Genomic DNA, 56,614 nt, shown 5'->3' on the forward strand with positions numbered 1-56,614 from the left:
ATCTCCAGGCTCGAAAGAGGACTCAGCAGGAACGACGACCTCACTCACGCCTACCGTGAATGGCTCCAAGCCGCTTGACAGCAATAGGAGCATCAACGGCCCCGACAACCGGCGGGCGGGCCGTGGGACCGGCGGCCGGACCGCCCGCGAGCTGGGAGAATCACCGCATGGCAGGAGCACAGCAAGCGGGGGAGTGGGCGCGGCACTGGAGTTACGCGGAGCTGCCCGACCTCGACCTGCTGCGGGCCCGCTACATCCGGCACACTTTCCCGCGCCACAGCCACGAGGGCTATGTCGTCGCCACGGTGAGCCATGGCGTCGAGGACATCGGAACGCCCGGCGGGACCCTGCACGCGGGCCCCGGGACCGTCGTCATGATCAATCCGGAGGTGCCGCACACCGCCCGCGCGGGTGTCCCCGAAGGCTGGGTGTACGACACGCTCTACCCGTCCGCGCAGGTGATCAACGACATCGCCTCCGATACGACGCGCCTGCGCGGCTCCGTCGGCTTCGCCGAGACCGGGGTGGCCGATCCGTACGCGGCCCGGCTGATAGCCGAGGTCCACCGGGCGGCCGAGGAGGGCAACGCCCTGGCCGCCGACAGCGTGCTGCGGGTCGTCGTCACCCGTCTGCTCACCCGGCACGGCACCGCGTTCCCCGTCTCGGCCCCCCGCGCCGCCGGTGCCCGCGACGCGGCGCGCGCCCGGGCCCTCCTGGAATCCCGGATGGCCGAGCCGCCGACCCTGGAGGCGCTGGCCGCCGAGCTGGGCACGAGCCCGTTCGCGCTGCTGCGCGCGTTCAAGAAGCAGTACGGGATGCCCCCGCACACCTGGCTCACCGACGCCCGGGTGCGGCGTGCGCGCCGGATGCTCGACGCGGGCACGGCCCCCTCGGTCGCGGCGGTGGAAGTCGGCTTCACCGACCAGCCGCATCTCAACCGTCACTTCACCCGGATCGTGGGAGTGCCCCCCGGCGCCTACCAGCGCGAACGTGCAAGAACGTACAAGACCGGTCCGGACCGGCCCCGGTAGCGTGCTGACGTGGCAAAACAGACAGCACCCCCCTGCACCACCGCCGATCCGGCAGGCGGCAGCACACTCGACGCCGGGACCAAGCCGGACTCGGCCGTCGTACGCGACGCGCTCGGCGTCGGCATAGCCGTCGGCCTCTCCGGTTTCGCCTTCGGCGTCACCTCGGCGGGCTCCGGCCTGAGCCTGCTCCAGACGTGCGCGCTCAGCCTGCTCGTGTTCACCGGCGCCTCCCAGTTCGCCCTGGTCGGCGCGCTCGCCGCCGGCGGCAACCCGTACACCGCGGCCGCCGGGGCCTTCTTCCTCGGCATACGCAACGCCTTCTACGGCCTGCGGCTCTCCCAGCTCCTCGCCCTGCCGCGCGCCCTGCGCCCGCTCGCCGCCCAGTGGGTCATCGACGAGACCACCGCCGTGACGCTGCCCCAGCCCACCCGGCGGGCCGCGCGGATCGGCTTCACCGTCACCGGGGCCACCCTCTACGTGCTGTGGAACCTGACCACCCTGGTGGGTGCCATGGGAGCCGAGGCGCTCGGCGACACCGACGCCTGGGGGCTCGACGCGGCCAGCCCGGCGGTCTTCCTCGCGCTGCTCGCCCCGATGCTGAAGTCCACGACGGAGCGTGTGACGGCCGCGCTCGCCGTCCTGCTCGCCCTCGGGCTCCTGCCGGTGCTGCCGGCCGGGGTGCCCGTGCTGCTGTCCGCGCTGGCCGCGCCCGTCGTCCTGTTCCTGATGGGGCGGGCCAAGGGCGACGGCACGGGCGGGGCCGGGGCCGAGGACGCCGGTACGAACCGGGCGGAGGGCGGCCGATGAACGTCTGGATCGCCATCGCGCTGACCTTCGCCGGCTGCTACCTGGCCAAACTACTCGGCCTCCTGGTGCCCGCCGGCGCACTGGAGCGCCCGCTGGCGCAGCGCCTGGCCGCCCTGCTTCCGGTGGCCCTGCTGGCCGCGCTCACCGCCCAGCAGACCTTCGGTGACGGACAGCATCTGGCCCTGGACGCCAGGGGCGCGGGCCTCGCGGCCGCGGCGCTCGCCCTGGTCCTGCGCGCACCCTTCCTGGTGGTCGTGGGTGCTGCCGTGGTCGTCACGGCGGGGGTACGCGCGCTGGGCTAGGCGGTGTCCGCCCGGGAACGTAAGGGGCATGCCTCCTGGGGCCTGCCCCTTACCGGCGGGCCTTTCCCGGTGGTGGCGCCTCTCACACCAGGGCGCGCCCGTGCGCCCTCAGCGTTTCCAGCGCCCTGAGGGTCACCAGGGGGCGCCCCTCCAGTGCCGTCCCGGGTGCCCACTGCCGCCAGGTGACCGGCCAGCCGCCGTCCGCCTCCTGTGCGGCGGCGAGATGGTCGAGCGAGCGCTCCATCTCGGTGTCGGAGAACCATCGCCGGGCGAGCGACGCGGGTGTACGGGCGTAGTCGTACGGGAAGTGCTGCTCGCCCGGTGCGTATCCGGGGGCCACCGGGTACTCCGCGCGCCGGTCCGGATCGAGCACGGCCAGCCGCTGGTCGCGCACCACCCGCCCCAGCCGTTCGGCGGCGGCCTCCGCCCGGGCCCGGTCCGGCACCCCGTCGAGAAAGGCGACCGCCGCCTCGATCTCGTACGGATGCGACACCTCCAGGGCTTCCACGGCCGCCCAGCAGAAGTCCGTAGCCCGGAAGAGCCAGGCGTGCCACACCTCGTTGCGGTGCAGCAGCCCGACGACGGGTCCGGTGGCCAGCAGCTCGGCCGGCGGATCGTCCACGATCGGGATGAAGGGGGCCGCCGGATAGTCGCGTTGGGAGGGCAGCAGCGCGGGCAGGGCGCCCTCCTTGGTGGACACCTCCGTCAGATACCGGCAGATCCGCTCCACCCGCAGCCCGCCGCACCGGCCGATGGAGTCGAGCACGCTGAGCGCGTGGGCGGTGTGCAGGGGCTGACTGACGGGACCCCGCAGATCCGGTTCGAGCCCGTGACCGTAACCGCCGTCCTCATTGGCATACGCGGTGAGGGCCGTCTCGACCGCGTCCGCGCCTCCCTCCAGGTATTGATGGGCGAACCGCCGCTGTTCGAGTACACGGGCCGTGAGCCAGATGAACCGCTCGGCCCGGTCGAGGGGATTTGTTCCATTTGCAGCCATGGACCGACCGTAGGGCTTCGGGCCCCCGAGCAGGGCGGATGCGGCCCGGCTGCACTCTCAGGAGCGGGATACTGAAGGCATGCGGTTGACGATTTTCTGGGAACGGATGGCGGACCACTTCGGCGCGGCCTACGCGGACTCCTTCGCACGCGACCATGTGATGGCCGAGCTGGGCGGACGTACGGTCCATGAGGCGCTGGCGGCCGGCTGGGAGGCGAAGGACGTCTGGCGCGGAGTGTGCGCCGCGATGGGCATCCCCGCCGACCGGCGCTGACGGCCGGGGGAGAGAAGGTCACCTTCCGGGGTGCGCGGGGGACTGTCACCCACATAGGCGAGACTTGCTCCGTGGCACCCACAGACGAGACCGCTCAGATCCAGCCGCCGCGCACGCCGCCCGTACCACCGGCCGCGCCCCCGGCCCCGCCGTCCGGCGCCGGGCCCGCCCGCATGCCCGCCTGGCTGCCGCGTGCCATGGTCCTCGCCCTCGCGCTCTACGCCTGCTTCCGGCTCGGCAGCTGGGCGTTCGACCAGCTCATCGGTCTGCTGATCAATGTGCTGATCGCCTTCTTCCTGGCGCTCGCCATCGAACCCGCCGTGAGCCGGATGTCCGCCCGGGGCATGCGCCGGGGCCTCGCCACCTTCCTGGTCTTTCTCCTCGTGCTGGTCGCCGGGGCCGGTTTCGTCTTCCTGCTCGGCTCGATGCTCGCGGGCCAGATCGTCGACATGGTGGAGGACTTCCCGAAGTACCTCGACTCGGTGATCAACTGGGTCAACCAGACCTTCCACACGGAGCTCTCCCGCGTCGAGGTCCAGGACAGCCTGCTGCACTCCGACTGGCTGCAGAAGTACGTGCAGAACAGCGCGACCGGAGTGCTCGACGTCTCGGCGACCGTCCTCGGCGGCCTCTTCCGCCTGCTGACGATCTTCCTGTTCTCCTTCTACTTCGCCGCGGACGGTCCCCGGCTGCGGCGCGGGCTGTGCTCCGTGCTGCCCCCCGCCCGCCAGGCGGAGGTGCTGCGGGCCTGGGAGATCGCCGTCGACAAGACCGGTGGCTACCTCTACTCGCGCGGCCTGATGGCACTCATCTCCGGCGTCGCGCACTACATCCTGCTGGCCGCCCTCGGCGTGCCGTACGCGCCGGCGCTCGCGGTCTGGGTCGGGCTCGTCTCCCAGTTCATCCCCACGATCGGCACGTACCTCGCGGGCGCCCTGCCGATGCTGATCGCCTTCACCGTCGATCCCTGGTACGCGCTCTGGGTCCTCGGCTTCGTCGTGGTGTACCAGCAGTTCGAGAACTACATGCTCCAGCCCAAGCTCACCGCGAAGACGGTGGACATCCACCCCGCCGTGGCCTTCGGCTCGGTCATCGCGGGCACGGCGCTCATGGGCGCCGTCGGCGCGCTGATCGCCATCCCGGCGGTGGCCACGCTCCAGGCGTTCCTCGGCGCGTACGTGAAGCGCTACGACGTCACGGACGATCCGCGCGTCCACGGCAGCCGCCCCGGCGTGCGGGGCGAGCCCCTGTGGACCCGCCTGAGACGGATGCGTACCGTCCTCGCGGGCGAGGACGGCCGGGAGGACGGCGGCCAGACGGACGGCGGGGAGCCGGAGGAGCCGCGTCGGCCGGAGGGGCCTTCCGGGCCGAGCGGCACCTGAGGCGCTCATTCCACCGAAGCGTGCGGGGCGGCCCCGTAGGCTGAGGCGCGGGATGTCGTGCCGACCCTGGGGGGAACATGGAGTGGCTGTCCCTGGCATCGGCGGCCGTGGCCGTCTGCGGTGCGGCGGCGGCCGCGCTCTTCAGCTACTGGCAGCAGCGCCGCCTGCGGTCCCGGGAACAGCGCGACTACATGGAACGGTACGGGGCTTCCCTGGCATGGGCCGCGTTCGATCTGCAGAGCAGGCTGTTCAACATCCTGCACGGCCATGACAACGATCAGGATCCCGTGCGCGGCAACGGCTTCCTGACGAGCTTCCTCACTCGGGGCACCCCTCGCGAGGCGGACTTCGTCCGGCGCAGCACGGTCTTCGTGCTGGCCGAGTACCTGGGCTGGGTGGAGATCCTGCGCCGCGACATCCAGTTCCTCGACCTGGGCAGGAGCCGCGTCAACGCGCAGGTCATGAAGCAGATCTCGCGCATCGGCAGCAGCTTGTCCAGGATCGACACGGCGAGCAACGAGCTCCGGCTGTTCGGCGCCCAGCAGCGGGCCATCGGCGAGCTCATGGTCCATCCCGACGGCGAGCCGGGCCGGCGCCGCTGCCTGGGCTACGCGGAGTTCTGCTCGAAGCTGGAACAGGACCAGGAGTTCGCCGCGTGGTTCTCCGATCCGCTGGCGGACGTGGACCGACTCGCCGCCGACACGGCCCAGGCGGTCGGTCGACTCAAGGATCTCCAGGTCCAGCTGATCGCGCTGATCGATCTGCTGGACCCCCGACGGGAACGGTTTCCCCAGTTCAGGCTCGCCTACAGCCCCCGCGGCCGCCCCCGGAGCTGACCGGACCGGCCCTCAGGCCCGGCCGCGGAGGGGCGGCGTGGTGCGCTTGACACTAAAATCGAACATCCATTCTCATGGGATTCCGGCCGGGTTTTCCCGGGCCCGACCGTGGAGTTGTCCACAGGCCGGGAGGACGTCGAGGCCCATTGTCAGTGGCAGGGGTTAGCGTCTTTGACGTGAAGCGATCGACTCAAGCAAATCGGGTGGAACCCATGGCAGGAACCGACCGCGAGAAGGCGCTGGACGCCGCACTCGCACAGATTGAACGGCAATTCGGCAAGGGCGCGGTGATGCGCCTCGGCGAGCGGCCGAACGAGCCCATCGAGGTGATTCCCACCGGGTCCACCGCGCTCGACGTCGCGCTCGGCGTCGGCGGCCTGCCGCGCGGCCGTGTGGTGGAGGTGTACGGACCGGAGTCCTCCGGTAAGACGACGCTGACGCTGCACGCCGTGGCGAACGCGCAGAAGCTCGGCGGCTCGGTGGCCTTCATCGACGCGGAGCACGCGCTCGACCCGGAGTACGCGAAGAAGCTCGGCGTCGACATCGACAGCCTCATCCTGTCCCAGCCGGACAACGGTGAGCAGGCCCTCGAGATCGTGGACATGCTGGTCCGCTCGGGCGCCCTCGACCTCATCGTCATCGACTCTGTCGCGGCCCTGGTGCCGCGCGCGGAGATCGAGGGCGAGATGGGTGACTCGCACGTGGGTCTTCAGGCCCGCCTGATGAGCCAGGCGCTCCGGAAGATCACCAGCGCGCTGAACCAGTCCAAGACCACCGCGATCTTCATCAACCAGCTCCGCGAGAAGATCGGTGTGATGTTCGGCTCGCCGGAGACCACCACCGGTGGCCGCGCGCTCAAGTTCTACGCCTCGGTGCGCCTCGACATCCGCCGGATCGAGACGCTGAAGGACGGCACCGACGCGGTCGGCAACCGCACCCGCGTCAAGGTCGTCAAGAACAAGGTGGCGCCGCCCTTCAAGCAGGCCGAGTTCGACATCCTCTACGGCCAGGGCATCAGCCGCGAGGGCGGTCTGATCGACATGGGCGTGGAGCACGGCTTCGTCCGCAAGGCCGGCGCCTGGTACACGTACGAGGGCGACCAGCTCGGCCAGGGCAAGGAGAACGCGCGCAACTTCCTCAAGGACAACCCCGACCTCGCCAACGAGATCGAGAAGAAGATCCTGGTGAAGCTGGGCATCGGCGTCCAGCCCGAGGACGCCTCCGCCGAGTCCGGTGCGGATGCGGCAGGCGCGGCGGCTCAGGCCGACACGGCTGCGAAGCCGGCGACGCCGGCGGCCGTCAAGACCAAGCCGGCCAAGGCGGCCGCGGCCAAGAGCTAAGCCGTGACGCGTCGTACTGAGTGGCCGGCCGGCGCCGCTGACCCCGGCGCGGCCGCCGGATCCGGTGAGGGAACGGGACGCCGTTCCCGCTCCCGGTCCAGTGACAGCGGTTCCCCCTCCTCGTCGAGGGCCGAGAAGGGGGAACCGCGCGACCCGGTCGAGCAGGCCCGCAACATCTGTCTGCGCCTGCTCACCGGCACACCGCGCACCCGCAAGCAGCTCGCGGACGCCCTCCGCAAGCGGGAGATCCCGGACGAGGCGGCCGAAGAGGTGCTGTCCCGCTTCGAGGACGTCGGGCTGATCGATGACGCCGCCTTCGCCGACGCCTGGGTGGAGTCCCGGCACCACGGGCGGGGGCTCGCCCGCCGGGCGCTGGTCCGTGAGCTGCGGACCAAGGGTGTGGACGCCGCAGTGATCGATGAAGCCGTCGGGCAGCTCGACTCCGAGCAGGAGGAGGAGACCGCGCGGGAGCTCGTCGCCCGCAAGCTCCGGTCCACCCGTGGACTGGACCGCGACAAACGCCTGCGCCGCCTCGCGGGCATGCTCGCCCGCAAGGGGTATGGCGAGGGGATGGCCCTGCGCGTGGTGCGCCGGGCGTTGGAGGAAGAGGGGGAGGACACGGAGGGGCTGGACGAGCCCTTCTGAGCCGGCGGCCGCTACTGGCCTGCGCGGGCCGCGCGGCTGATGGTGGCGTCGATCAGTGCGAGGGCGTCCTCGGCGGTGCGTCCGGGGTAGCGGTTCCAGGGGCCGATCAGCCCGGTCCAGCCCTGGGAACGCAGCTCCGCGATCATCCAGGCCCCGGCCCGGTCGACCGTCTCCGCGGAGCCGTGGCCCAGGCGGTGCGCGGTGAGCATGGCGCCGCAGACGCAGCGGGCGCCCCGGATGTTGCGGAGCCGGTACGGGGTGTTCTGCCAGCCCCACTCGGTCAGGATCAGCCGGGCGTGGGCGAGATGGACGGACGGCCGCACATCGGGCCGTCCGACGCGCCGCCACGCGTGCAGCCGGTCGGGCAGGATCGCACCGATGCGCCCGGGCAGCGGACGCTCTTGCGGTGCGGTGGGGGGCAGCGTGCGGACGGTGTCGGCGATCAGCCGGTCCACCGGTACGGAGAGCAGGGCGCGCCAGTCGGCAGCGGGGGCCGGCGTGGCCGGCGCGGTCAGGTCCCAGCCGGTGACGATTTGCCGCCAGGCGTCCGTGTCATGGAGGCGCGCGGCTTGGGCGTCGAGTTCGTCGGGGGTGAGGGCGGTGGTCGGCATCGGTGCGTGCTCCCCGTCGTAGCGGCGTACCGGTGCCCTGATGGCGTCCCGGCGGGCGGGCCGGGCCGGAGCGGCCGCGCCCGCCGTGAGGCGAATGTCCGTCCGCCCTCCGGGCCGCTCCACCTGAGCGACGCCATATGGGTGTGTCACGCGGCATTCCGGTGGCGAACCGCCGTGGTCACGCGCGGTGCCCGTGTCGGGGGGTGGAACGGGTGCCGCCCCCGGTCTTGCCGGGCGCCAGTGCCCGCACGGTGCGGCCGCACCGGCGTGCCGCTCCCGCATCCGGTGCGGCTCACCGCCGTGGCCCTGCTGGCCCGGCTCGGCGCGGGGCTGGACAGCAGGGCCACGGCAGTGAGCCGCTACCCGTGTCAGCACGCCCGTACGGGCTCCTGCGTGCCGTATCTGCGCCCCGCGGCGGTCCCGCCACACGGTGCGATGCCGTGCCTCGCGGCGCGCAGACCTCTGCGTCCGGCGGTGCGGTGCCGTGCCTCGCGGTGCGCCGATCTCCGGCTCGGCGTGGCCGCACCCCGCCCGCGTAAAGCCGCGTCTGCCCCCAGTCGCACCCGGCCCTCACGCGCAGCCGGACTCACCCCTCCGGGGGACAACCCCCCTACGGAGACGCCGGGGTGCTCCAGTGCACAGGTATCTGTGCACAGAGCAGTGTGTGACGCATGCCAGAGAAGCCCGGTGGTGCCGAGATCACGGAGTTGGCCGCGCTCAAAGCGCTTGCCCAGCCGCGACGTCAGCAGATTCTCCAGCACCTCGCCCTGCACGGCCCCGCGACCTCCGCGATCCTCGCCCGGGCGCTGGGGCTGAACACCGGGGCGACCAGCTACCACCTGCGTGAACTGGCCCGCTACGGCTTCGTGGCGGACACCGTGCCGCAGGAGCCGGGCGGGCGTCGGGGCAGGTGGTGGCGGGCCGTTCCCGGGGACCGGCGCTTTCCGCCGGCCTCGCGGCGGACGCCCGAACTGCGCCTCGTCATCGACGAGCTGAACCGGCACGCGTACGCCGCCGACCTCGCCCTCTTCGAACGGCTCCAGCGCGAGAGCGCCGACGCGGCGCCGGACGAGTGGGCCGACGCCTTCGCGTACTCGCGGGGCGCGTTGAGCCTCACCCTCCCCGAACTCCGCGCGTTCTTCGAGGAGTACATCGCCCTGATGAACCGCTACCGGCGCCCCGGCGCCGACACCGCACCGGGTGCCCGGACGGTCCACACCCGCCTGCTCGCCTTCCCGGACCCCGAACGATCAGAGACGGACGCCTCATGATGCTGCGCTATGCCCTGCGGACGATCCGGCACCGCAAGGCGGGATTCCTCGGGGCGTTCCTCGCCCTCATGTGTGCCGCCGCACTCGTCACCGCCTGCGGCACCCTGCTGGAGACCGGCCTGCGCGGCCGGATCGCCGCCGAGCGGTACGCGGCCACGCCGCTGATCGTCTCGGCCGACCAGAACGTCCACCGCACGACCGTCAAGCACAAGGGCAACGGCAAGACGAAGACCAAGCACAAGGCGAAGCCCGTCGCTGAACGGGCCTGGCTCCCCGCCGCCACCGCCGACCGGCTGCGCCACTTGCCGGGTGTCCGCACGGTCGTCCCCGAACTCACCTTCCTCGCCCAGCCAGTCGGGCTCCCCGCCCACGCGGCGGAAGACGCAGACGTCCCCTTCCACGGGCACGCCTGGTCGTCCGCCCCGCTGACCCCCTTCGCGCTGACCACCGGCCGGGCCCCGGCCTCCGCCGACGACGTCGTGATCGACCGGGCCCTCGCCGAACGGGCGGGCCTCACGACCGGGGACCGGGTCACCGTCCAGTCGACCCGTGCCCCGCACACGTACCGCATCAGCGGCATCGCCACGCCCCAGGGGCAGGGCGAACTCCGGCAGCAGCGCTCGCTGTTCTTCTCCGACGCGGAGGCCCAGCGGCTCGCGGACCGCGCCGGCCGGGTCAGCGCGATCGGCGTCCTGCCCGAGCCCGGCACAGACACCGGCACGCTGAAGGGGCAGGTAACGGCCGCCCTCAAGGGCACCACCGCCCAGGTGGCGACGGGTGACGGACGCGGACCGGTCGAATTCCTCGACGCGGCGGGGGCCCGCGTCAAGCTGGTCTCGATGGGCGGGGCCATGGGCGGTACCTCGCTGCTGGTCGCGGTGCTCGTCGTCGTCGGGACGTTCGCCCTGTCCATCCAGCAGCGCCACCGCGAGCTGGCCCTGCTCCGTACCATCGCCGCCACCTCCCGTCAGGTCCGCCGACTGCTCGGCCGGGAAGCCCTGGTCGTCGGCGCCCTCGCCGGGGTCCTGGGCGCGCTCGCCGGGCTGCCCCTCGCCGCCTGGCTGCACGGCCGGTTCACCGGCATGGGCGTGATCCCGCCGACTCTGGAACGTACGGCCGGAGCCGTCCCGGCCTGCGCCGCCGTCGCGGTCACCCTGTTCGGCGCCTGGGCCGCCGCCCGGATCTCCGGCCGCCGGATCGCCGGGCTGCGTCCGGCCGAGGCCATGGCCGAGTCCGCGGTCGAGCGCAGCCGGCCGGCCCGGGGACGCGTCCTCGTGGGGCTGCTCCTGCTCGCCGGCGGTGGCACGCTGGTCGGTGTCCTGAGCGTGCTGCGCACCGAGGCCGCCTCGACCCCCGTGACCTTCCTGGCCGTGGTGGTGCTGGCCACGGCGGTCTCGCTCCTTGGGCCGTTCCTCGTGCGGGCCGCCGCCTTCCTGATGGCGGGCGTGCTCCGGCGGACGGGCCCGATGAGCACCCTGGCCACCGCGAACGTCCGGGGAAACTCCACCCGGATGGCCTCCGTCGTCACCCCGCTCACCCTGCTCATCGGCATGACCTGCACGGTCCTCTTCCTCCAGCCGACCGTCGGCGACGCCGCCCGCACCCAGGCCAGGGAGGGCACCCGCGCCACCTGGGTGGTCGGCGCGCAGGGGCCCGGCGTGCCGTCGGCGGCCACCGAGGCGGTCCGCGCGACGCCCGGTGTCACCGCCGCCACGGAGGTCGTGCGCACCACGGTGCGGGTGGGTCTGGAGAAGTACGCCGCACAGGGCGTCACCGGCCCGGGGCTCACCCGCACCTGGGACCCGGGCGTGACGAGCGGTTCCCTCGCGAAGTTCGCCGCAAACGGGCGGGCCGCCGCGATCAGCGAACTCGCCGCCGACCGGCTCGGGCTGCACGTCGGCAGCGACCTCGCCCTGCACCTGGGGGACGGCACCGCCACCACGCTCACCGTTGCCGCCGTCTACCGGCGGGGCCTCGGCTTCGGGGACCTCACCCTGCCGCACGACCTGGTCGCACGGCACATGGACAACCCGCTCGCCGCGACGGTCCTGGTGGCCGGGAACGCGCCCGGGGACAAACTGTCCGACGCCGTGAAAAAGTTCCCCGGCGTCACGGTCGTCACCCCGGCGGTCGCCGACCGGCTCCAGGCCGACCGGGGGCAGGAGAACGCCGAGGTCAACCTCCTCGCCATGGGGCTGGTTCTCGCCTTCACCGCCATCGCCGTCGTCAACACACTGGCCATGTCGGTGTCCGAACGGTTCAGGGAGTTCGCCCTCCTGCGGCTCGCCGGCGCCACACGCCGCCAGGTGCTGCGGATGCTCCGTACCGAGACCCTGTCGGTCCTGGTGATCTCCGCAGCCCTCGGTACCGGTATCGCGCTCGCCGTACTGACCGCGTTCAGCATCGGCATGACGGGGAGCGCGGCACCCGGTGTGCTGCCCCTGGTGTACGGGACCGTGGTCGGTGTCGCCGCGCTGCTCGCCCTGGTCGCGACGGCGCTGCCCGGCCGGTTCGCGCTGCGGACCCGCCCGGTGGAGGTGGCCGCGGGCCGGTGACGAGGAGGACATGAGGGGGCGGCCCGGGCGGGCCGCCCCCTCATCTCATGTCTCGACCGGGAGCCCCGCCGCGCGCCACGCCTGGAAGCCGCCCACCAGGTCCGTCGCCCGGTACAGGCCGAGCCGGTGCAGCGACTCGGCCGCCAGGCTCGACGCGTAACCCTCGTTGCAGATCACCACCACCCGGAGGCCGTGGTCCACCGCCTCCGGGACCCGGTGGCTTCCCCGCGGGTCCAGCCGCCATTCCAGCTCGTTGCGCTCGATGACCAGCGCCCCCGGGATCAGCCCGTCCCGCTCGCGCAGTTCGGCGTAGCGGATGTCCACGAGCAGGGCGCCCTCCGAGGCCGCCGCCCGCGCTTCCTGGGGGCCGAGCCGTTCGTAACCGGCCCTGACCCGCTCCAGCAACTCGTCGATCCCGACGGGCTCGTCGCTCACTGCCAGTCCTCCGGTCCCTCGGTCTGCTCCAGGCGCAGCACCGCGCCGGTGCGGCTGTAGCGCCGGATGCGCGGCAGCGGCGGGTAGTACGCGTGGACGGAGACAGCGTGCTCCGTGGGCGACTCGTTCAGCACCTCGTGGACGTGATGGCGGCCGAAGGCCCTGCCCCGGCCGGGGGTCAGCTCCCGGGTGCGGTCGATGTCCTCGGCCAGTTCCAGGGTCTTCCAGCCGTCGGTGGGCAGCCGGGCCGCGAGGGAGTACTCCCTGAGCGTGCCGGCCGCGGTGAGGAAGGCGCCGATCGAGTCGGCGTGGTCGTGCCAGCCGGTACCGGTACCGGGCGGCCAGCCGATCAGCCATGCCTCACTGCCGCCGGGACCGTCGAGCCGGATCCAGGTGCGGCCCTCGGGGTCGAGGGGAAGGGAGGCGATGAGTGCAGTGTCCTCGGCGGTGCGGCGGACGAAGTCGAGCAGTTCCGCGGCGGTCGGAGCCGGCGCGGACGTGCGCGTGGGCACGGGTGCGGTGGGGAAGGGAGAGGCAGACACGGAGACCGTCCTGAGAGTTCGCGCGGACGCCCCGCCGCACGGCACAGCGCACGGCGAGGGCAGGTGAAGGCGATTCAGCAGGACGGGCGACACACGCAGCCCGCATAGCGGAGCAGGTCCATATGGACCCTCCGCCACAGGCGCACATCGGTGTCGGTCATGACCGGGAGTAGACCATGCGCGCCCGCGAGGGTCAATTGACGTCCGCGGTCCTGTCGGCACGCACCGACGTCCGGGCCGCGCCGCCGCGCGCCGCGTCCGCCGCCGCGAACAGCTCGGCCGGACGCACCCCGCCGAACGCCTCCACGAGATGTCCGTCCGGCCTGACCAGCAGGACCGTGTGCGCGGAGGCACCCGGATAGCTCTCGGCCACCAGCAGTTCGGCCTTCACCGGCAGCCCCGCGACGGCCTCCGCCAGCCGGGGCATCACTCCGGCGCGCATCCAGTGGCGCCGGTCCCATACTCCGGTTCCGGGCGCCACCAGCACCACGAGCAGCTGCCCCTGCCCCAGCCGCTCCCGCAGCCGCACCGGGGTGCCGTCGGGCGCCGTGACCCGTACATCGGCCACCGGCGCGCCGGGGGGCGTGCCCACCGCGGTGTGCGCCTCGCCGCGCGCGGGCGCAAGGGGGGACAGCGCGTAGGAAGGGGGCGCACCGAGGGGGCCGCAGCCCAGATGCCCGTCCATCAGCAGGGTGTCGTGCCCCCGTGCGCTCCCCGGTACGAGCGTCCGCAGACCTCCGCCGCCCCGCAGTATCGGCAGCGACTGGTCGGCGGCGCGCAGCCGTGCGGCGACGGCGGCCCGGCGTTCCGCCTGGTAGCTGTCGAGGAGCGCGTCGGACGCCCCGTGGTGCCAGGCCAGAGCCAGCTTCCAGGCCAGGTTCTCCGCGTCCCGCAGCCCCTCGTCGAGTCCTTGGGTGCCGAGGGCGCCGAGCAGGTGGGCGGCGTCCCCGGCCAGAAAGGAACGCTTCACCCGCCACCGCCGGGCCAGCCGGTGGTGCAGCGTGTAGACCCCGGTGTCCAGCAGTTCGTACGGAGGTGTCTCGCCGCACCAGCCGGCCAGGGTGTCCCGGACCCGGGTGACGAGCGCGTCCGGCGTGACCAGTTCGCCGCGCGCGGGTAGCAGCCAGTCCAGCCGCCACACGTCGTCGGGCAGGGGCCTGGCGGTCACCTCGGTGCCACCGGTGCGCCAGGGCGGCGACCGGTGCAGCACGGCCTCACCGGGCCGGGGCAGCTCGGCGCGCAGTGCGGCCACGGCGTGCCGTTCCACCGCCGTACGCCCGGGAAACCTGATGTCGAGGAGTTTGCGCACGGTGGACCGGGCGCCGTCGCAGCCGACCAGGTAACTCCCGCGCCACCAGGTCGATCCGGGCTCCCTGGTGTGCACGGTGACCCCGGCCGGGTCCTGCTCCAGGGTGTCGATGCGGCTGGGCCCGGCGGTCTGCACCAGCTCCTGTGCGGCCACCGCGTCCCGCAGACCCCGTACGAGCGCGTGCTGCGGTACGTGGACGGGGGCGGCGGGCACGTCGCTGCCCGGGACCGGGTCCTCGCCGAGCGGCAGCTCGCGCACCAGCTGCCTGCGCCGCACCGAACGCCAGCCCGACCAGCGCAGTCCCTCGTCCCGTAGCGCCTTGCAGCCCAGCCGCTCCAGGAAGGCCGCGGTGTCCTCGCGCAGCACGACCGTACGGGCGGGGCGTGTCTCGTCGTTGTCGGGGTCCTCGTCGAGCAGCACGGACGGCACGCCCTGCGCGGCGAGGGCGAGCGAGAGCGCCAGGCCGACCGGCCCGGCACCGACGACGATCACCGGGTCCACGGTGCGTCCCCCGTCGGAAGCGCGGCGAAACGGAGCGGTCCGGTGGAACGGAACGGAAGGTGCGCGGGCGTCGAAGGGGGTGCTGCGGCGTCGGGGACTCGGTGCGCGATCACAGAACGTATGCAACCTACTGCCGGTGCTTGCGTCAAGCGACGCCGGAACGCGGCGAGGGGCGGTGGCAGGTGAGCCACCGCCCCTCGCGGGCGTCGTACGACGAGCCGTCAGGCGGCGCTTCCGTCGTCCATGTTGAGCGACGGCGCACCGATCGTCTCCAGTTCGCCCCCCGGTCCGGTGCCCACGACCGCGCCCGTGCTCTTCTTGCCGCGCCGGAGCCACCGCTCCAGCCAGCTCGCGAAGGACGTCAGGGCGAAGTTGAGCGCCAGGTAGACGAGCGCGACGATCGTGAAGCAGGCGATGGTGTTGGAACCGTAGTTCGCCGACATCGGCCGGACCGACGCGAGCAGCTCCGGGAAGGCGAGCACCGCGCCACCGAGGGCGGTGTCCTTCACGATCACCACGAGCTGGCTGACGATGGCCGGCAGCATCGCGGTGACCGCCTGCGGCAGCAGCACGAAGACCATCGTCTGGCCCTTGCGCATGCCGATCGCCTTGGCCGCGTCCGTCTGCCCTCGGGGGAGCGTCAGGATGCCCGCCCGCACGATCTCGGCGAGCACCGAGGCGTTGTAGAGCACCAGACCCGTGACGACGGCGTACAGCAGACGCGTGTCCGGGTCGAGGTCGGTGTACTCGGAGTACGCCTGGTTGGCGATGATCATCAGGAGCAGTACGGGAATGGCGCGGAAGAACTCCACGATCACCCCGCCCGGAACGCGCACCCAGCGGTGGTCCGAGAGCCGGCCGATCCCGAAGAGCGCGCCCAGCGGCAGTGCGATGATCAGGGCGAAGAACGCCGCCTTGATCGTGTTCTGGAAGCCGGGCCAGATGAACGTCTCCCACGCCTGGGTGTCGGCGAAGAACGGCTTCCACTTGACCCAGTCGAGCTGGTGCTTCTCGTCGAGGCCGTCGTACACCCACCACACCACCGCTGCGGCGGCCAGCACGAAGAGAACGGTATATAGGATGTTGCGCCGCTTGGCGCGGGGCCCCTGCGCGTCGTAGAGGACGGAACTCATCGCTTCACCGCCACCTTCTTGGCCACCCATCCGAGGATGAGGCCGGTCGGGAGGGTCAGGATCACGAAGCCGAGGGCGAAGATGCCCGAGATCAGCAGCAGTTGCGCCTCGTTCTCGATCATCCCCTTCATCAGATACGAGGCTTCCGCCACACCGATTGCCGAAGCGACGGTGGTGTTCTTCGTCAGCGCGATGAGCACGTTGGACAGCGGGTTGACCACCGACCGGAACGCCTGCGGGAGCACGATCAGCCGCAGCACCTGGCCGAAGCTGAGCCCGAGCGCCCGGGCGGCCTCCGCCTGGCCGACGGGCACCGTGTTGATGCCCGAACGCAGTGACTCGCACACGAAGGACGCTGTGTAGACGACGAAGGCGAGCACCGCGAGCCGGAAGTTGACGACCTTGATGTCGGTGGCGCCGAGGTCGATGCCGAGCGTCGAGTACAAGCCCAGCGAGGCGAACATGATGATCACGGTCAGCGGAATGTTCCGGACCACGTTCACGTAGGCGGTCGCAAAACCGCGCATCAGGGGGACCGGGCTGACCCTCATGCCGGCCAGCAGCGTTCCCCATATGAGGGAGCCGAGGGCGGAGAACACGGTGAGCTTCACCGTGACCCAGAAGGCCCCCAGCAGGTCGTAACCATCAAGAAAGTCGAACACGATCTCCCGTGCTTCCGCGTGTAGGAGGGCGCGGCGCGCCGCCGTTCAGCGGCGGCGCGCCCGGTCAACCCTGCTTCACTTGACGACGTTGCCGATCTTCGGGGCGGGCTCGTTCTTGTAGCCGGCCGGACCGAAGTTGGCCTCGACCGCCTTGTCCCACGAACCGTCCTTGACCATCTTGGTCAGCGCGTCGTTGATCTTCTTCTTGAGGTCGGCGTCGCCCTTCTTCAGGCCGATGCCGTAGTTCTCGTTGGTCATCTTGAACCCGGCCAGCTTGAACTTGCCCTTGTTCACGTCCTGCGAGGCGTAGCCGGCGAGGATGCTGTCGTCTGTGGTCAGCGCGTCGACGGCCTTGTTCTCGAGGCCGGTCAGGCACTCCGAGTAGCCGCCGTACTCCTGAAGCTGCGCCTTCGGGGCCAGCTTGTCCTTGACATTCTGCGCCGAGGTCGACCCGGTGACCGAGCAGAGCTTCTTGTTGTTCAGGTCCTCGGGCGACTTGATCGTGCTGTCGTCCGCGCGGACCAGGATGTCCTGGTGGGCCAGGAGGTACGGACCGGCGAAGTCGACCTTCTGCAGGCGCTCGTCGTTGATCGAGTAGGAGGCGACGATGAACTTGACGTCACCGCGCGAGATCGCCGTCTCGCGGTCGGCGCTCTTCGTCTCCTTGAACTCGATGTTCTTGGCGTCGTAGCCGAGCTCCTTGGCGACGTACGTGGCGACGTCGACGTCGAAGCCGGTGAACTTGCCCTCCGGGGTCTTCAGGCCGATACCCGGCTGGTCGATCTTGATGCCGATGGTGATCTTCTTGCCGCCGCCCGAAGCCGAGTCGTCCTTGTCGTCGGAGCCACAGGCGGTGGCGGTCAGGGCGAGGGCGAGCACGGCGGCCGAGGCAGCGGTGACCTTGCGAAGCTGCATGTGAAATTCCCTAGAGTTGGCGCGAAGTGAGTGATCAACAGATGCGGGAGCCGGTGCGGCGGGCTCCGTCAGTGGTGAAGGATCTTCGACAGGAAGTCCTTGGCCCGGTCACTGCGCGGGTTGCTGAAGAACTGGTCGGGCGTGGCCTCTTCGACGATCTTCCCGTCCGCCATGAAGACGACCCGGTTCGCCGCCGAGCGCGCGAAGCCCATCTCGTGGGTGACGACGACCATCGTCATGCCCTCGCGGGCGAGCTGCTGCATGACCTCAAGGACCTCGTTGATCATCTCCGGGTCGAGCGCGGAGGTCGGCTCGTCGAAGAGCATGACCTTCGGATCCATCGCCAGGGCCCGGGCGATCGCGACGCGCTGCTGCTGACCGCCGGACAGCTGGGAGGGGTACTTGTCGGCCTGGGTTCCGACGCCCACCCGGTCGAGCAGCGAACGCGCCTTGTCCTCGGCCGCCTTCTTGTCCGTCTTGCGGACCTTCAGCTGGCCGAGCATCACGTTTTCCAGGACCGTCTTGTGGGCGAAGAGGTTGAACGACTGGAAGACCATGCCGACGTCGGCACGCAGCCGGGCCAGCTCCTTGCCCTCCGCGGGCAGCGGCTTCCCGTCGATCGTGATCGCGCCCGAGTCGATCGTCTCCAAGCGGTTGATCGTGCGGCACAGCGTGGACTTACCGGACCCGGACGGCCCGATGACGACCACGACCTCGCCGCGGGCGATCGTCAGGTCGATGTCCTGGAGCACATGCAGCGCGCCGAAGTGCTTGTTGACGTTGCTCAGCACAACCAGATCGCCGGCGGGCGCGGGTGCAGCGTCCTCGGCGCCCTTGGTCACTGAAACTCCGCTCATCGGCTTCTTGCTCCGTCCTCCTCGGTTGGGAAGGACCCTAGTGACGCAGTGCTACCAGCGTCATTACATCTGAGCGGAAATTGAGCATAACGATCCGGCGGCAACCGGACACACCGCGTGAAGGGGACGTCACGCCTGCCGCACCGGGCGTACCGGGTGCATAACGGAAACCCGGATACATCGGACAGGCCCTTGACTGTCCACCCTCGATCGGCGTGGATTCCCTGGTACACCCCTACGTGAAACACCCCGGAACGGGGAAGTGACCGGGGGCGTACACGACCGTACGGACCGACCGCCGACACACGCCACTGCCAGAGGGGGGCCATGAGACTGCTGCTCGTCGAGGACGACAACCACGTCGCCGCCGCCCTGTCCGCGATCCTCGCCCGGCACGGCTTCCAGGTGGTCCACGCCCGCAGCGGCGACGAGGCCCTTCAGGCGCTCCTGCCCACCGACAGCGAGCCCTTCGGTGTCGTGCTCCTCGATCTCGGCCTTCCCGACCAGGACGGTTACGAGGTGTGCGGCAAGATCCGCAAGCGCAGTTCCGTGCCGGTGATCATGGTCACCGCCCGTGCCGACGTACGCTCCCGCATCCACGGACTCAACCTCGGCGCCGACGACTACGTGACCAAGCCGTACGACACCGGGGAGCTGCTGGCCCGTATCCACGCGGTCAGCCGGCGAAACGCGAGCAACGAGGACACCGTGTCCACGCCCGTCGCGGCGCTGCGCCTGGGGCACGTCAGCATCGAGTTGCCCACCCGCCGGGTCAGCGTGGACGGCACGGAAGTACAGCTCACGCGCAAGGAGTTCGACCTGCTCGCGCTGCTCGCCCAGCGGCCCGGTGTGGTTTTCCGCCGCGAACAGATCATCAGCGAGGTGTGGCGCACCAGCTGGGAGGGAACGGGCCGCACGCTGGAGGTGCACGTCGCCTCGCTCCGCTCCAAGCTGCGGCTGCCCGCCCTGATCGAGACGGTGCGCGGGGTCGGCTACCGCCTCGTCTCCCCGTCCGCGTAAAGGCGTACGTCCCCGGTGCGTACCCGGCTGCTCCCGCTGCTCATCATCCTGATGGCGAGTGTCCTGCTCGCCCTCGGCTTCCCGCTCGCCGTCAGCGTGGCCGCCGCCGAACAGCAGCGCGTGGTGATCGACCGCATCGACGACACGGCGCGCTTCGCCGCCCTCGCCCAGTTCATCACCGAGCGGACACGCGGCTACGACGAACGGCGCCGTACCCTCCAGACCGAGTTGGAAACGTACAACTCGGTGTACGGGATCCGCGCCGGTGTCTTCTACCGCGACGACTCCGCCATGGCGAAGGCCCCGGACGCCTGGCGGCTGCCCGTCGAGGGGGAGGGGCGCGCCGCCTTCAGCGAGGCGCTGCTCGGCCGCCGCAGCCACGACCCGCCCCAGGTCTGGCCCTGGCAGGACGGCCGCGTGGTCGTCGCCTCACCCGTCGTACGCGACGGCGACGTCATCGCCGTCGTCGTCATCGACTCGCCCACCGGCCAGATGCGCGGCGACACGATCCGGGGCTGGCTGCTGATCGCGGCGGGCGAGGCGGTCGCGATGCTGGTCGCCGTCGGCGCCGCGATCCGGCTCACCGGCTGGGTCCTGCTGCCGGTCAAGACCCTGGACGCCGCGGCCCACGACATCGCCAGCGGCCGGATGCGCTCCCGGGTCGCCGCGTCCGGCGGGCCCCCGGAACTCAGGCGGCTGGCCCGCTCGTTCAACGAGATGGCCGACAACGTCGAGGACGTGCTGGAGCAGCAGCGCGCCTTCGTCGCCGACGCCTCCCACCAGTTGCGCAACCCGCTGGCCGCCCTGCTCCTGCGCATCGAACTGCTCGCCCTCGAACTGCCCGAGGGCAACGAGGAGATCGCCTCCGTGCGCACCGAGGGCCGCCGCCTCGGCCAGGTCCTGGACGACCTCCTCGACCTCGCGCTCGCCGAGCACGCCGAGAGCGACCTCCGCCTCACCGACATCGGCGCCCTCACCGCCGAACGTGTCGCGTCCTGGCGGCCGGTGGCCGAGGACAAGGGTGTACGGCTCCGAGCCGACGGGCCGCCCGCCGTGACGGCCTGGGCGGACCCCATCGCCCTGTCCAGCGCCCTCGACGCCATCATCGACAACGCCCTCAAATTCACGCCCGCCGACGAGGAGGTCCGGGTCACCGTCGCCTCCGGCAGCGAGGACGTCACGGTCGTCGTCGCGGACGGCGGCCCCGGTCTCACCGACCAGGAGCTGGAACGGGTCGGGGACCGCTTCTGGCGCAGCTCCCAGCACCAGAACGTCCAGGGCTCGGGCCTCGGCCTCTCCATCTCCCACGCGCTCCTGGCGGCGGGCGGCGGCTCGCTCTCGTACGCGCGCAAGGAGCCGTACGGGCTCAGCGTGACGGTCTCCGTGCCGCGCCACGACCCCAAGGGCTGAGAGGTCCGACCTCTACGGCTTGACCGAGCGGTAGTAGCGCTTCGCCCCTTCGTGCAGCGGGAGCGGATCCGTGTAGATGGCCGTCCGCAGGTCCACCAGCTGCGCCGCGTGCACCTCGCGCCCGATGCGGTCGCGGCTGTCGATCACGGTCCGCGTGAACGCCTCGGTCATCGCCGCGCCCGTGCGGTCCGTCGTGACCAGCACATTGGCGACCGCCACCGTGGGCACCGCCTGGCCCTGCTGCGCGTCGCGGTACGCGTCGGCGGGCATCACGGCCGACCGGTAATAGCGAGTGGGGCCGCCCGCCGCCTGGAGCTGCTTGACCAACGGCTCCTCCAGCGGGACCAGCCTGATCGGGAACCGCTCCGACAGATCGGTCACCGCCGTCGTGGGCAGCCCGCCCGACCAGAAGAACGCGTCGAGCTTGCCCTCCTCCAGCAGCTTCGGCATCGTGTCGATGCCCACCGGCAACGGCGTCACATCATGGACCGGATCGAGACCGGCGGCCGTCATCAGGCGATCCGCGACCAGCTTCACCCCGGACCCCGGCTGCCCCACCGCGACCTTACGGCCGCGCAGATCGGCCACGCTGGCGATGTCCGAGTCCCGCTTCACGACCAGCTGTATGTAGTCGTCGTACAGCCGGACACAGCCGCGCAGCCGCTCGTAGCCGGGCTTGCGGGCGCGCAGATAGGTGGCGACGGCATCGGTGGTGGCGATGGTGAAGTCCGCCTTGCCCGCCGCGACCCTGGCCAGGTTCTGCTGCGAGCCCTCGCTCGTCTGGAGATTTATCGACACATCGGGCAGATCCTTGGCCAGGGCTCCCTTCAGCCGCACCCCGTAGCGCTGGTAGACGCCGCTGCGCACCCCCGTACTGAAAGACAGGGTGCCGGTGGGTGCCGGGTCGCCGAGCGGGAGCAGCCACCAGAGCAGCAGCCCGAGCACGACGGCGAGGGCGGCGCCCGCCCGCAGGGAGCGACGCCGGCCGATTCGGGACAGGGCCGGGAGCATGGCGGCGATCCTGCCAGGTCGTTCCCGGCCGTGGCCAGGGGCTTCGTCGGATCGCCCGCCCGAGACGGAGAGAGCCCGGACACCACCTACCCTTGTCACATGAGCAGCGGCAACCGGAGCGAAGCAGTGGACGTCAGAAAAAGCTATGAGGTGCGCACCTACGGGTGCCAGATGAACGTCCACGACTCCGAGCGCTTGTCGGGGCTCCTGGAGGATGCCGGCTATGTGCGCGCGCCCGAGGGCTCCGACGGCGACGCCGACGTCGTCGTCTTCAACACCTGCGCGGTCCGCGAGAACGCCGACAACAAGCTCTACGGCAACCTCGGCCGGCTCGCCCCGATGAAGACCAAGCGCCCCGGCATGCAGATCGCCGTCGGCGGCTGCCTCGCCCAGAAGGACCGCGACACCATCGTCCGGCGGGCGCCCTGGGTCGACGTCGTCTTCGGCACGCACAACATCGGCAAGCTGCCCGTACTGCTGGAGCGCGCCCGCGTCCAGGAGGAGGCGCAGGTCGAGATCGCCGAATCCCTGGAAGCCTTCCCCTCCACGCTGCCCACCCGCCGCGAGTCCGCCTACGCCGCGTGGGTCTCCATCTCCGTGGGCTGCAACAACACCTGCACGTTCTGCATCGTCCCGGCCCTGCGCGGGAAGGAGAAGGACCGCCGCACCGGCGACATCCTCGCCGAGATCGAGGCCCTGGTCGCCGAGGGCGTCTCCGAGATCACCCTCCTCGGCCAGAACGTCAACGCGTACGGCTCCGACATCGGCGACCGCGAGGCGTTCTCCAAGCTGCTGCGTGCCTGCGGGAAGATCGAGGGCCTGGAGCGCGTCCGCTTCACCTCGCCGCACCCGCGTGACTTCACCGACGATGTCATCGCCGCCATGGCCGAGACGCCGAACGTGATGCCGCAGCTGCACATGCCGATGCAGTCCGGTTCGGACAAGGTCCTCAAGGCGATGCGCCGCTCCTACCGGCAGGAACGCTTCCTCGGGATCATCGAGAAGGTGCGGGCCGCGATGCCCGACGCCGCGATCTCCACCGACATCATCGTCGGCTTCCCCGGCGAGACCGAGGAGGACTTCGAGCAGACGATGCACGCGGTCCGTGAGGCGCGCTTCGCGAACGCCTTCACCTTCCAGTACTCCAAGCGGCCCGGCACCCCCGCCGCCGACATGGACGGCCAGATCCCCAAGGAGGTCGTCCAGGAGCGCTACATGCGCCTCTCCGCCCTCCAGGAGGACATCTCCTGGGCGGAGAACAAGAAGCAGGTCGGCCGCACCCTGGAGGTCATGGTCGCCGAGGGCGAGGGCCGCAAGGACGGCGCCACCCACCGGCTCTCCGGCCGCGCCCCCGACAACCGCCTGGTCCACTTCACCAAGCCGGACCAGGACGTCCGCCCCGGCGACGTGGTGACCGTCGAGATCACCTACGCGGCCCCGCACCACCTGCTCGCCGAGGGCACCCCGGTCGCCGTGCGCCGGACCCGCTCGGGCGATGCCTGGGAGAAGCGGAACGCCGCCCCGGCCGCCGAGCCGGCCGGCGTCATGCTGGGCCTGCCCGGCATCGGCGCCCCGGCGCCCCTGCCCGCGACGGCGGCCCCGGGCTGCGGCTGCGACTGAGACACGGGGGAGGGGGCGCCGCCCCGGCCGGAAGCTGTTCGGCCGGGCCGGCCGGTCGGTCCGGGGGAGCGGCCGCAGTACGCTGCCGACCATGCTTGTCGCCGCCGCTGTCTGCCCCTGTCCGCCGCTGCTCGTCCCCGACGTGGCCGCCGGTGCCGCACCCGAGCTGGACGACGCCAGGACGGCGTGCACCGACGCCCTGGGCGTCCTCGCCGCCGCCCGGCCCGACCTGCTCGTGGTGCTCGGCCCGGCCGGGCCCGACGGACGCGGCGTCCACCCCGAGGGTGCCGTCGGCGGATTCCGGGAATTCGGCGTCGACCTGGAGGTTCGGCTCGGCTGGGACCGGGGAACGCGCGACGCCCGCCCCCTCCCGCCCTCGCTCGCGGTGGGCGCCTGGCTCCTCGCCCGTACGGGATGGGCCGGCGCCCCCGTCGAGGGCCTGGGCGTCGGCGAGCCGCTGGAGACCGCGCGCTGCACGGAGACCGGGCGGGAGCTCGCCCGCCGGGCGGACCGGGTCGCGCTGCTGGTGATGGGCGACGGCAGTGCCTGCCGCACCGTGAAGGCCCCGGGCTATCTGGACGAGCGCGCGGCGGCCTTCGACGCGGAGGCCGCGCGGGCGCTGGGCGCCGCCGACCCGGAGGCGCTGGCCGTGCTGGACGAGGCACTCGCGTACGAGCTCAAGGTCGCGGGGCGCGCGCCCTGGCAGGTGCTGGCGGGCGCGGCCGAGGGGGCCGGTCTGACCGGCCGGCTGCTGTACGAGGACGCGCCGTACGGCGTCGGCTACCTGGTCGCCACCTGGTCCTGACGGCCGGCGGACACGTGGAGGGCCCCGGAGCGATCACCGCTCCGGGGCCCTCCACGCGTTCCGCTGTCAGGCTGCGGGCGGGGGCGGCGGAGGCGTGCCGCCGTCCTTGTTCGCCAGCTTGTCCACCGCGTCCTTGGCCTTCTGCCGGCCCGTCACGATCTTGTCGCTGTACTTGCCCTTGGTCTTCTCGTCCACCGTCCGGGCGGCCTTCTCGAGCCCCTGGTCGATCTTGTCCCCGTGCTGCTGGGCGAGGTCGCTGACCTTCTCCTTGGCCGGGGCCAGCTTCGCCTTCACATTGTCCATGAAGCCCATCGGGCACCTTCTCCGCTCGGAAACTGTGAGAAATAACCCATATGTACAACCACTGTACGGGGAAGACCGCACTGTCGCGTCACCTTCCCCGCCCGGGCTTCCCTCATTCGGGATACGCGGCGCAGGTTTGAGGGAGACTGAGCCGGTGACAAGCTCAGCTCCCGCACCTCGGGTCATCACCGTCGTCGGTCCCACCGCAGCAGGAAAGTCCGACCTGGGGGTGTACCTCGCCCAGCAGCTCGGCGGCGAAGTGATCAACGCCGACTCCATGCAGCTCTACCGGGGGATGGACATCGGCACGGCCAAGCTGACGCTCGCCGAGCGCGCCGCCGTACCGCACCGGCTGCTGGACATCTGGGACGTCACCGAGACCGCCAGCGTCGCCGAGTACCAGCGCCTCGCCCGCGCCGAGATCGACCGGCTCCTCGCCGAGGACCGCACCCCGATCCTGGTCGGCGGCTCCGGCCTGTACGTGAAGGGCGCGATCGACGCCCTGGAGTTTCCCGGTACGGACCCCGGCGTCCGGGCCGCACTGGAGGCGGAGCTGGACGAGCACGGCTCCGGAGCACTGCACGCCCGGCTCGCCGCCGCCGACCCCGAGGCCGGCCGCGCGATCCTCCCGAGCAACGGCCGCCGCATCGTGCGCGCCCTGGAGGTCATCGAGATCACCGGCAAGCCGTTCACCGCGAACCTCCCCGGCGACGACGCGGTCTACGACGCCGTCCAGATCGGCGTCGACGTGGAGCGCCCCGAACTCGACGAGCGCATCGCCCTGCGCGTCGACCGCATGTGGGAGGCGGGCCTCGTGGACGAGGTGCGCGCCCTGGAGGCTCGGGGGCTCCGCGAAGGGCGTACCGCCTCGCGGGCCCTCGGCTACCAGCAGGTGCTGGCCGCGCTCGCCGGTGAGTGCACCGAGGACCAGGCGCGCGCCGAGACCGTGCGCGCCACCAAACGCTTCGCGCGCCGTCAGGACTCCTGGTTCCGCCGCGACCCGCGCGTCCAATGGCTCAGCGGCGCCGTGGAGCACCGCGGGGAACTCCCCAGTCAGGCGCTGGCGTTGGTCGAACGGGCGGTCACAGCCTGATCACGTGATGGCATCGGGACGCTCCGCCCGTCATTTCGGCGACCGCGGCCGTGCCATCATCGAGCATCGATCGACTGGAGTCCGAGTTGGGAGGGCGCGTGGCGATGGAGGCCGGCCCTCGCGACACGGAACAAGACGCACCGGAACACGGCGCACCGGGCGCCGGGCGTGAGGCGGACAGCCTCAGCCCGGACGGGCCCGACGAACTCGAAGTGACCCCCGAGGTCGAGGTCGAGCTGCGGCCCGCCCGCCGGCTGCGCATCTGGCAGCTCGCGCCCATCGTCATGCTCGCCGCGGTGGGCTCACTGATGTTCGCCTTCCCGCTGGCCTTCGAGTTCGGCGACGGCGGCGCGGTCGTCGCCATGCTGGGCCTCCTGATCAGCTGCTGCGCCGCCGGGTGGTCCATGATGGCCGCCCGCCGCGTCGGCTACGCCTGGCCCGGACTGCCGTCCAAGGGCTCGCCGCAGCGGCCGGACTGGCGCGTGATCGCGCTCTACGCCGGTGTCTGCGCCGTGCTCGTCGCGCTCGCCGTCTGGCGCGTGGCCCGGCTGCGCTGACCGGCCGGGAGCCATGGGGCGGGGAGTGCCTTCGGGCCCCGTCCGCGCAGCGGACCGTTTTCCGGCTGTCCGTGCCGCCTCGTACAGTTGTCCCGTGACCACCTCGCAGATCGCCTTCCTCAAGGGCCACGGCACCGAGAACGACTTCGTGATCGTTCCCGACCCGGAGAACGCCCTCGACCTGCCCGCCTCCGTCGTCGCCCGGCTCTGCGACCGCCGCGCCGGCATCGGCGGCGACGGGCTGCTGCACGTGGTGCGCTCCGCCGCGCACCCGGAGGCGAAGGCGATGGCCGAGGACGCCGAGTGGTTCATGGACTACCGCAACTCCGACGGCTCGGTCGCCGAGATGTGCGGCAACGGAGTGCGGGTCTTCGCGCGCTACCTCCAGCGCGCCGGCCTGGTCGAGGCGGGCGACCTCGCGGTCGCCACCCGGGGCGGGGTCAAGAAGGTCCACCTCGCCAAGAACGGCGACGTCACCGTCTCCATGGGGCACGCCCTGCTCCCCACCGACGGCGTCACCGTCACCGTGGGCGGCCGGGCCTGGGACGCCCGCAACGTCAACATGGGCAACCCGCACGCCGTCGCGTTCGTGGACGACCTGGCCCACGCCGGCGATCTGCTCACCGAGCCCTCCTTCGCCCCGGCCGCCGTCTACCCCGAGGGCGTCAACATCGAGTTCGTCGTGGACCGGGGCCCCCGCCACGTCGCCATGCGGGTCCACGAGCGCGGCTCCGGCGAGACCCGCTCCTGCGGCACCGGCGCCTGCGCGGTGGCCGTCGCGGCCGCCCGCCGGGACCAGGCCGACCCCGCGAGGACCGGCGAGCCCGTCACGTACACCGTCGACCTCCCCGGCGGCAGCCTCGCCATCACGGAGCACCCGGACGGCGGGATCGACATGACCGGACCGGCCGTCATCGTCGCCGAGGGCATGATCGATCCGGCCTGGCTCGAAACGCCGAACGAGTAACGCTTCGCTCGAATGGGTGATCCGTTTCACGCTGGGCGAGAGCGGGACTCCGCCACGTGGTGGGCTCGGTAGCATCAAGCACCGGCCCGGAGGCGCGCCGCGCCTCCCCTCCGCCGGTCGACGTCGCCGGAGGTGCCCCCATGAGTGCAGAGGCCACCAGCCCAGGTGCTCCCATCCGCAGGCGGGGCCGTCCCCGGATCGACCTCCGCAGGCTCGGCAGAGCCGCGCTCTTCGGTCCGGTCTCCCGCGACCGGCTCCCCGACGCCATCGCGCATGTCGCCGAGGTGCACCGGTTCCACCATCCCGACGCCGACCTCTCGGTCCTCCAGCGCGCCTATCTGCTCGCCGAGACCTCGCACCGGGGGCAGATGCGCAAGAGCGGTGAGCCCTTCATCACCCATCCGCTCGCCGTCACCCTCATCCTCGCCGAGCTGGGCGCCGAGACGACCACCCTGACCGCGTCCCTGCTGCACGACACCGTCGAGGACACCGAGGTGACCCTCGACCAGGTGCGGGAGGAGTTCGGCGAGGAGGTCTGCTACCTCGTCGACGGCGTCACCAAACTCGAAAAGGTCGACTACGGGGCCGCCGCCGAACCCGAGACCTTCCGCAAGATGCTGGTCGCCACCGGGGACGACGTCCGCGTCATGTCGATCAAGCTCGCCGACCGGCTGCACAACATGCGCACCCTCGGCGTGATGCGGCCCGAGAAGCAGGCCAGGATCGCCAAGGTCACCCGCGACGTGCTGATCCCCCTCGCCGAACGGCTCGGCGTCCAGGCACTCAAGACCGAGCTGGAGGACCTGGTCTTCGCCATCCTCCACCCCGAGGAGTACGCCCGCACCGACGCGCTGATCACCGGGGCGGCCGACGGCCCCGACCCGCTCGGCGCCACGGCGGGGAACGTGGCCTCGGTACTGCGCGAGGCCGGCATCTCCGCGGAGGTGCTGGTCAGGCCCCGCCACTTCGTCTCCGTCCACCGCGTCCGGATCAAACGCGGCGAACTGCGCGGCAGCGACTTCGGACGGGTCCTGGTGCTCGTCGGTGAGGACGCCGACTGCTACGCCGTCCTCGGCGAGCTGCACACCTGCTTCACCCCGGTGATCTCCGAGTTCAAGGACTTCATCGCCGCCCCCAAGTTCAACCTCTACCAGTCGCTGCACACCGCGGTGGTCGGCCCGGACGGCGAGGTGGCCGAGGTCCTCATCCGCACGCACCGCATGCACAAGGTCGCCGAGGCCGGCGTCGTCGCCCTCGGCAATCCGTACGCCTCCGAGGGCGCCCCGCAGACCGCCGAACCGGCCGACGACGGCGAACGCGCCGACCCCACCCGCCCCGGCTGGCTCTCCCGCCTCCTCCAGTGGCAGCAGTCCGCGCCCGACCCCGACACCTTCTGGACCACCCTGCGCGCCGACCTGGCCCAGGACCGCGAGATCACCGTCTTCCGTACGGACGGCGGCACACTCGGCCTGCCCGCCGGCGCCAGCTGTGTCGACGCGGCCTACGCCCAGCACGGCGACGCCGCCCACGCCTGCATCGGGGCCCGGGTGAACGGCCGGCTGGCCACGCTGAGCACCGTGCTGAAGGACGGCGACACCGTGCAGCCGCTGCTGGCCGAGGACGCCGCCTCCGGCCCCTCGCCGGACTGGCTCGACCATGTGCGCACGCCCGCCGCCCGCATCGCCATCACCGGCTGGTTCGACGCCCACCCGCAGACGGCGGAGACCGGCCGGCCCGGCGTGCCGGCCGACCCCGACCCCCAGCCGGCCCCGCCCTCACTGCCCCGGACCGCCCGCGCCCGCACCGCGACCGCCGTGGCCGAAGGGCCGGACGCCGCGGTCCGGCTCGCCGGCTGCTGTACGCCGGTGCCCCCCGACGAGGTCACCGGCTTCCCCGTACGCGGCGGCGCCGCCGTCACCGTGCACCGGCTGGAGTGCCCCGCCGTGGCCCGCATGGAGGCGGTCGGCCGGACGCCGGTCGCGGTGAGCTGGGGCGACGAGCAGGCGTGCCGGGTGACCCTGGTCGCCGAATCGTTCGGCCGCCCCCGCCTCCTGGCCGACCTCACCGAGGCGATCGCGGGGGCCGACGCCGCGGTGATCTCGGCGACCGTCGAGCCGCCGAGCGAACAGCGCGTGCGGCACACCTACACGCTGCGGCTCCCGGACGCCGCCGGTCTGCCCGCGCTGATGCGCGCGATGCGCGAGGTGCCCGGCGTGTACGACGTGAGCCGCGCCCAGCATCCGGCCGGGGCGCTCTGAGGTACCGGGCCGGTCAACCGCGTTCTCTTTGGCACCGGGCGGTCGACCGCGCTCCCTTTAGTGCAGGGCCGTCAACCGCGTTCTCATTCGGGTGGCGCGGCGCGCGCCGCGCCCGTCCGGCGGGGCGGCGCTGATAGCCGTAGTCCATGCCGTTCCTCTCCCGCCGCTCGCGGGCCGCCGTGCTGGCCGCCGCGTCGGCCGCCCTCGTCGCCGCCACCCTCCCCGCCGACCCGGTGCCCCTCGGCATCGGCGACCCGCTCTTCCCGCACCTCGGCAACCCTGGGTACGACGTGCTCGCGTACGACATCGGCCTCACCTACAAGGGCCGCAACGACGAGCCGATGGACGCCGTCACCACGATCGACGCGCGGACGACCGAGCCGCTGGACCGGATCAACCTCGACTTCACCCGGGGCACCGTCCGCTCCGTCGCCGTCAACGGGCTGCGCGCCGGCTTCGAGACCGCGGGCGAGGACCTCGTCGTACGGCCGATGGGCCGCATCCCGGCCGGAGTGCCCCTGCGCATCACCGTCCGCCACACCAGCGACCCCACCGGCGAACAGGACAGCGGCGGCTGGGTGCGCACCGCCGACGGGCTCGCCATGGCCAACCAGGCCGACGCGGGGCACCGGGTCTTCCCCAGCAACGACCACCCCGCCGACAAGGCGTACTTCACCTTCCGCGTCACCGCGCCGAACGACCTGACCGTCGTCGCCAACGGCATCCCCACCGGCCGCAGCCGCAACGGCGACAGCACCACCTGGACCTACCGCACCGAGCACCCCATGGCGACCGAACTGGCCCAGGTCAGCATCGGAGGCTCGACCGTCGTGCGGCGGACCGGACCGCACGGACTGCCCGTGCGCGACGTCGTGCCGACCGCCGACCGGGACCGCGTGGAAACCTGGCTGAAGAGGACCCCCGCCCAGCTGGAGTGGATGGAGAAGCAGGTCGGCCCGTACCCCTTCGAGAACTACGGAATCCTCGTCGCCGACACCGAGACCGGGTTCGAGCTGGAGACCCAGACCCTGTCCCTCTTCGAGAAGCGCCTGTTCACCGATACGCGCTTCCCCGCGTGGTACGTCGAGTCGGTCATGGTCCACGAATTGGCCCACCAGTGGTTCGGCGACAGCGTCTCCCCGCAGTCCTGGTCCGACCTCTGGCTGAACGAGGGGCACGCCACCTGGTACGAGGCGCGGTACACCGAGGACCACATGGACGCCCCGCTGGAGGCACGTATGCGGAACGCCTACATCCGCTCGGACACCTGGCGCGCCGCCGGAGGGCCTCCCGCCCGGCCCGCGGCCCCGAAGCCCGGCCAGAAGATCAGCCTGTTCCGGCCCGTCGTCTACGACGGCAGCGCCCTCGTCCTGTACGCGCTGCGCCAGGAGATCGGCCGCGACGCCTTCGACCGGCTGGAACGGCTCTGGGTCCACAAGCACCGGGACTCCAACGCGGACACGGCCGACTTCGTCCGGCTCGCCTCGCAGGTGGCGGGACGCGATCTGACCTCCTTCTTCGACGGCTGGCTGTACGGGACGAAGACACCGCCCATGCCGGGGCACCCGGACTGGCGGAGCACCGCGCCGGCCGCCTCGTAAACCGGGGTGACGCCCCGCGCCCGCCGTGCCACTATCGACGGGTCGCCGAGGCGGCCGGAGCGGAGGATCTCCCCCTCGGGAATCTTCCGCACAGGTCACGCGTTGTGACTGATGCACCCACTTCTATCGACGTAAGGATCCAATGACCTCCTCTTCCCTTCCCCAGGACGCGCACAACGCGCAGAGTGCCACGGAGAACGCGACCGAGAGCCTCACCGAGGGCCTGCGGGCCGACGCCCTGATGGAAGAGGACGTCGCCTGGAGCTTCGAGATCGACGGAGAGCGGGACGGCGAGCAGCTGGACCGCTCGGAGCGTGCCGCGCTGCGACGCGTGGCCGGCCTCTCCACCGAGCTGGAGGACGTCACCGAGGTCGAGTACCGGCAGCTGCGCCTGGAGCGCGTGGTGCTCGTCGGTGTCTGGACCTCGGGCACCGTGCAGGACGCGGAGAATTCGCTCGCCGAGCTGGCGGCCCTGGCCGAGACGGCGGGCGCGCTGGTGCTCGACGCCGTCTTCCAGCGCCGTGACAAGCCCGACCCGGCCACGTACATCGGTTCCGGCAAGGCACTCCAACTGCGTGACCTCGTCGTCGAGACCGGGGCCGACACCGTCGTCTGCGACGGTGAGCTGTCCCCGGGCCAGCTGATCCACCTCGAAGACGTCGTCAAGGTCAAGGTGGTCGACCGGACCGCCCTGATCCTCGACATCTTCGCCCAGCACGCCAAGTCCCGAGAGGGCAAGGCGCAGGTCTCCCTGGCGCAGATGCAGTACATGCTGCCCAGGCTCCGTGGCTGGGGTCAGTCGCTGTCCCGTCAGATGGGTGGTGGCGGTACCAGCGGCGGTGGAGGCATGGCGACTCGTGGTCCCGGTGAGACCAAGATCGAGACCGACCGGCGCCGTATCCGCGAGAAGATGGCGAAGATGCGCCGGGAGATCGCGGAGATGAAGACCGGCCGCGACCTCAAGCGCCAGGAACGCCGGCGCAACAAGGTGCCCTCGGTCGCCATCGCCGGCTATACCAACGCCGGCAAGTCCTCGCTGCTCAACCGCCTGACCGGGGCGGGAGTGCTGGTGGAGAACGCCCTGTTCGCCACCCTCGACCCGACCGTGCGCCGGGCCGAGACGCCGAGCGGCCGGGTCTACACGCTCGCCGACACCGTCGGGTTCGTTCGGCATCTGCCGCACCACCTGGTCGAGGCGTTCCGCTCCACCATGGAGGAGGTCGGCGACTCCGACCTCATCCTGCACGTGGTGGACGGCGCGCACCCGGTGCCGGAGGAGCAGCTCGCCGCGGTGCGCGAGGTGATCCGCGAGGTCGGCGCGACGGACGTGCCCGAGATCGTCGTGATCAACAAGGCGGATGCGGCGGACCCGCTGGTCCTCCAGCGCCTCCTGCGCAACGAGAAGCACGCCATCGCGGTCTCCGCCCGCACCGGAGCCGGCATCGACGAGCTGCTCGCGCTGATCGACAGCGAGCTGCCCCGTCCGTCGGTCGCGGTCGAGGCACTCGTGCCGTACACCCAGGGCGGACTCGTCTCCCGGGTGCACGCCGAGGGCGAAGTGGTCTCCGAGGAGCACACCTCGGAGGGCACGCTGATCAAGGCCCGGGTCAACGAGGAGCTGGCCGCGGAGCTCGCCTCGTTCATCCCCGCCGTGCACTGAGCCGTACCGCCGTACCGCACCCGGAACGACCCGAAGGCCCGTCCCCTTGCGAGGGGACGGGCCTTCCGGCCTTCGTACGGGCGGGTGCCGCTACTGGGCGCCGTACTTCTCGCTCATCATCGTGAAGATCTGCTCGGCGCCCTCGCCGAGGTGCGGTCCGGCCAGCCAGCCCGACGTCGCCGGGCCGATGGACGTGTTGGAGACCAGCGCGAGCTTCCCGTCACTTCCCTCGCTGAACCATCCGCCACCGGACGAACCACCGGTCATCGAGCAGCCGATGCGGTACATCGTGGGTGTGGCGGGGCTGATCGAGAGCCGGCCAGGACGGTCGACGCACTTGTGCATGATCAGACCGTCGTACGGCGGGGCCGCCGGGTAACCCCAAGCGCCCATCATGCCGATCTGCGAGACCTCGGGGGCGTCGAAGTTCACCGCGAGGGCGTTGCCCACGGTCTCTTCGAGGGACTTGGTGCCGTGCTCCGGCTTCACGTGCAGCACCGCGTAGTCGTACGGGGCGCCCTCGCCGCCGGTGGGCCCGCCGTCCTTGATCCACTCACCGGAGGTGCTGGCCCAGTCCGCCCAGTACGCGCCGTACGGGGCGATCTCCTGCGGCTGCGCGTTCTCCAGCGCCGCGGCGCTCTTGCCCTGGTCGTTGTACGCGGGCACGAAGACGATGTTGCGGTACCAGCCGCCGGCGGATCCGGCGTGCACACAGTGGCCGGCGGTCCACACCAGGTTGGACTTCCCCGGGTGCTTCGGGTCCTTGACGACCGTTCCCGAGCAGACCATGTGGCCCTTGGGGGAGTCGAAGAAGACCTTCCCGACCGGGGCCGCGTAGTCGTGGTACGGCGTCTTCTCGCGCTCGGCGGTGACCGGCTCGGGCTCCGGGTCGGTGACGCCCTGGTCGCCGGAGAAGTCACCGGCGGACATGGTCTTGGCTGGGTCCTTCGCCGACTTCATCCGGTCCGGCTTCCACAGCCCCTCGATGACCGGGTTGACGAAGTCCTTGGCCTCACGCAGCCACTTGTCCTTGTCCCAGTTCTTCCACTCGCCGTCGCGCCACTTGTCCGGGTCGATCCCGTGCTTCTTGAGAGTGTCGGCCAGACCGGCGGGAAGGCCGCTGCCCTTGTCCGTGCCACCGGTGGCCGAGGCGGTGGCGGCCGGCTTGTCGGCGCCCTCGTCCTCGGTGGGGCCGCAGGCCGTGGCTGTCAGCGCGAGCGCGGCGACCAGACCGGTCGCGGCGAGCAGCGGACGTATGGATCGCATGAAAAGAATTCCCCCTGAAATCTGCACACTTGCTGTCTGCGTGCCAGGGGCCTCCGGAGCGGACTCTCCCGCTCCGGAGGCCCCTGGGCTTCCGTCGTACACGCCCGTGCGGGCGCGGTCCTGCTTGTTACTTGTCCGCGTACTTGTCGCTGACCGCGTCGTAGACGCCCTTGGCCTCCGGGCCGAGGCGCGGTCCGGCGAGCCAGCCGGCCGTCACCGGGCCGATGGAGGTGTTCGAGACCAGCGCGGGCTTGCCGTCCTGGCCCTTGGCCACCCAGCCGCCGCCGGAGGAACCGCCGGTCATCGAGCAGCCGATGCGGTACATCGTCGGGTCGTCCTGCGCGAGCGACAGACGGCCCGGCTTGTCCGTGCACCGGAACATCTTCTGGCCGTCGTACGGCGCCGCGGCCGGGAAGCCGGTGGCCGTCATGTCGGTGATCTTGGGCACCGCCGGGGCGTTGAACTCGACCGGCAGGGCGGAACCGACCGTCTCCTCCAGGGACTTGCCGCCCGAGCCCTCCTCGGGCGTGACGTGCAGCACGGCGAAGTCGTACGGGGCGCCGAGGCCGCCGACCGAGGCGCCCTGGTCGATCCACTGCTGGGAGGTCTGCGCCCAGGTGCCCCACCAGATGCCGTAGGGGGCGACCTTCTCCTTCGGCGGGTTGTTCCGCAGCTCGGCCGTCGACAGACCGCTGTTGTTGTACGAGGGGACGAAGGCGATGTTGCGGTACCAGCCGCCCTTCTTGCCCGCGTGCACACAGTGGCCGGCGGTCCACACCATGTTGGACTTGCCGGGGTGCGCCGGGTCCTTCACCACGGTCGCCGAGCAGACCATCGAGCCCTCGGGGCCGTCGAAGAACAGCTTGCCCGACTCCGGCGCGTTGGCGTGGTACTGCGTCTGCACGCCCGCGGCCCGGACCGGAGCGGGCGTCGGGTCCGTCACGCCCTCGTCGCCCGAGATGTCGTTGTCGACCGGCTTCTCCGGCGGCTTGTCGGCGTCCTGCATGCGGTCCGGGTCCCAGAGGCCCGCGATGATCGGGTTGATGTAGTCCTGGGCCTCACGCAGCCACTTGTCCTTGTCCCAGTTCTTCCACTCGCCACCCTTCCACTTGTCGATGTCGATCCCGTGTGCCTTGAGCCGGTCCTTCAGATCGTCGGGGATGGCGATCTTGCCGTCCGACGTCGCACCGGCCGAGGCGCTGCTGGCCGGCTCGGACTTCGCGTCGTCCTCGGTCGGCCCGCAGGCGGTGGCCGTGAGCGCGAGGACGGCGGTGACCGCAGCGGTGACGAGCACAGGGGAGGAGGCGCGACGCGCACTCCTGCCCCGGCGTGTGGTGGTTCCTGGTCGAACGAGACGCATCTGCTGATCCCCCTGGGACTTCGTAACTCAACGCTTTCGTACTGCACTTGTGTCCGGCGCGCCGCAAGGTCCGCCGAACGGGCAGGGAGCAGCGCGGTCTTCGGGACGTGCCCGAGCCCGGCGCGGCCCCCACTATGCCGGTGCCGCTGTCGGCGGTGCGCGGCAGGGTTGCGCTCCGCAAGGATCTTCGGATTTACCCGTGATCCTTCGCCCCCTCGGTCGTTGGTACGCGTGGGGGGCACGGAGACAGCGTTCACCCTCGCAGGCCGTCCTTGCGGAATCGTACTGACGTGCAACGCAACTGTTACAGCGGGAGGATCAAGAGCCGTGGCCGTGACCGAACCAGCTCCGGCGCCACCCCTGGCCGCCCACGAAGGCATCCTGCGCCGCCAGTCGCTGCGTGAATCGGCCGCCCGCACCTACGCCAGGTCGCTGCCGATCGTGCCGGTGCGGGCCCGAGGGCTGACCATCGAGGGCGCGGACGGGCGGCGCTATCTCGACTGCCTGTCCGGAGCGGGGACGCTGGCGCTCGGCCACAACCACCCCGTCGTCCTGGAGGCGATCAAGAGGGTCCTCGACTCGGGCGCCCCGCTGCACGTGCTGGATCTGGCCACCCCGGTGAAGGACGCGTTCGTCACCGAGCTGTTCAGCACGCTGCCCCGGCAGTTCGCCGACAACGCCCGGGTCCAGTTCTGCGGACCTGCCGGTACGGACGCGGTCGAGGCGGCGTTCAAGCTGGTCCGCGCCGCCACCGGCCGCAGCGGCCTGCTGGCCTTCACCGGCGCCTACCACGGCATGACGGCGGGCGCCCTCGCGGCTTCGGGCGGCGCCGAGGACGTACGGGTGACCAGGCTGCCCTTCCCGCAGGACTACCGCTGCCCCTTCGGGATCGGCGGCGAGGCCGGTGCGCGGACCGCCGCCCACTGGACCGAGAACCTGCTGGACGACCCCAAGAGCGGTACGCCCGCCCCCGCCGGGATGATCCTCGAACCGGTCCAGGGCGAGGGCGGGGTCAACCCCGCGCCCGACGGCTGGATGCGCCGGATGCGCGAGATCACCGAGACCAGGTCCATCCCGCTGATCGCCGACGAGGTCCAGACCGGCGTCGGCCGGACCGGCGCCTTCTGGGCCGTCGAGCACAGCGGCATCGTGCCCGACGTCATGGTGCTGTCGAAGGCCATCGGCGGCTCCCTCCCGCTCGCCGTGATCGTCTACCGCTCGGAGCTCGACACCTGGCAGCCCGGCGCCCACGCCGGTACCTTCCGCGGCAACCAGCTCGCCATGGCGGCCGGCACGGCAACGCTCGCATACGTCCGCGAGAACGGCCTCGCCGAACGGGCCGGCGTCCTCGGCGGCCGCATGCTGGCGAGCCTCAGGTCGCTCGCCGCCGACCATCCGTGCGTCGGCGACGTCCGGGGGAGGGGCCTGATGATCGGCGTCGAGATCGTGGACCCCGAAGCCCGCCCGCAGGGCACCGGCACCGAACCGCCCCCGGACCCGGTCCTCGCCGCCGCCGTCCAGCAGGAGTGCCTGAGCCGCGGACTCATCGTCGAACTCGGCGGCCGGTACTCCACCGTCGTACGCCTGCTGCCGCCCCTCACGCTCACCGACGAACAGGCGACAGCGGTGGTCGACCGCCTCGCCGACGCCCTGGCAGCGGCGGAGCGCTCACCGCACCGCCGCCTGCCGACCGGATCGCTCCGCTGACCACGGACACCAGCACAGGAAGACCGCCGTGAACCCCACCCCCGCGCCCGAGGCCGACGGCCCTCCCCCCAGCCACCTCCCCGAGTCGGACGCCCCCGGCGGGCTCGCCGTCGAGGCGACGACCGTGCCGCGCCAGAAGGAGACCCCGCACGACCTGTGGCACGCGTCGCGGCCCGCTTCCCCGCCGCACACCGCCGTACACCAGGAGGACCCGGCGGCAGCCGCCCCGGACGACCCGGCCGCCGACCCCCTCGACCATCCCGACCCGCTCCGCGCCGCCGACGCGGCCGGCATCGAGAACCTGCTGCGCTGCTGGGTCCGCGAGAACGACCTCCCCCAGCCGGCCGGGGAGACCCTGCGCGTCCCGCTCCCGGCGAGCGGCACCGCCCTGCTCGTCCCCGTCCGCCACTGGTCCGCCACCGGCTGGCACCGCTTCGGGCCCCCCGCCCTGGAGCATGCACCGGCCGCCGCGCCCACCGCCGACGCGGTCACCGTGGCCGCCCTGCTCGGCCGGGAGGCCGGCCACCACGACGGCGCCGACATGGCCGGCCGGGTCGCCGACTCGGTGCGGCGCACCGCCGCGTTCATCGAGGAGCGGCGCCGCCGCCCCGCCGCGCCCGACGAGGCGGACCTCTTCCTCACCGCGGAGCAGTCACTCCTCCTCGGCCACCCCCTGCACCCTTCGCCCAAGAGCAGGGAAGGGCTCACCGACGCCGAGGCGCGCCTCTACTCACCCGAGCTCCACGGCTCCTTCCCGCTCCACTGGATGGCCGCCGACCGCTCCGTGCTGGCCACCGACTCCGCGTGGACCGACCAAGGGCGCCCCGTCCCCGCCGCCGACCTCGTCGCCCGGCACGCCCCGGGCCTGGCCTTCCCCGACCACACCGCGCCCCTGCCCCTCCACCCCTGGCAGGCCCGCGAGCTGCGGAGCAGGCCCGAGGTCGCCGCCCTGCTCGACGCCGGCCTCCTGCACGACCTCGGTCCGTACGGCGCCCCCTGGCACCCCACCTCGTCGGTGCGCACCGTGCACCGGCCGGGGACCGACCTGATGCTGAAGCTCTCCCTCGGCGTCCGGATCACCAACTCCCGCCGGGAGAACCTCCGCAAGGAGCTCCACCGGGGCGTCGAGGTCCACCGGCTGCTCCGTACCGGACTCGCCCGCGAATGGCACGCGGCGCACCCCGGCTTCGACATCGTGCGCGACCCCGCCTGGCTCGCCGTGGACACCCCGGACGGCGCGCCCGTGCACGGCCTCGACGTCATGCTCCGGCACAACCCCTTCAGCCGGTACGACGACGCCGTCTGCATCGCCGGGCTCACCGCTCCACGCCCCTGGCCCGGCCGGACGGGGCTGCACTCGCGCCTCGCCGACGTGGTCCACCGCCTCGCCGCGGCCACCGCGCGGACGACGACCGCGGTGGCCGCCGAGTGGTTCCTCCGCTACCTGGAGCGCGTCGTCCACCCGGTGCTCTGGCTCGACGCCCACGCCGGGGTCGCGCTCGAAGCCCACCAGCAGAACACCCTCGTACTGCTGGACGCGGACGGCTGGCCCACCGGCGGCCGTTACCGTGACAATCAGGGCTACTACTTCCGGGAATCGCACCGCACCGCGCTCGACCACAGGCTCCCCGGCATCGGATCGGTCAGCGACACCTTCGTCTCCGACGCCGTCACCGACGAACGCTTCGCCTATTACCTCGGCATCAACAACGTATTCGGACTGATCGGGGCGTTCGGCTCCCAGGGGCTCGCCGACGAGCAGATGCTCATCGACTGCTTCCGGCGCTTCCTGAAGTCGGCGTGCGAACTGGGCTCGCCGTTCCCCGTCCACCTGCTTGAAAACCCGCGCCTGCGCTGCAAGGCCAACATGCTGACCCGCCTGCACGGCCTTGACGAACTGGTCGGCCCCGTCGACACCCAGTCCGTCTACGTCACCATCACGAACCCCCTGCACGGCTGAGAGCCGGGCCCGAAGGGCCGATCGCCGAGGGCGCCGCCGAGAGCATCGCCGCGAGTTGAGAGAGGAGCGCCATCCGTGTCTCCCCCCGACGCGCCCGCCGGTCCCGGCCTCCGGGCGGACCTGGCCCCCGTCCCCACACCGGCCGGGGAGTTCCAGCTCGTCCCCGTCCGCCCGGAGCGCGATCTTCCGACCCTCACCCGCTGGATGAACGACCCCGTCGTCGCCGCCTTCTGGGAGCTGGCCGGCGACGAGAGCGTCACCGCCCGGCACCTCGCCCCCCAGCTCGCCGTCGACAGCCACAGCACCCCGTACCTCGGGGTGCTGTCGGGCATGCCCATGAGCTACTGGGAGCTGTACCGCGCCGACCTCGACCCGCTCGCCCGTCACTACCCGGCGCGGCCGTACGACATGGGCGTCCACCTGCTCATCGGTGAGGGGCGCCACCGGGGCCGGGGCACCGGCACGACGCTGCTGCGTGCCGTGGCCGGCCTGGTGCTCGACCACGTCCCCCTCTGCACACGGGTCGTTGCCGAGCCCGACGTCCGTAACGCCCCGTCCGTCTCCGCGTTCCGCAGCGCCGGATTCCGCCCCTCCGCCGAGATCGAACTCCCGGAGAAGCGGGCCGCGCTGATGGTCCGCGACCGAGCCCACCGCACCCGGCCATGAACGCATCCCCGACCTGTCCGCACCGCTCGAACCCCATCGGTTCCCACCCGAGGAGTCCCCGTGCCCACATACCCCGCGCACCACGACGCAACGGAGCCGCCCGCACCGCTCACCACCCCGGAGCTCAACCGGGACGCCTGGGACCGGGCCGCCTCCCGGATGCTCGCGAAGATGCTCGGTGAATTCGCCTACGAGGAAGTCATCGAGCCGGCTCCGCGAACCGCCGGCGGCAGCACGTACACCCTCCCGCTCGACGACGGCGGCAGCCTCTCCTTCACCGCCCGGCGCGGTGTGTACGGGAGCTGGCGCGTCGACCCCGCATCGATCCGCGCGGAAGGCCCCGACCCCGCGACGGGCAGCGTGCCCTTCCGCGATCCGCTGCTGTTCGTGACGCGGGCCCGCCGCCTCCTCGGCCTCGACGGCGCCACGCTCGGCCACCTCCTCCGCGAGCTGACGACCACGCTCGCCGCGGACGCCCGCCTCGACCACACCGCGCTCACCGCCGCCGAGCTCGCCGGACTCGGCTACGCGGAGCTGGAGGGCCACCAGACCGGGCACCCCTGGATCGTCGCCAACAAGGGACGGCTCGGCTTCTCCGCCACCGACGCCGCCCGCTACACCCCCGAGGCCCGCGAGCCCGTCCGGCTGCCCTGGCTCGCCGTCTCCCACCGGATCGCCGAGTACCGGGGCGTCCCCGCCCTTTCCACCCCGGACGAGCTCTACACCCAGGAGCTCGACCCGTCCGTCCGCGCGTCCTTCGCCGACAGCCTGCGCGCCCGCGACCTGGACCCGGACGGCTATCACTACCTGCCGGTCCACCCCTGGCAGTGGGACGAGTGGATCGTGCCCCTGTTCGCACCGGCCATCGCCGCCGGCGACATCGTGCCGCTGCCCGCCGACCCGGACGTACGGCTGCCGCAGCAGTCCATCCGTACCTTCGCCAACCTCGCACGGCCCGACCGGCACACGGTCAAGCTGCCGCTGTCGGTCCTCAACACCCTGGTCTGGCGCGGGCTGCCCACCGAGCGCACCATCGCCGCGCCCGCCGTCACCGGCTGGGTGCTGGGGCTGCGCGACAACGACCCGTTCCTGCGCGACACCTGCGGCGTGATCCTCCTCGGCGAGGTCGCCTCGGTCACCGTCGAGCACCCGCTGTACGACCACCTCCCCGAGGCGCCGTACCAGTTCAAGGAGATCCTCGGGGCGATCTGGCGCGAGCCGCTGCCGCCGCGCCTGGCACCGGGGGAGCGGGCCCGTACCCTCGCCTCCCTGCTCCACACCGACCCGGAGGGGCGCGCCTTCACCGCCGAGCTGGTCGAACGCTCCGGACTGGCGCCCACCGTCTGGCTGACCCGGCTCTTCGCCGCCCTGCTGCCGCCGCTGCTGCACTTCCTCTACCGCTACGGCACCGTCTTCTCCCCGCACGGCGAGAACGCGATCGTGGTCTTCGACGGGCAGGACGTGCCCGTGCGCCTCGCGATCAAGGATTTCGTGGACGACGTCAACGTGAGCGCGCAGCCGCTGCCCGAGCACGACACCATGCCGGCGGACGTGCGCCGCGTCCTGCTGACCGAGGAACCGGCCTTCCTCACCCAGTTCATCCACTCCGGGCTCTTCACCGGGGTCTTCAGGTTTCTCTCCCCGCTCTGCGAGGAACAGCTCGGCGTCCCCGAGGGCGAATTCTGGTCACTCGTCCGGGCGGAGATTTTGCGCCACCACGCCCGCTTCCCCGAGCTGAAGGAGCGGTTCGAGATGTTCGACATGCTCACCCCGCGCATCGACCGCCTCTGTCTGAACCGGAATCGCCTGCATCTGGACGGCTACCGCGACCGGCCCGTACGCCCGCACGCGGCGGTGCACGGCAGTGTGGCCAACCCGCTCCACCTCTCCGAGTGAGGCCGGGAGTGCCCGTCGATGTCAGTGGAGCCCCGTAGGCTGGCCGGGCTATGACGAAGCCATCCCTCCCCGAGCTCCTGAACGCCGCCGTGACCGCCGTCGGCGGTACGGAGAGGCCCGGCCAGGCCGCCATGGCCACCGCCGTCGCCGAGGCCGTAGACGACCAATCCCACCTGCTCGTCCAGGCCGGCACGGGGACGGGCAAGTCGCTCGGCTACCTGGTGCCGGCCCTGGCGCACGGCGAGCGCGTCGTCGTGGCCACGGCGACGCTGGCCCTCCAGCGCCAGCTCGTGGAACGCGATCTGCCGCGTACGGTCGACGCGCTGCATCCGCTGCTGCGCCGCCGCCCCCAGTTCGCCATGCTCAAGGGCCGGTCGAACTACCTCTGCCTGCACCGGCTCCACGAGGGCGTGCCGCAGGACGAGGAGGAGGGCCTGTTCGACCAGTTCGAGGCGGCGGCGCCGTCCAGCAAGCTCGGTCAGGACCTGCTGCGCATGCGCGACTGGGCCGACGAGACGGAGACCGGCGACCGGGACGACCTCACGCCCGGCGTCTCGGACCGGGCCTGGGCGCAGATCTCGGTCTCCTCGCGGGAGTGCCTGGGCGCGAGCAAATGCGCGTACGGGGCGGAGTGCTTCGCCGAGCAGGCCAGGGAGCGGGCCAAGCTCGCCGATGTGGTGGTCACCAACCACGCGCTCCTCGCGATCGACGCCATCGAGGGCGCCCCGGTCCTCCCGCAGCACGAGGTGCTGATCGTGGACGAGGCCCACGAGCTGGTCTCCCGGGTCACCGGTGTGGCCACCGGCGAGCTCACCCCCGGCCAGGTCAACCGCGCGGTGCGCCGTGCCGCGAAGCTGGTCAACGAGAAGGCGGCCGACGCGCTGCAGACCGCCTCCGAGGGCTTCGAGCGGGTCATGGAGCTGGCGCTCCCCGGCCGCCTGGAGGAGGTGCCGGAGGACCTGGGGTACGCGCTGATGGCCCTGCGGGACGCCGCGCGCACGGTGATCTCGGCGATCGGCGCCACGCGGGACAAGTCCGTCCAGGACGAGGACGCCGTCCGCAAGCAGGCGCTGGCCTCGGTGGAGTCCGTCCACGCCGTCGCCGAGCGCATCACGGAGGGCTCCGAGTACGACGTCGTCTGGTACGAGCGCCATGACCGGTTCGGGGCCTCGGTGCGGGTCGCCCCGCTCTCCGTCTCCGGGCTGCTGCGCGAGAAGCTGTTCGCCGAGCGCTCCGTCGTGCTCACCTCCGCCACGCTCAAGCTGGGCGGCGACTTCAACGGCGTGGGCGCCTCCCTGGGCCTCGCCCCGGAGGGCACGGCGGGCGAGGACGTCCCGCAGTGGAAGGGCCTCGACGTCGGCTCCCCGTTCGACTACCCGAAGCAGGGCATCCTGTACGTCGCGCGGCATCTGGCGACCCCCGGCCGCGAGGGTTCCCGCACGGACATGCTGGACGAGCTGTCCGAGCTCATCGAGGCGGCCGGCGGGCGCACGCTGGGGCTGTTCTCCTCCATGCGGGCGGCCAAGGCGGCGGCCGAGGAGCTGCGCGAGCGGCTGGACAAGCCGATTCTGCTCCAGGGCGAGGAGACCCTGGGCGAGCTGATCAAGAATTTCGCCGCCGACCCGGAGACCTGCCTCTTCGGCACCCTGTCGCTGTGGCAGGGCGTGGACGTCCCGGGGGCGAGCTGTCAGCTGGTGGTCATGGACAGGATTCCGTTCCCCCGGCCCGACGACCCGCTGATGAGCGCGCGCCAGAAGGCGGTCGAGGAGGCCGGGGGCAACGGCTTCATGGCGGTGGCGGCCACGCATGCCGCGCTGCTGATGGCTCAGGGCGCCGGCCGTCTCGTACGGGCCACGGGGGACAAGGGGGTCGTCGCGGTGCTCGACCCGCGCCTGGCCAACGCGCGCTACGGCAGCTATCTGCGGGCCTCGCTCCCCGATTTCTGGTACACCACCGACCGTAACCAGGCCCGCCGCTCGCTCGCCGCGATCGACGCGGCGGCCAAGGCGGACGGGCGATAGCCTCTCGGGGGCGTACGGACACGTACACGAAAAGGGGCCCCGGGTCCGGCGCGAAGCCGGACCCGGGGCCCCTTCTCCCAGAGAGCGTGAGGTGCGGGTCTCAGACCCTGCGCAGCACCGCGACGACCTTGCCGAGGATCGTCGCCTCGTCGCCGGGGATCGGCTGGTACGCGGCGTTGTGCGGGAGCAGCCAGACATGGCCGTCCTCGCGCTTGAAGCGTTTCACCGTGGCCTCGCCGTCCAGCATCGCGGCCACGATGTCGCCGTTCTCCGCGACGGGCTGGCGGCGCACGGTGACCCAGTCGCCGTCACAGATCGCCGCCTCGATCATCGAGTCACCGACGACCTTGAGGACGAAGAGCTCGCCGTCACCCACCAGCTGGCGGGGGAGCGGGAAGACGTCCTCGACGGACTCCTCGGCGAGGATCGGCCCACCGGCGGCGATCCGGCCCACCAGCGGCACGTACGAGGCGGCGGGCTTGCCCGTGGTGTCGGTCGGCTGCGTGCTCGGCTGGTCCGAGCCGCGTACCTCGTATGCCCGGGGGCGGTGCGGGTCGCGGCGCAGGAAGCCCTTGCGCTCCAGCGCCATCAGCTGATGGGCGACGGAGGAGGTGCTGGAGAGGCCCACCGCCTGACCGATCTCCCGCATCGACGGCGGATAGCCGCGCCGCTGCACGGAATCCCGGATGACCTCGATCACCCGCCGCTGCCGGTCCGTGAGCCCCGAGCTGTCCGCCCGGATTCCGGGAGGTCGTCCGGGAAGCGAGCGCGCTGGGCGCCCGGGCTCCGGGCCCTCCGTGTTCGTGACTGAGTCATTCATGGCATGCACCGGCTCGAGTCGGCTCTGGGAGCGGTCCTGGGCAGTGATGATGGCACTGTCTGCGGTGGTGGTCACGTCGGCGGCCCCTCTCGAATGGTCTCCCTGGCTGCACAACGGTAGTAGCTTTCGAAAGGTTGCGCCAAACACACGTTCGAGTGAAAAACGAATAAAAGACTGTCGGGGCTTCACCGCCGGGTGTATGAGGCTGCCTACAGTGCGCGACGAGCGGGTGCCCTCGGGGGTGGCGCCGCTCGCCCCGGCGGTCCTCGCGGCCGCCACTGGACCGTAACGCGGCGCCCCGTGCGGGGCCGTCGTGGGGTGGTTGCCCGGTCGTCCGCCGTCCGGGCGCTTCCCGTACCCTCTTGGTCGGCCTTACGCTGCCTTCCGGCCGCCCTCCGGCGCGACACGCGCGTAGGGCCGATTGCGCGGCCGGACCCAAGATCTAGTGGTTGGATACTTCCGACCGCCCCGAATGTAGTGGTCCCCCGTCTATCGGGGGTGCGGTCATCGCCTATGCTTGAGACCGCTTCGAGGGCCCTGACGGGGCCTGAAGAGGCTATTCAGTCGTGCTGTGAAGGAGGGTTGGGAGCCATGCACTGCCCCTTCTGCAGGCACCCCGACAGCCGGGTCGTCGACAGTCGCACCACCGACGACGGGACCTCGATCCGCCGGCGCCGCCAGTGTCCCGACTGCTCCCGCCGCTTCACCACGGTGGAGACCTGTTCACTCATGGTGGTCAAGCGCAGCGGGGTCACCGAGCCCTTCAGCCGCACCAAGGTCATCTCGGGTGTGCGCAAGGCGTGTCAGGGGCGGCCCGTCACCGAGGACGCCCTCGCCAAGCTCGGCCAGCGGGTCGAGGAGGCGGTGCGCGCGACCGGCAGCGCCGAGCTGACCACTCACGACGTGGGCCTGGCCATCCTCGGCCCCCTGCAGGAACTCGACCTCGTCGCCTACCTGCGCTTCGCGTCCGTGTACCGGGCGTTCGACAGCCTCGAAGACTTCGAGGCCGCCATCACGGAACTCCGTGAGCGGCGGCCCCGCGCGGAATCATGCGGGAGTGGCGAGACCCTTGAGGTCCCCGCCCCCGCCGTCGCCGCCGACTGAGCGGCAGCCGCCGACCGCGCCGATCCGGGGATCGCGCGGGCCGGCACCTGGACCTTGCTCCGGGCGACGTATGACGAATGCGGCGGCCGAAGCATCAGACACACACTGTGCCCGGGGAAGTTCTCGGCACTTCAGGGCGTTTTTGCCCACATATGGGAGGCGGCATGACAGAGACGGCGAGCGGCCCGGCACGAGGTTCCCGCAACAAGGGGACCAAGTCGACTGCGTCCAAGCAGGGCCTGCGTATCGAGCGCATCCACACCACCCCCGGCGTGCATCCGTACGACGAGGTGACTTGGGAGCGCCGTGACGTCGTCATGACCAACTGGCGCGACGGCTCGATCAACTTCGAGCAGCGTGGCGTCGAGTTCCCCGACTTCTGGTCGGTGAACGCGGTCAACATCGTCACCAGTAAGTACTTCCGGGGCGCCGTGGGCACCCCGCAGCGCGAGACCGGTCTGCGGCAGCTGATCGACCGGATCGTCAAGACGTACCGGAAGGCCGGCGAGGACTACCAGTACTTCGCCTCCCCCGCCGACGCGGAGATCTTCGAGCACGAGCTGGCGTACGCCCTCCTGCACCAGATCTTCAGCTTCAACTCCCCGGTGTGGTTCAACGTCGGCACGCCGCAGCCGCAGCAGGTCTCCGCCTGCTTCATCCTCGCCGTCGACGACTCCATGGAGTCGATCCTCGACTGGTACAAGGAAGAGGGCATGATCTTCAAGGGCGGCTCCGGGGCCGGCCTGAACCTCTCCCGTATCCGTTCCTCCAAGGAACTCCTCTCCTCCGGCGGCAACGCCTCCGGTCCCGTCTCCTTCATGCGGGGCGCCGACGCCTCCGCCGGAACGATCAAGTCCGGTGGCGCCACCCGCCGTGCGGCCAAGATGGTCATCCTCGACGTCGACCACCCCGACATCGAGAACTTCATCGAGACCAAGGTGAAGGAGGAGGAGAAGATCCGCGCCCTGCGCGACGCGGGCTTCGACATGGACCTGGGCGGCGACGACATCACGTCCGTCCAGTACCAGAACGCCAACAACTCGGTCCGCGTGAACGACGAGTTCATGAAGGCCGTCGAGTCCGGCGGCAAGTTCGGGCTGCGCGCCCGGATGACCGGCGACGTCATCGAAGAGGTCGAGGCCAAGTCCCTCTTCCGCAAGATGGCCGAGGCCGCCTGGGCCTGCGCCGACCCGGGCATCCAGTACGACGACACGATCAACCACTGGCACACCTGCCCCGAGTCCGGCCGCATCAACGGCTCGAACCCGTGCAGCGAGTACATGCACCTGGACAACACCTCGTGCAACCTCGCCTCGCTGAACCTGATGAAGTTCCTCAAGGACGACGGCAAGGGCAAGCAGTCCTTCGAGTCCGAGCGCTTCGCCAAGGTCGTCGAGCTGGTCATCACCGCGATGGACATCTCCATCTGCTTCGCCGACTTCCCGACCGAGAAGATCGGCGAGAACACCCGCGCGTTCCGCCAGCTCGGCATCGGCTACGCCAACCTCGGCGCCCTGCTGATGGCGACCGGCCACGCGTACGACAGCGACGGCGGCCGCGCGCTCGCCGGCGCCATCACCTCGCTGATGACCGGCACCTCGTACAAGCGCTCCGCCGAGCTGGCCGCCGTCGTCGGCCCGTACGACGGCTACGCCCGCAACGCCGAGCCGCACCAGCGCGTCATGAAGCAGCACGCCGACGCCAACGCCGTGGCCGTGCACGCCGACGACCTGGACAACCCGATCTGGGCCGCCGCGACCGAGGCGTGGCAGGACGTGATCCGGCTCGGCGCGAAGAACGGTTTCCGTAACGCGCAGGCGTCGGTCATCGCGCCCACCGGCACCATCGGTCTCGCCATGTCCTGCGACACCACCGGTCTCGAGCCCGACCTCGCCCTGGTCAAGTTCAAGAAGCTCGTCGGCGGCGGCTCGATGCAGATCGTCAACGGCACCGTCCCGCAGGCCCTGCGCCGCCTGGGCTACCAGGAGGAGCAGATCGAGGCGATCGTCGCCCACATCGCCGAGCACGGCAATGTGATCGACGCCCCCGGCCTGAAGACCGAGCACTACGAGGTCTTCGACTGCGCGATGGGCGAGCGGTCCATCTCCGCGATGGGCCACGTGCGCATGATGGCGGCCATCCAGCCGTGGATCTCCGGCGCGCTCTCCAAGACGGTGAACCTGCCGGAGACGGCCACCGTCGAGGACGTCGAGGAGGTCTATTTCGAGGCGTGGAAGATGGGCGTCAAGGCGCTCGCGATCTACCGCGACAACTGCAAGGTCGGCCAGCCCCTCTCCGCCAAGACCAAGGAGAAGGAGAAGGAGGCCGTCACGGCCAAGGCCGAGGACACCATCCGCACCGCGGTCGAGAAGGTCGTCGAGTACCGCCCGGTCCGCAAGCGTCTGCCCAAGGGCCGGCCCGGCATCACCACCTCCTTCACGGTGGGCGGCGCCGAGGGTTACATGACGGCCAACTCCTACCCGGACGACGGCCTGGGCGAGGTCTTCCTGAAGATGTCCAAGCAGGGCTCGACCCTCGCGGGCATGATGGACGCCTTCTCCATCGCGGTCTCGGTCGGTCTGCAGTACGGCGTCCCGCTGGAGACGTACGTCTCGAAGTTCACCAACATGCGCTTCGAGCCGGCCGGCATGACGGACGACCCGGACGTGCGGATGGCGCAGTCGATCGTGGACTACATCTTCCGCCGCCTGGCGCTCGACTTCCTGCCCTTCGAGACCCGCTCGGCCCTCGGCATCCACTCCGCCGAGGAGCGTCAGCGCCACCTCGACACCGGTTCCTACGAGCCGACGTTCGAGGAGGAGCAGCTGGAGGCCGAGAGTCTGGCCCAGACCGCCCCCGTGCGGCAGCCGGAGCCGCTGAAGGCCGTGGCCCCGGTGCAGGAGGCCGGCACGCCGGCCCCGAAGACGGCGCACACCTCGGCCGAGCTGGTCGAGATGCAGCTCGGCATCAGCGCGGACGCCCCGCTCTGCTTCTCCTGCGGTACGAAGATGCAGCGCGCCGGCTCCTGCTACATCTGCGAGGGCTGCGGCTCCACCAGCGGTTGCAGCTGATCGTTGAACGGTGAGTGCGGGCAGGTCCTCCCCGGAGGCCCTGCCCGCACTGCTGTTACGTGGCGCCTAGGCGCCGAACGCACGGCCGCCCATCGCCGCCGCGAACTCCTCGGGGTCGCCGTCGAAGCCCCGGACGGTGCCGTGGAAGTGCCAGCCGCCGGACTCGTCCCGTACGAATTCGGCCACGACGGCCGCGGTGGCGCCCCGCACCGCGGAGAAGTCGTCCTCCGCGAGCGTCGTGTAGCCCTCGCGGACCTGGACCCCGGTGTGCTCTATGGCGCCGAACGTCTTGCGCCCGTCGCGCTGCTGGATGGCGACGCCGACGACGACCCGGGCATAGGCGTCGGACAGCCGGTTCAGTTCCAGCGTCATCACCTCGTCGTAGCCGAGGCCCTGACCCGTCCTGCTGTCCCGGTCGAGGGTGATCGTGCCGTCGGGCGCCCGGCTGTCGAAGTGGACGAGGTACGCGGGACTGCCGTACGGCTCGTCGGCGGGGTAGGTCGCCGCGATGATGTCGAGGTCGTTGGGAGCCTCGCCCTGGTCGCTGGGGTCCCACTTGATCCGCACCTCGACCTTGTCGAGATCCTTGTTGGGAGTGCTCATCGGACTTCCCTCCTGCGCGCGGGGACGACGCTCCGGTACCGTCCCCCGATCATGTCCGCAACGCGCCCCCGAACCAACCCGATTGGGGACGAGCGGCTGAAACGGGCCAGGATCGGGCGGGAGACGGCCGGTTCCGGTGGACTCCGTGGGAGCGTGACCCACGCCACGCCCGACCGCCGTACGATGGCGCCGTGCTGGTCAAGTGGATTCGCTGCAGTGTGTCGGACCGTCGGGGATTCGAACAGGGGCAGCGGAAGTGGGCGGGGCTGCTGGGTGAGCCGGGGTTCAGGGGGCAGGGCGGCGGCTGGAGCCGCGTCCGGCCGGAGGTGGCGCACGTCTTCGCCTTCTGGGAGAACCGGGTCTTCTACGACTCCTTCATGGCGCGCGGCCACGACGCACTGGCCGCGGCGCAGTCCGGCACGTACCAGGACCTCCAGGTCAAGCTCTTCGAGTACCGCTTCGACGTGAAGACCGGATTCGAGCCCCGCTTCACGGACGCGGATGTGCTCAGGGTGGCCCACAGCCGGGTTCACGAGGACCGGGTCGAACACTTCGCGCTGATGCAGCAGCGGGTGTGGAACCCGGCGATGGCGGGATCACCGGGGATGCTGCGGGGGGTCTTCGGCGAGGCGCCCGGGCACGAGTTCCTGGTCCTGTCGATGTGGCAGTCCAGCGCGGAACGCGGCAAATACCGGCCGGGCAGCGTGGACCGGCTCTCGCAGCGCGCGGGTACGGAGGAGGACGTGGCGGCACTCGCCGGCGACGTGGTGCAGCTTGAACCGTCCTGGACGGTGTGACGTACCCGAGCGGGGGTACGGCGGCGACATGCACCGACGATTTCCGGACAGGTGCTCGAACGGCGACGACTCGATCTAGTGTCGTCGTATGGCACGACCGCAACGAATCGTTCTTGTCCGCCACGGTGAGTCCGAGGGCAACGCCGACGACACCGTGTACGAGCGCGAACCCGACCACGCGCTGAGGCTCACCCCCACCGGGCTGCGCCAGGCCCACGAGACGGGGGAGCGATTGCGCGGGCTGTTCGGGGACGAGCGGGTCAGCGTGTACGTCTCTCCCTACCGGCGCACCCACGAGACGTTCGCATCCCTCGGCCTGGACGCCGGGCGGGTACGGGTCCGCGAGGAGCCCCGGCTGCGCGAGCAGGACTGGGGGAACTGGCAGGACCGCGACGACGTCAGGCTGCAGAAGGCCTACCGGGACGCCTACGGGCACTTCTTCTACCGCTTCGCGCAGGGCGAGTCCGGTGCGGATGTGTACGACCGGGTCGGCGCCTTCCTGGAGAGCCTGCACCGCAGCTTCGAGGCCCCGGACCACCCGCCGAACGTCCTGCTGGTCACCCACGGTCTGACCATGCGGCTCTTCTGCATGCGCTGGTTCCACTGGACCGTGGCCGAATTCGAGTCGCTTTCCAACCCCGGAAACGGGGAGTCGCGGACGCTGGTGCTCGGCAAGGACGGGCGGTACACGCTCGACCGGCCCTTCGCGCGCTGGCGTACTCCTGAGCCCTACGGCATCTCCGGATAGAGTGGAAGCGATGACCGAATCCGCTTCCGACCAGCGCCTCGAACGCACCCTGGCCAGCCTGCGCGGCCTGTCCGTGGGAGACGCCCTGGGCTCCCAGTTCTTCGTGCCCGCCAACTATCCGCTCCTGAAGGACCGAGCCCTCCCGGCCGGGCCCTGGCAGTGGACCGACGACACGGAGATGGCCTGCTCCGTCGTGGCCGTACTCCAGCAGCACGACCGCATCGACCAGGACGCCCTGGCCCGGTCCTTCGCGCACCACCACGACTTCGACCGGGGATACGGCCCGGCCGTGAACCGCATGCTGCGCCTGGTCCGCGAAGGCGGCGACTGGCGCGAGCTCGCCTCCTCCCTGTTCAACGGACAGGGCTCCTGGGGCAACGGCTCCTCGATGCGTATCGCGCCGCTCGGCGCCTGGTACGCGGACGACCCGGAGCAGGCCACGCACCAGGCGGAGATCTCCTCGTACACCACGCACCAGCACCGGGAGGCCGTCGTGGGCGCGATGGCCGTCGCGGCGGCCGCGGCTCTCGTCGCCTCACCGGCCGGGCCGCCCGCTCCGGAGGACCTGCTGGACGGTGTCGTCGCGCTCGTCCCGCGCAGCGCCGTCGGTGCAGGGCTGCGGCGGGCCCGGGACATGCTCGACTACAAGGACGCGGGCACCGTCGCGGCGGTCCTCGGCAACGGACGCCGCACCAGCGCGCACGACACCGTCCCCTTCGCCCTGTGGTCGGCGGCGCGGAGCCTCGGCGACTTCGAGGAGGCGTTCTGGGTGACGGCCCAGGCCGGCGGCGATGTCGACACCACCTGCGCCATCGTCGGCGGCGTGATCGCGGCAAGCACTGCGGGCGCCCCTCCCGCGCACTGGACGGCCCGGACGGAACCCCTGCCGGACTGGATGTCCCGCTAGCCGACGCGGCAGGTGCGGCCGCGCGGCGGACCGGCACTTCAAGTGTCACGGTCCTGCCACAGCACGCCCTCGCACGGCTGGCGGCCGTGACGCGGGGTTACTCTTTCGGCCACGCCGCCCTCGGTGATCATGACGACGGGTGCGCACCGAACGAGACGCCGGGGGGCCGCGCGCTGCCCAGGGCTCGCGTGAGCGGACCCCGGTGGGGAGGGGTCCCGTGTCCGAAACACCGCCAGATTCACCCCGGCCCGAGCCCGCGCCGGACAAGCCCACCTCACCCCGGCCTTCGCCGGACGAGGGCGTTCCCGGGGAGGCCGGCAGCGGGCAGGCCGAGCCGAAGCGGGGCGTTCCCGGGGAGGCCGGCAGCGGGCAGGGCGCGCCGGGAACTGCTGCCCCCGAGCAGGCCGGCAACGGGCAGGCCGCACCGAGTCTGGGCGTCCCCGGGCAGACCGGCAGCGGGCAGGCCGAGCCGAAGCAGGGTGTTCCTGGGGAGGCCGACAGCGCGCAGGCCGCGCCGAAGCAGGGTGTTCCCAGGGAGGCCGACAGCGGGCAGGCCAGCAGCAGGCAGACCGCGCCCGGAACCGCCGTCCCGGGGGCACGGGGCGAGCAGATATCCGTGCCGGCCGGCGCCTCCGCGGCCGGAGGCAGGGGCGAGGCGGGAGGCGGTACGGCGTCGATGCCCGAGCCACCCAAGATCCCCGCCTACGCGGCGCAGCGCCCCGGCGGACAGAGGCCGCCGAGCCCCTGGGGCCCGCCACAGCCCTCGGTCACGAAGCGGCTCCGAGCCGTGAAGCCCGGGCCCGTCCAGACCGGCACCCTCTGGGCCACCCTCGCGACGACCCTGCTCAGCATGGCTCTGCTGGGCGACGGCATCGGGCTGAACCTGCTCATCGTGGCGCTGCCCGCTTCCGCCGGCGCGTACATGTCCGCCAGGGCGGCAGGCCGCACGCTCCGCCCCTGGACCGCCGTGTGGGCGATCGGCGGGCTGGCGCTCCTGGTCGTCCCCGCGCTCCGGGACGCCGGCTGGCCGATCTTCCTCGCGATGGTCTCCGCGCTGGCACTCGGGTCGCTGGCGCTGCACGGCAGCCGAAGCTGGCTCGGCGTGTTCCTGGGTTCCCTGGGTGTGTTCACCTCCGTGTTCGAATCGTTGGGCTGGGGGGTCCGGGGTGTGCGCGAGCGCATGTCGGGGTCCCGGGGCCGGTTCGGTGTCGTGTTCCGGTCCGTGGCCGTGGCCATCGTCCTGGTCATCGTGTTCGGCGCGCTCTTCGCGAGTGCCGACGCCGCCTTCGCGGACCTGCTGGGCAACCTGACCCCGGACGTGTCGGTCGGTGACGGTCCATGGCGGATCTTCCTGGGCCTCCTCGGTCTGGTCGGTGCCCTCGCCGCTGCCTACACCGCAGCCGCTCCGGTCCGCTGGGACGGGGTGACCGTACGACCGGGCAAGGCGCGCGGGCGGTTGGAGTGGGCCCTTCCGCTGATCGTTCTGAACCTTCTCTTCGCTGCGTTCCTCACCATCCAGCTCACGGTGCTGCTCGGCGGATACGACAAGGTGATGGCCGAGACGGATCTCAGCTACTCCGAATACGCCCGCCAGGGCTTCTGGCAACTGCTCTGGGCCACGGTGCTCACGCTCGGCGTCATCGCGCTCGCGCTTCGCTGGGCCCCGCGCGGCGGCACCCGCGACCGCACTCTCGTCCGCTGTGTGCTCGGCACCCTGTGCTTCCTCACCCTCGTCGTGGTCGCCTCGGCCCTACGGCGTATGGACCTCTACGTCGACGCGTACGGCCTGACCAGGCTGCGGATCTCCGTCGCCGCCGTGGAACTCTGGCTCGGCGTGGTCCTCGTGCTGATCATGGCGGCCGGAGTGTTCGGCCCCCGCCTGCTGCCGCGTGCCGTCGCGGTCAGCGCGGCCGTCGGCGTACTGGCCTTCGGTCTCGTCTCGCCCGACGGGCTCATCGCCGAGCAGAACGTCCAGCGATACCGCAACGATCACTCGATCGACATCGAGTACCTCAAGGGCCTGTCGGCCGACGCCGTACCCGCTCTGGACACCCTTCCCGAACCCCTCCGCTCCTGCGCGCTGCAGGACATCCAGCGCACGCTTCGCAACTCCGACGACCCTTGGTACGCGACGAGTTGGGGCGAAGCTCGAGCCCGCGACATCCTCGGCGACTGGGACCCCGGCTACCGTGCACTCGACTGCCGGGGGCTGAGCACGGGCGACAACGGCGACGAGCGCGGCGGCGGGACGGACGACGTCTACGACCCGTACGACCCCTACTGATCAACTTGTAAGTGGGTGTCTGCGGGCTGCCGTCCGTAGCTCCGCCTACGTCCATCGCGCGGGCCGTTCCTCAGGCGAGGACGGCCCGCAGCGAGCCTTCCCCTCCTTTTCGCTCGACATCCCCGCGGTTCAGGCTGCCGGCCCTCCGGCAGCGGCCTTGCCGCTCAGGGCGTCCAGGTCGCTCTTGCGTACCCGGATGATCAGCAGGGCGGTCAGCAGGGCGAGCGAGGCCATGGCCACCGCGGCGAGAAAGGCGGTGGATATGCCTTGGGCGAGCACCGCGTGGCCCCAGCCGCCCGGCAGCTCGCCGCTCTTGGCGAACTGCGCCTTCTGTTCCGGTGACCCCTGGGCCAGGAAGGCGGGCACTTGCTTCTCCGCCTCGTTGCGACTGGCGGTTCCGAAGACCGTGACCAGGATGGACAGCCCCAGCGAACCGCCCACCTGCTGGCTCGCGTTGAGCAGACTCGAAGCCGCACCTGCTTCCTGCTGGGCGACTCCGGAGACCGCCGTCAGCGTGAGAGTCACGAAGTTGAGCCCCATGCCGAAGCTGAATACCAGCATCGGACCGAGTACTCCGGACAGGTAGGAGCTGTCGGGGGAGATGAAGGTGAGCCAGAAGAGCCCCACTCCGGCGAGTGCCGAACCGGTGATCATGAATGGCTTCGGCCCCAGAACCGGGAGGAACCGCTGCGAGAGTCCCGCTCCGACAATGATCGAGACGGTAACGGGTAGGAAGGCCAGGCCGGACTCGATGGGGCTGTAGGACAGGACGTTCTGCACGAACAGCACGATGAAGAAGAACATGCCGAACATGGCCGCGACCAGGCTGAGCATGATCACGTACGTCCCTGAGCGGTTGCGGTCGGCGAACATCCGCAGGGGTGTGATCGGCTCCTTGGCCCTCATCTCCACGAGTACGAAGGCAGCCAACAGCAGCACCGCCGCTCCGAACGACGCCAGCGTGAGCGAGTCCCGCCAGCCCTCCTCGGAGGCCCGGATGAATCCGTAGACCAGGGAGGCCATGCCGAGCGTCGAAGTCAGGGCACCCGCTATGTCGAAACGGCCCGAGTGCCGGTCGGACTCGTTGATATACATCGGAGCCAGGACCGCGATCAGGACGCCGATCGGCACATTGACGAAGAAGACCCAGCGCCAGTCCAGCCACTCGGTGAGCATCCCGCCCGCCAGCAGCCCGATGGCGCCGCCACCGGCGGACACCGCGGCGAAGACGCCGAACGCGCGGTTGCGCTCGGGACCCTCGGAAAATGTCGTGGTGATGAGCGCGAGCGAAGTCGGCGAGGCGATCGCGCCCCCTATGCCCTGCAGCGCGCGGGCCGTGAGCAACTGCCAAGGCTCCTGGGCGAATCCACCGAGGAGCGAGGCGAGAGTGAAGACGAGGATGCCGGCCATGAACACCCGGCGGCGGCCGAGGATGTCTCCGGCGCGGCCGCCGAGCAGGAGCAGGCCGCCGAAGGTGAGCGTGTAGGCGCTGAGGACCCAGGACAGATCCGTGGTCGAGAAACTCAGGGCTTCCTGGATGTGCGGGAGTGCGATGTTGACGATTGTGGAGTCGAGCACAACCATCAACTGACAAGCGGCGATGACGGCCAGGGCAATCCCAGGGCGGCCTTGCCGACGTGCCGCGCCCGGTGTGCTTCGTGCGTCTAACTGAGAGGTCGTCACTGGAGTTCCCCCACAAAAGAATTAGTGAACGGCTCCGTTCACTGTTCCGTCAACGTTACTGAGTCCCCTCCAAGGAACGCAAGCGTTCACTGGATCTTCGTTGTCGGAAATTTCCGGAGCCGTCGACTCCGGTCGGGAGCTGCTCGATCCCGCGCCGCCCCTTCCGCTTCCGTGTCTGTCCGGCCTCGATTCCGGGAGATTCACGGAGGCGAACCGAATCTGTTCGATGGAGAGAAGCACATGGTCACTTCGCGATCGGCCGCCCCCGCTCGGCAGCCGGTGGTGTCCCTGCGCCGACGGGGATCCGTGCTGGAACGCGCGATCCTCGAAGCGGCGCTGGAAGCCCTGAGCACGGTGGGCTGGAACGGCCTGACGATGGAAGGCGTGGCCGCCGGCGCCCAGACGGGAAAGGCGGCGATCTACCGGCGCTGGTCCTCCAAGGAGGAGCTGGTCGCAGAGGCGCTGCGCAGCGCGATGCCGTCCCTGGGCCGGGCCCCGGACTCGGGCAACGTCCGCGACGACCTCTATCAGCTGTGCCGGGGCATGCGTGACGCGATGCTGTCCACCTCCGGTTCCGCCCTGCGCTCGGTCATTCACGAATGCGATGCGGGGACGGCCGAACGCTTCCAGTCGGTGATCCTCGACGGCGTGATCCGGCCATCCACCGACCTCATCAGGGAAGTGGTGGGCCGAGGTGTCGAGCGAGGCGAGGTCCGTCCAGGGGCCATGACGGAGCTGGCCTTCGACGTCATTCCCGCGCTGATGATGTACCGCACCAAGGTGGGCGGCAGCGAGTGGGATGACGCGGAGATCGAGGCGCTCATCGATCAGGTCGCCGTGCCGTTCTTCCGCTCCGGCTCTCACTGAGGGCCCTGCCCGGAGCCGTGGGGGGGGGGGGGGGCCCCCCCCCCCCCCCCCCCGGGGGCCCCCCCCCGGGGGGCCCCGGGGGGTTTTTGGGCCCCCACGCCCGAGAGCCGCAAAAACCCAACCGCTCCAAAAACCACACCCAAC

The 56,614-nt window shown here is 71.3% G+C and carries 49 protein-coding genes; 32 read left to right on the forward strand and 17 right to left on the reverse strand.

From position 1 onward, the window contains the following. The first annotated feature begins 167 nt into the window (after window positions 1-167). The 3 genes from ACIQZN_RS23530 to ACIQZN_RS23540 are packed head-to-tail and all read left to right on the forward strand — an operon-like array spanning window position 168 to window position 2,140. Window positions 168-1,031, forward strand: coding sequence for an AraC family transcriptional regulator (locus ACIQZN_RS23530; RefSeq protein ID WP_403997201.1), 864 nt, complete (start codon window positions 168-170; stop codon window positions 1,029-1,031). Window positions 1,032-1,040: 9 nt separating this feature from the next. Beyond that, the gene (locus tag ACIQZN_RS23535) at window positions 1,041-1,838 is read left to right on the forward strand and encodes an AzlC family ABC transporter permease (RefSeq protein ID WP_403997204.1); all 798 of its coding nucleotides are present in this window, start codon (window positions 1,041-1,043) and stop codon (window positions 1,836-1,838) included. Continuing rightward, window positions 1,835-2,140, forward strand: coding sequence for an AzlD domain-containing protein (locus tag ACIQZN_RS23540; protein WP_403997207.1), 306 nt, complete (start codon window positions 1,835-1,837; stop codon window positions 2,138-2,140). The genes ACIQZN_RS23535 and ACIQZN_RS23540 overlap by 4 nt, the downstream gene beginning before the upstream one ends. Before the next feature lie 82 nt (window positions 2,141-2,222). Here ACIQZN_RS23540 and ACIQZN_RS23545 read toward each other — a convergent pair whose 3' ends face one another. Beyond that, window positions 2,223-3,137: a hypothetical protein gene (locus ACIQZN_RS23545; protein ID WP_403997210.1), complete on the reverse strand. Its 915-nt coding sequence runs from the start codon at window positions 3,135-3,137 to the stop codon at window positions 2,223-2,225. Window positions 3,138-3,216: 79 nt separating this feature from the next. Between ACIQZN_RS23545 and ACIQZN_RS23550 the strand changes: the two genes are divergently transcribed. The 5 genes from ACIQZN_RS23550 (at window position 3,217) to recX (ending at window position 7,614) form a co-directional block, all read left to right on the forward strand. Continuing rightward, entirely contained in the window at window positions 3,217-3,411 is a 195-nt protein-coding gene (locus ACIQZN_RS23550) for a DUF3046 domain-containing protein (RefSeq protein ID WP_403997213.1), read from the forward strand. 173 nt (window positions 3,412-3,584) lie between these two features. Next, entirely contained in the window at window positions 3,585-4,793 is a 1,209-nt protein-coding gene (locus ACIQZN_RS23555; RefSeq protein WP_403997593.1) for an AI-2E family transporter, read from the forward strand. A 77-nt stretch (window positions 4,794-4,870) separates the two neighbouring features. Beyond that, entirely contained in the window at window positions 4,871-5,629 is a 759-nt protein-coding gene (locus tag ACIQZN_RS23560; protein WP_403997216.1) for a hypothetical protein, read from the forward strand. A gap of 212 nt (window positions 5,630-5,841) precedes the next feature. Next, a complete protein-coding gene (recA, locus tag ACIQZN_RS23565; RefSeq protein WP_403997218.1) occupies window positions 5,842-6,969 on the forward strand; it encodes a recombinase RecA in 1,128 nt (375 codons plus the stop codon). A 3-nt stretch (window positions 6,970-6,972) separates the two neighbouring features. Then, window positions 6,973-7,614, forward strand: a complete 642-nt coding sequence (recX, locus tag ACIQZN_RS23570; RefSeq protein ID WP_403997220.1) for a recombination regulator RecX — start codon at window positions 6,973-6,975, stop codon at window positions 7,612-7,614. 11 nt (window positions 7,615-7,625) lie between these two features. Here recX and ACIQZN_RS23575 read toward each other — a convergent pair whose 3' ends face one another. Further along, entirely contained in the window at window positions 7,626-8,225 is a 600-nt protein-coding gene (locus tag ACIQZN_RS23575) for a hypothetical protein (protein WP_403997596.1), read from the reverse strand. A gap of 671 nt (window positions 8,226-8,896) precedes the next feature. Between ACIQZN_RS23575 and ACIQZN_RS23580 the strand changes: the two genes are divergently transcribed. After that, window positions 8,897-9,496, forward strand: coding sequence for an ArsR/SmtB family transcription factor (locus tag ACIQZN_RS23580; RefSeq protein ID WP_403997223.1), 600 nt, complete (start codon window positions 8,897-8,899; stop codon window positions 9,494-9,496). Then, window positions 9,493-12,051 (forward strand): FtsX-like permease family protein, encoded by a 2,559-nt coding sequence (locus ACIQZN_RS23585; protein ID WP_403997225.1) that lies wholly within the window; start codon window positions 9,493-9,495, stop codon window positions 12,049-12,051. Before ACIQZN_RS23580 ends, ACIQZN_RS23585 begins: the two co-directional genes overlap by 4 nt. 45 nt (window positions 12,052-12,096) lie before the next feature. Here the strand turns inward: ACIQZN_RS23585 and ACIQZN_RS23590 are convergent, their stop codons facing one another. From ACIQZN_RS23590 to ACIQZN_RS23625, 8 genes are all read right to left on the reverse strand, one after another. Further along, window positions 12,097-12,486, reverse strand: a complete 390-nt coding sequence (locus ACIQZN_RS23590; protein WP_403997227.1) for a rhodanese-like domain-containing protein — start codon at window positions 12,484-12,486, stop codon at window positions 12,097-12,099. Further along, entirely contained in the window at window positions 12,483-13,028 is a 546-nt protein-coding gene (locus tag ACIQZN_RS23595) for a cysteine dioxygenase (RefSeq protein WP_403997230.1), read from the reverse strand. Before ACIQZN_RS23595 ends, ACIQZN_RS23590 begins: the two co-directional genes overlap by 4 nt. 74 nt (window positions 13,029-13,102) lie before the next feature. Further along, entirely contained in the window at window positions 13,103-13,189 is an 87-nt protein-coding gene (locus ACIQZN_RS23600; RefSeq protein WP_311307652.1) for a putative leader peptide, read from the reverse strand. A gap of 32 nt (window positions 13,190-13,221) precedes the next feature. Next, entirely contained in the window at window positions 13,222-14,838 is a 1,617-nt protein-coding gene (locus ACIQZN_RS23605) for an FAD-dependent monooxygenase (RefSeq protein WP_403997232.1), read from the reverse strand. Between the two features lie 221 nt (window positions 14,839-15,059). Next, window positions 15,060-15,971, reverse strand: a complete 912-nt coding sequence (locus tag ACIQZN_RS23610; protein ID WP_403997234.1) for an amino acid ABC transporter permease — start codon at window positions 15,969-15,971, stop codon at window positions 15,060-15,062. Continuing rightward, window positions 15,968-16,633 carry an amino acid ABC transporter permease gene (locus tag ACIQZN_RS23615; RefSeq protein ID WP_403997236.1) on the reverse strand — a complete coding sequence of 222 codons (666 nt, stop codon included), beginning with the start codon at window positions 16,631-16,633 and terminating at the stop codon, window positions 15,968-15,970. The genes ACIQZN_RS23610 and ACIQZN_RS23615 overlap by 4 nt, the downstream gene beginning before the upstream one ends. A gap of 75 nt (window positions 16,634-16,708) precedes the next feature. After that, window positions 16,709-17,548 (reverse strand): glutamate ABC transporter substrate-binding protein, encoded by an 840-nt coding sequence (locus ACIQZN_RS23620; RefSeq protein ID WP_403997238.1) that lies wholly within the window; start codon window positions 17,546-17,548, stop codon window positions 16,709-16,711. A 68-nt stretch (window positions 17,549-17,616) separates the two neighbouring features. Further along, entirely contained in the window at window positions 17,617-18,405 is a 789-nt protein-coding gene (locus ACIQZN_RS23625; protein ID WP_026171813.1) for an amino acid ABC transporter ATP-binding protein, read from the reverse strand. 327 nt (window positions 18,406-18,732) lie between these two features. On the opposite strand from ACIQZN_RS23625, the gene ACIQZN_RS23630 reads away from it, so the two are divergent. Beyond that, window positions 18,733-19,425, forward strand: coding sequence for a response regulator transcription factor (locus ACIQZN_RS23630; RefSeq protein ID WP_403997241.1), 693 nt, complete (start codon window positions 18,733-18,735; stop codon window positions 19,423-19,425). Between the two features lie 15 nt (window positions 19,426-19,440). Next, a complete protein-coding gene (locus tag ACIQZN_RS23635) occupies window positions 19,441-20,835 on the forward strand; it encodes an ATP-binding protein (RefSeq protein ID WP_403997243.1) in 1,395 nt (464 codons plus the stop codon). A 12-nt stretch (window positions 20,836-20,847) separates the two neighbouring features. On the opposite strand, the gene ACIQZN_RS23640 is transcribed toward ACIQZN_RS23635, so the two are convergent. Beyond that, window positions 20,848-21,846, reverse strand: a complete 999-nt coding sequence (locus ACIQZN_RS23640; protein ID WP_403997245.1) for a TAXI family TRAP transporter solute-binding subunit — start codon at window positions 21,844-21,846, stop codon at window positions 20,848-20,850. Window positions 21,847-21,945: 99 nt separating this feature from the next. Here ACIQZN_RS23640 and miaB point away from each other — a divergent pair, with 99 nt between their 5' ends. Both miaB and ACIQZN_RS23650 read left to right on the forward strand, forming a co-directional pair. Beyond that, window positions 21,946-23,466, forward strand: coding sequence for a tRNA (N6-isopentenyl adenosine(37)-C2)-methylthiotransferase MiaB (gene miaB, locus ACIQZN_RS23645; protein WP_403997248.1), 1,521 nt, complete (start codon window positions 21,946-21,948; stop codon window positions 23,464-23,466). Between the two features lie 91 nt (window positions 23,467-23,557). Next, window positions 23,558-24,271: a class III extradiol dioxygenase subunit B-like domain-containing protein gene (locus tag ACIQZN_RS23650; protein WP_403997250.1), complete on the forward strand. Its 714-nt coding sequence runs from the start codon at window positions 23,558-23,560 to the stop codon at window positions 24,269-24,271. A 66-nt stretch (window positions 24,272-24,337) separates the two neighbouring features. Here ACIQZN_RS23650 and ACIQZN_RS23655 read toward each other — a convergent pair whose 3' ends face one another. Beyond that, entirely contained in the window at window positions 24,338-24,583 is a 246-nt protein-coding gene (locus tag ACIQZN_RS23655) for an antitoxin (RefSeq protein WP_265540393.1), read from the reverse strand. A 145-nt stretch (window positions 24,584-24,728) separates the two neighbouring features. Here ACIQZN_RS23655 and miaA point away from each other — a divergent pair, with 145 nt between their 5' ends. From miaA to hflX, 6 genes are all read left to right on the forward strand, one after another. Then, window positions 24,729-25,667 carry a tRNA (adenosine(37)-N6)-dimethylallyltransferase MiaA gene (gene miaA / locus ACIQZN_RS23660; protein ID WP_403997252.1) on the forward strand — a complete coding sequence of 313 codons (939 nt, stop codon included), beginning with the start codon at window positions 24,729-24,731 and terminating at the stop codon, window positions 25,665-25,667. A 104-nt stretch (window positions 25,668-25,771) separates the two neighbouring features. Continuing rightward, window positions 25,772-26,224 carry a hypothetical protein gene (locus ACIQZN_RS23665; RefSeq protein ID WP_403997600.1) on the forward strand — a complete coding sequence of 151 codons (453 nt, stop codon included), beginning with the start codon at window positions 25,772-25,774 and terminating at the stop codon, window positions 26,222-26,224. Window positions 26,225-26,318: 94 nt separating this feature from the next. Beyond that, entirely contained in the window at window positions 26,319-27,191 is an 873-nt protein-coding gene (dapF, locus tag ACIQZN_RS23670; RefSeq protein WP_403997255.1) for a diaminopimelate epimerase, read from the forward strand. Between the two features lie 140 nt (window positions 27,192-27,331). Further along, the gene (locus ACIQZN_RS23675) at window positions 27,332-29,449 is read left to right on the forward strand and encodes a RelA/SpoT family protein (protein WP_403997258.1); all 2,118 of its coding nucleotides are present in this window, start codon (window positions 27,332-27,334) and stop codon (window positions 29,447-29,449) included. A 146-nt stretch (window positions 29,450-29,595) separates the two neighbouring features. Then, a complete protein-coding gene (locus ACIQZN_RS23680) occupies window positions 29,596-31,050 on the forward strand; it encodes a M1 family metallopeptidase (protein WP_403997261.1) in 1,455 nt (484 codons plus the stop codon). Between the two features lie 142 nt (window positions 31,051-31,192). Continuing rightward, entirely contained in the window at window positions 31,193-32,710 is a 1,518-nt protein-coding gene (gene hflX, locus ACIQZN_RS23685; RefSeq protein ID WP_403997264.1) for a GTPase HflX, read from the forward strand. Between the two features lie 90 nt (window positions 32,711-32,800). Here the strand turns inward: hflX and ACIQZN_RS23690 are convergent, their stop codons facing one another. Both ACIQZN_RS23690 and ACIQZN_RS23695 read right to left on the reverse strand, forming a co-directional pair. Beyond that, window positions 32,801-33,976 carry a trypsin-like serine peptidase gene (locus ACIQZN_RS23690; protein WP_403997267.1) on the reverse strand — a complete coding sequence of 392 codons (1,176 nt, stop codon included), beginning with the start codon at window positions 33,974-33,976 and terminating at the stop codon, window positions 32,801-32,803. Between the two features lie 127 nt (window positions 33,977-34,103). After that, window positions 34,104-35,336: a trypsin-like serine peptidase gene (locus ACIQZN_RS23695; protein ID WP_403997270.1), complete on the reverse strand. Its 1,233-nt coding sequence runs from the start codon at window positions 35,334-35,336 to the stop codon at window positions 34,104-34,106. A gap of 327 nt (window positions 35,337-35,663) precedes the next feature. Between ACIQZN_RS23695 and ACIQZN_RS23700 the strand changes: the two genes are divergently transcribed. The 5 genes from ACIQZN_RS23700 to ACIQZN_RS23720 all read left to right on the forward strand — a co-directional run bounded on the left by ACIQZN_RS23700 (window position 35,664) and on the right by ACIQZN_RS23720 (window position 43,586). Continuing rightward, window positions 35,664-37,043, forward strand: coding sequence for a diaminobutyrate--2-oxoglutarate transaminase family protein (locus ACIQZN_RS23700; protein ID WP_403997273.1), 1,380 nt, complete (start codon window positions 35,664-35,666; stop codon window positions 37,041-37,043). 28 nt (window positions 37,044-37,071) lie between these two features. Then, window positions 37,072-39,003 (forward strand): IucA/IucC family protein, encoded by a 1,932-nt coding sequence (locus tag ACIQZN_RS23705; protein WP_403997276.1) that lies wholly within the window; start codon window positions 37,072-37,074, stop codon window positions 39,001-39,003. 75 nt (window positions 39,004-39,078) lie between these two features. Beyond that, window positions 39,079-39,669: a GNAT family N-acetyltransferase gene (locus tag ACIQZN_RS23710; RefSeq protein WP_403997279.1), complete on the forward strand. Its 591-nt coding sequence runs from the start codon at window positions 39,079-39,081 to the stop codon at window positions 39,667-39,669. A 60-nt stretch (window positions 39,670-39,729) separates the two neighbouring features. Continuing rightward, a complete protein-coding gene (locus tag ACIQZN_RS23715; RefSeq protein WP_403997282.1) occupies window positions 39,730-41,565 on the forward strand; it encodes an IucA/IucC family protein in 1,836 nt (611 codons plus the stop codon). Between the two features lie 50 nt (window positions 41,566-41,615). Beyond that, window positions 41,616-43,586, forward strand: a complete 1,971-nt coding sequence (locus tag ACIQZN_RS23720) for an ATP-dependent DNA helicase (protein ID WP_403997284.1) — start codon at window positions 41,616-41,618, stop codon at window positions 43,584-43,586. A 100-nt stretch (window positions 43,587-43,686) separates the two neighbouring features. Here ACIQZN_RS23720 and lexA read toward each other — a convergent pair whose 3' ends face one another. Beyond that, window positions 43,687-44,481, reverse strand: a complete 795-nt coding sequence (lexA, locus tag ACIQZN_RS23725) for a transcriptional repressor LexA (RefSeq protein ID WP_026171816.1) — start codon at window positions 44,479-44,481, stop codon at window positions 43,687-43,689. Between the two features lie 516 nt (window positions 44,482-44,997). On the opposite strand from lexA, the gene nrdR reads away from it, so the two are divergent. Together nrdR and ACIQZN_RS23735 are read left to right on the forward strand one after the other, a co-directional pair. Continuing rightward, entirely contained in the window at window positions 44,998-45,510 is a 513-nt protein-coding gene (gene nrdR, locus ACIQZN_RS23730) for a transcriptional regulator NrdR (protein ID WP_328902755.1), read from the forward strand. Between the two features lie 164 nt (window positions 45,511-45,674). Further along, window positions 45,675-48,581 (forward strand): vitamin B12-dependent ribonucleotide reductase, encoded by a 2,907-nt coding sequence (locus ACIQZN_RS23735; protein WP_403997288.1) that lies wholly within the window; start codon window positions 45,675-45,677, stop codon window positions 48,579-48,581. A gap of 66 nt (window positions 48,582-48,647) precedes the next feature. Here the strand turns inward: ACIQZN_RS23735 and ACIQZN_RS23740 are convergent, their stop codons facing one another. After that, window positions 48,648-49,184, reverse strand: coding sequence for a TerD family protein (locus ACIQZN_RS23740; RefSeq protein ID WP_403997291.1), 537 nt, complete (start codon window positions 49,182-49,184; stop codon window positions 48,648-48,650). 191 nt (window positions 49,185-49,375) lie between these two features. Between ACIQZN_RS23740 and ACIQZN_RS23745 the strand changes: the two genes are divergently transcribed. The 4 genes from ACIQZN_RS23745 to ACIQZN_RS23760 all read left to right on the forward strand — a co-directional run bounded on the left by ACIQZN_RS23745 (window position 49,376) and on the right by ACIQZN_RS23760 (window position 53,920). Continuing rightward, window positions 49,376-49,981 carry a YdbC family protein gene (locus ACIQZN_RS23745; RefSeq protein WP_403997294.1) on the forward strand — a complete coding sequence of 202 codons (606 nt, stop codon included), beginning with the start codon at window positions 49,376-49,378 and terminating at the stop codon, window positions 49,979-49,981. Window positions 49,982-50,069: 88 nt separating this feature from the next. Further along, window positions 50,070-50,729, forward strand: a complete 660-nt coding sequence (locus tag ACIQZN_RS23750; RefSeq protein ID WP_403997297.1) for a histidine phosphatase family protein — start codon at window positions 50,070-50,072, stop codon at window positions 50,727-50,729. 10 nt (window positions 50,730-50,739) lie between these two features. Further along, window positions 50,740-51,636, forward strand: coding sequence for an ADP-ribosylglycohydrolase family protein (locus tag ACIQZN_RS23755; RefSeq protein WP_403997300.1), 897 nt, complete (start codon window positions 50,740-50,742; stop codon window positions 51,634-51,636). 787 nt (window positions 51,637-52,423) lie between these two features. After that, a complete protein-coding gene (locus ACIQZN_RS23760) occupies window positions 52,424-53,920 on the forward strand; it encodes a DUF4153 domain-containing protein (RefSeq protein ID WP_403997603.1) in 1,497 nt (498 codons plus the stop codon). 129 nt (window positions 53,921-54,049) lie between these two features. Here the strand turns inward: ACIQZN_RS23760 and ACIQZN_RS23765 are convergent, their stop codons facing one another. Then, window positions 54,050-55,603, reverse strand: a complete 1,554-nt coding sequence (locus ACIQZN_RS23765; RefSeq protein ID WP_403997303.1) for an MFS transporter — start codon at window positions 55,601-55,603, stop codon at window positions 54,050-54,052. Between the two features lie 240 nt (window positions 55,604-55,843). Here ACIQZN_RS23765 and ACIQZN_RS23770 point away from each other — a divergent pair, with 240 nt between their 5' ends. Continuing rightward, on the forward strand, window positions 55,844-56,470 hold the full coding sequence (locus tag ACIQZN_RS23770; protein ID WP_403997306.1) for a TetR/AcrR family transcriptional regulator: 627 nt from the start codon (window positions 55,844-55,846) through the stop codon (window positions 56,468-56,470). The last annotated feature ends 144 nt before the right edge of the window (window positions 56,471-56,614 follow it).

The sequence above is a fragment of the Streptomyces sp. NPDC097595 genome (assembly GCF_044761525.1).
GTDB classification, from domain to species: domain Bacteria; phylum Actinomycetota; class Actinomycetes; order Streptomycetales; family Streptomycetaceae; genus Streptomyces; species Streptomyces drozdowiczii_A.

Bases quoted from the DNA above. Each gene is read 5' to 3' on its own strand.
- ACIQZN_RS23585 (WP_403997225.1), top strand. From the start codon at position 9,493: ATGATGCTGCGCTATGCCCTGCGGACGATCCGGCACCGCAAGGCGGGA.
- ACIQZN_RS23575 (WP_403997596.1), bottom strand. From the start codon at position 8,225: ATGCCGACCACCGCCCTCACCCCCGACGAACTCGACGCCCAAGCCGCG.
- ACIQZN_RS23665 (WP_403997600.1), top strand. From the start codon at position 25,772: ATGGAGGCCGGCCCTCGCGACACGGAACAAGACGCACCGGAACACGGC.
- ACIQZN_RS23740 (WP_403997291.1), bottom strand. From the start codon at position 49,184: ATGAGCACTCCCAACAAGGATCTCGACAAGGTCGAGGTGCGGATCAAG.
- ACIQZN_RS23675 (WP_403997258.1), top strand. From the start codon at position 27,332: ATGAGTGCAGAGGCCACCAGCCCAGGTGCTCCCATCCGCAGGCGGGGC.
- recA (WP_403997218.1), top strand. From the start codon at position 5,842: ATGGCAGGAACCGACCGCGAGAAGGCGCTGGACGCCGCACTCGCACAG.
- ACIQZN_RS23620 (WP_403997238.1), bottom strand. From the start codon at position 17,548: ATGCAGCTTCGCAAGGTCACCGCTGCCTCGGCCGCCGTGCTCGCCCTC.
- ACIQZN_RS23560 (WP_403997216.1), top strand. From the start codon at position 4,871: ATGGAGTGGCTGTCCCTGGCATCGGCGGCCGTGGCCGTCTGCGGTGCG.
- ACIQZN_RS23720 (WP_403997284.1), top strand. From the start codon at position 41,616: ATGACGAAGCCATCCCTCCCCGAGCTCCTGAACGCCGCCGTGACCGCC.
- ACIQZN_RS23750 (WP_403997297.1), top strand. From the start codon at position 50,070: ATGGCACGACCGCAACGAATCGTTCTTGTCCGCCACGGTGAGTCCGAG.
- ACIQZN_RS23770 (WP_403997306.1), top strand. From the start codon at position 55,844: ATGGTCACTTCGCGATCGGCCGCCCCCGCTCGGCAGCCGGTGGTGTCC.
- ACIQZN_RS23625 (WP_026171813.1), bottom strand. From the start codon at position 18,405: ATGAGCGGAGTTTCAGTGACCAAGGGCGCCGAGGACGCTGCACCCGCG.
- ACIQZN_RS23735 (WP_403997288.1), top strand. From the start codon at position 45,675: ATGACAGAGACGGCGAGCGGCCCGGCACGAGGTTCCCGCAACAAGGGG.
- ACIQZN_RS23680 (WP_403997261.1), top strand. From the start codon at position 29,596: ATGCCGTTCCTCTCCCGCCGCTCGCGGGCCGCCGTGCTGGCCGCCGCG.
- ACIQZN_RS23610 (WP_403997234.1), bottom strand. From the start codon at position 15,971: ATGAGTTCCGTCCTCTACGACGCGCAGGGGCCCCGCGCCAAGCGGCGC.
- miaB (WP_403997248.1), top strand. From the start codon at position 21,946: ATGAGCAGCGGCAACCGGAGCGAAGCAGTGGACGTCAGAAAAAGCTAT.
- ACIQZN_RS23550 (WP_403997213.1), top strand. From the start codon at position 3,217: ATGCGGTTGACGATTTTCTGGGAACGGATGGCGGACCACTTCGGCGCG.
- hflX (WP_403997264.1), top strand. From the start codon at position 31,193: ATGACCTCCTCTTCCCTTCCCCAGGACGCGCACAACGCGCAGAGTGCC.
- ACIQZN_RS23580 (WP_403997223.1), top strand. From the start codon at position 8,897: ATGCCAGAGAAGCCCGGTGGTGCCGAGATCACGGAGTTGGCCGCGCTC.
- ACIQZN_RS23530 (WP_403997201.1), top strand. From the start codon at position 168: ATGGCAGGAGCACAGCAAGCGGGGGAGTGGGCGCGGCACTGGAGTTAC.
- ACIQZN_RS23640 (WP_403997245.1), bottom strand. From the start codon at position 21,846: ATGCTCCCGGCCCTGTCCCGAATCGGCCGGCGTCGCTCCCTGCGGGCG.
- ACIQZN_RS23650 (WP_403997250.1), top strand. From the start codon at position 23,558: ATGCTTGTCGCCGCCGCTGTCTGCCCCTGTCCGCCGCTGCTCGTCCCC.
- ACIQZN_RS23600 (WP_311307652.1), bottom strand. From the start codon at position 13,189: ATGACCGACACCGATGTGCGCCTGTGGCGGAGGGTCCATATGGACCTG.
- ACIQZN_RS23540 (WP_403997207.1), top strand. From the start codon at position 1,835: ATGAACGTCTGGATCGCCATCGCGCTGACCTTCGCCGGCTGCTACCTG.
- ACIQZN_RS23690 (WP_403997267.1), bottom strand. From the start codon at position 33,976: ATGCGATCCATACGTCCGCTGCTCGCCGCGACCGGTCTGGTCGCCGCG.
- ACIQZN_RS23755 (WP_403997300.1), top strand. From the start codon at position 50,740: ATGACCGAATCCGCTTCCGACCAGCGCCTCGAACGCACCCTGGCCAGC.
- ACIQZN_RS23655 (WP_265540393.1), bottom strand. From the start codon at position 24,583: ATGGGCTTCATGGACAATGTGAAGGCGAAGCTGGCCCCGGCCAAGGAG.
- nrdR (WP_328902755.1), top strand. From the start codon at position 44,998: ATGCACTGCCCCTTCTGCAGGCACCCCGACAGCCGGGTCGTCGACAGT.
- ACIQZN_RS23695 (WP_403997270.1), bottom strand. From the start codon at position 35,336: ATGCGTCTCGTTCGACCAGGAACCACCACACGCCGGGGCAGGAGTGCG.
- ACIQZN_RS23545 (WP_403997210.1), bottom strand. From the start codon at position 3,137: ATGGCTGCAAATGGAACAAATCCCCTCGACCGGGCCGAGCGGTTCATC.
- ACIQZN_RS23630 (WP_403997241.1), top strand. From the start codon at position 18,733: ATGAGACTGCTGCTCGTCGAGGACGACAACCACGTCGCCGCCGCCCTG.
- ACIQZN_RS23555 (WP_403997593.1), top strand. From the start codon at position 3,585: ATGCCCGCCTGGCTGCCGCGTGCCATGGTCCTCGCCCTCGCGCTCTAC.